Raw genomic sequence first — 55,003 nt, 5'->3', positions numbered from 1 at the left:
CGAGCTGCTCGGACGGCGTCAGGCCGTCGGGGGCGCGTTCGGCAATGCCCTCGCGAATCTGGGCCTTGATGCCGGCGACGCGGACCATGAAGAACTCGTCGAGGTTATTCGCCGAAATCGACAGGAATCGCACCCGCTCCAGTACGGGATGGCTGGGATTGACCGATTCCTCCAGGACGCGGCGATTGAAATGCAGCCAGGACAGCTCGCGATTGATGAATCGCTCCGGGCTCGACGCGATCGCCGGCAGGCCCTCGGGCTCCAGGGCTTTTTCTTTAGTTTCAACGGCTTGCGCAGAGTCCATAAGAAGTCGGTCCATCCAGTTCGCCCACATTTGCGACTTATGCGCAAAACCGGCGGGAGCATGTGTTAGTCCGATGACGTTTCGATGACATTGATGTTCCGCTCGTCAGCCGCGTCAAGCGGCCTCGGGGGCAGCGGACAGGCTCAGGCGTTCCGGAGCAGCTCGGCGGCCAGCGCCCTCGTGACGGGCCGGCCGAGCCGCAGGGCCTCGCTGTCGAGCAGTTCCACGGCGTGCCGGGCCGCGGCCGAAGACCGCTCCAGACGGGTGGCGAGGTAGCTGACCACGCTCTCGTCCACGGTGAGTTGGCGGTCGGCGCAGAATTTCACGATCAGGCCGCGGAAGAGCTGATCGTCGGGCGGAAGCAGGGCGACCACCGGTACGGCGCGCAGGCGCGAGCGCAGGTCGCGGAGCTCGATCTCAAGCGAAGCCGGCAGCTCGCGTCCCGTGAACAGCACGTAGGCGCCATCCTCGCGGGCAAGGTTCATCAAATGGAAGAGGGCACGTTCGTCCACCTCCCTGGCGTTGAGATCTTCGACCACCAATGCGCCGGTGGCGAGCGCGCCGGGAACGCCTGCGGCGGTCAACGCATTGGCCGTGGTCGAGCGGGCACCGGCCTCCTCGGCCCAGATCGCGGCGAGATGGCTCTTGCCGCTTCCTTCCGGGCCGGCAAGCCACATGATCCGGTTCGGCCATTCCGGCCAGCCGTCGATCAAGGCAAGGCCAGCCGCATTGGCGGGGCCTTCGAGGAAATTGTCCCGGCTAAGGCTTTCCGCATGCGGAAGCGAGAACGCCAATTGTCGGGGGTGAACGCGGCCTGCCACGCTAGCTGTGCTCCATGCCGGCGCGGCCGGCTCCGTTTGAAGAGGTTGGACGTATCGAGCGGGAGTTGGCCCTTTGCGGGGCCGCATCCCGGCTCATTTGGCCTCGATCGTGCTACTTGGCCTCGATCGTGCTCATGTGCCGCAGCCACTCCACGAGGTAGAGCGAGACCGAGGAGAGCGTGAAGACCGTGACCAGGCCCATCAGGATGATGTCATAGGGCGCCGGCTTGAAGCCGAAGGCAAGGGAGGCGAGCACGAGGGCCGCGTAGGCGACCTGGGCGGCTGTGTTTAGCTTGGATACTTTCGATGGCTTCATCTCGACCGGCTTGTCGAACAGCCAGGATACGATCACGGCGGCGACGATCATGATGTCGCGCGACACCACCAGGATCACGATCCAGCGCGGGATGTCGCCCCAGATGCCGAGCGCGAGGTAGATCGAGACCAGCAGCGCCTTGTCGGCGAGCGGATCGAGCAGGGCGCCGAGCTCGCTCGTCATGTTGAAGCGCTTGGCCAGGAAGCCGTCGACGGCGTCGCTGATGCCGGCAATCAGGAAGACGGCGAATGCCACCTCCATTTGGCTCGACACGATGGCCCAGACGATGATCGGGACCAGCAGGATGCGGCCCAGGGTAATGATGTTCGGAATACTCACGCGGCGCTTCCCGGCACCCGGCCTGACCTCGAATCCCGCCCTTTTGAGGCTGAACCCGTTGATATCTACATAGTATGGCGCCGAGCGCCATGCGAGCCATTGCGCGTCCCCGGAATTCGACGTAACCAGCCGCAAACCCACTGGAAATCGGGCATGACCGACCGCAAAAACGGCCTCACTTACGCCGATTCAGGCGTCGATATCGACGCGGGCAACCGCCTCGTCGACCTGATCAAGCCGATGGTGCGCGCCACCGCACGCCCCGGCGCCGACGCCGAGATCGGCGGCTTCGGGGGCCTGTTCGACCTCAAGGCGGCCGGTTTCAAGGACCCCGTCCTGGTCGCGGCCACCGATGGCGTTGGAACCAAGGTCAAGATCGCGATCGAGACCGGCCTGCATGGCGGGATCGGCATCGACCTCGTCGCCATGAGCGTCAACGACCTCGTGGTGCAGGGCGCCGAGCCGCTGTTCTTCCTCGACTATTTTGCCTGCGGCAAGCTCGATCCGGAGGCGACCGCCTCGATCGTCGCCGGTGTCGCGGAAGGCTGCCGGGAATCCGGCTGCGCCCTGATCGGCGGCGAGACCGCGGAGATGCCCGGCCTCTACAAGGACGGTGATTACGACCTCGGCGGCTTTGCCGTCGGCGCTGCCGAGCGCGGTACGCTGTTGCCGCGCAAGGACATCGCCGCGGGCGACGCGGTGATCGGCCTTGCCTCGTCCGGCGTGCATTCCAACGGCTTCTCGCTGGTGCGCAAGATCGTGGAACAGTCCGGCCTCGGCTTCGAGGCGCAGGCGCCGTTCGCACCGGTCATGACGCTCGGCGGCGCGCTGCTGACGCCGACGAAACTCTACGTCAAATCCTGCCTGCGCGCGATCCGCGAGACCGGCGCGGTGAAGGGACTTGCCCACATCACCGGCGGCGGCTTCACCGACAACATTCCGCGCGTGCTGCCGCCGCATCTTGGCGTCGGCATTGACCTCGCGCGCCTGCCGGTGCTGCCGGTGTTCAAATGGCTGGCCGCCCAGGCCGGCATTGCGGAGCTCGAAATGCTGCGCACCTTCAACTGCGGCATCGGCATGATCGCGATCGTCGAGCCCGACAAGGTCGACCAGGTGGTCGAGGTCTTCACCGACGCGGGCGAAACCGTGGCGCAGCTCGGCACGGTGATCCCGGCGGAGGGCGAGCATCGCGTCGTCTATAACGGTCACCTCGACATGGCACTGTGATGACTGGCGCTGCGATGAAGCGCCGTGTTGCCATCCTGATCTCCGGTCGCGGCTCCAACATGGCCGCGCTGATCAAGGCCGCTGCGGCTGCGGATTTCCCGGCGGAGATTTCGCTCGTCATCTCCAACAAGGCCGATGCGCTGGGCCTCGAAGGGGCGAGGGCAGGCGGCGTGAACACGCTGGTGATCGAGAGCAAGCCGTTCGGCAAGGACCGCGCGGGCTTCGAGAAGGTGCTGCAGGCCGCCCTCGACCAACACGGCATCGAGCTGATCTGCCTCGGCGGCTTCATGCGCCTGTTCACCGCCGAGTTCACAAAGGCCTGGTACGGGAGGATGCTCAACATCCATCCCTCGCTGCTGCCCTCGTTCCCCGGCCTCGACCCGCACGGCCAGGCCTTGCGCGCCGGCGTCAAACTGTCTGGCGCGACGGTGCATTTCGTCATCCCCGAGACCGATGCCGGCCCGATCGTGATGCAAGGTGCTGTTCCCGTCAGCGATCACGACACGGGGGATACGCTGTCGGAGCGCATCCTCGAAGTCGAGCACCGGATCTATCCCGAAGCGCTGCGGCTGCTGGCGACTGGCAAGGTCAGCATCGTGGGCGACGTCTGCAAGACGGCGGGAAGCGGGCCGTCGGAGAATTTTCTGGTTTCGCCGCAGGTGCGCTGAAGCATCGTTGCGTTTGCGTCGTCGCATACGAAATCCCCCGGCAGAGCCGGGGGCAACGTCATGATCTCTCGCGCGAAAGCCTTGAGAGAAATCAGGAGACCTTGAGGTTCTCCGCGGACGATTTGCCGCGATTCTCAACGAGGTCGTATTCAACCACTTGGTTTTCATTGAGGGTCGAGAGTCCGGCGCGCTCGACGGCGGAGATGTGGACGAACACGTCCTTATCGCTGCCGTTCGGCTTGATGAACCCATAGCCCTTGGTCGGGTTGAACCATTTGACGGTGCCCTTTTGCGGCATCGGTCGTCTCCTCCACTAGATACGAAAAAGACGCGGCCGCTTTTTCGCGTGCCACGCCACAAACGGGCTTCCGGAAGTCTGTTCGAGTCTCATCGTCGCGAAACGCACAGCCGAGCGGCCAATTCCGATTGTGTCCGATATTGCAACATGAAAATCGCCCGTTAGCAAGCAGAGCGCGAATTTCAAGACCGGGCCGGGCGTGCTCGTCTGCAATTTCGGACCTGTGGCCGCGGAACCACAATCGGGAGCAATGCCCTCGTCTGGACCTGCCAGCCGGTTGACCCCCAGTAACAGTTCGGCACAAATCGCGGCAGGCGTGCGCCGCTCCTGTTGCATTTTTGCGCGCCGCCATTTGCTTCGGGATTAGTCGTCATGCGCTGCGCGTCGCAGCCCTCTGGGACACGGCAGACGATCGGGCTGAACCGGGTTCGCCGGGTCGCGACAGCGGTCGTGTTGGCGCTTGCGCTCGTCGTGACGATGTCGGCGGCAACGCCTGTTCGCGCGCAAACCCCGACGCCGGCTGCGTCTCCGACGCCCACGCCGTCGCCGACCCCGGTCCCGACACCCACTGCCGTCAATTACGACCGGTCGGCGGGCAACAGCGCGCTCAACCTCGGCTCCAATTTCCTGGAGCGGCTCGGCGACCAGGCCTCCGGCGGCGTCAACCGCGCGTTCCGCACCAATCCAGGCGGCGGCGGGGCATCGGCGGCCACGGAAGATCCGCGCTACCGCACCTGGTTCGAAGGCTACGGCATCTCGGTCCGCACTGATGCGCAGGGCGACTTCGTCGGCGACAAGCGCAAGACATTTGGCGGTGTCGCCGGCATCGGCGCGCGCCTCGCGCCGGGCGTCAATCTCGGCTTCTCCGTCGACCAGAGCCACACCGACATCGACGTGCCGCTGGCGCTCCAGTCGGCGACGCTCGACCTGACGCAGATCGGCTTCAACGGTTCGGTCGACAAGGGCCCGTGGACCTGGGCCTTCGCGGTGGTGCACGGTTTCGGCAAAGTCCATTCCAGCCGGGACACTGGCCTCGGCTTCGCGACCGCCGGCTATCGCGCCGCGGTCGACGGCGCGCTGACCGAGATCAGCTATTACTGGACCAGGGACCAGATGCGCGTCGTGCCCAAGGGCGCGCTCGAATATGTCCGTGCCACCAGCGTGGCCTTCCAGGAAACGGGCGGCTTCGACCCGCTCAATGTCGGCTCGACCGCGCTGTCGCGCGCGCGCGTCATGATCGGGGCCGAGATCGGGCGCTATTTCATCTTCGACCAGAAGATTCTGGACCTGTCGGCCTACGGCAAGTTCGTCGACAATTTTTACCAGAACCTTGGATCGGTGCAGGTCAGCCTCGGGACCCAGAGCATCGTCGTCCCCGGCATTGGCGAGAGCCGTTACGGCATGGATGCGGGCGCCTCGGCCTCGCTCAGCCTGACCAACACCGCGCGGCTCTACGTCAATTACGACGGCAAGTTTCGCAACGAGCTGACCTCGCACCAGGGCACGGTCGGCTTCGAATACAGGTGGTGAGGCGCGCTCACGTCGGCGTCGCCGCGACATAGCCTGTCAATCCAAAGCCTTCGCGCGCGGCCGTCATCATCGGAATCAGCGCGTTGGGATGAATGAACTCGTCGCGGAAGCAGGGGTAGGTCTTGGGGTCGAAGATCTTCTTCAGCCAGTCGACCACGATCTTGTGGCGCTCGGAGTTGCGAAACTCGCTGTGATAGGTGAGCCAGAGATCGGCGTGATGGCTGACGCCGAGATCGACGGGAACGAGCGGCGCACCGAGCGCGATCGACACGGTCGGCAGGAAGCCGATGCCGGCGCCGCGCTCGACCGCGTAGAGTACGCCGACCGAGGAGTTGGTCTTGATGCCGACGATGCCCTCGAGCGATTTCAGCCCGAGCACGCGGGCATAGGCGCCGTCGTCGACCTGCGGCGCGCTCTGCTTGACGATGCGGTGGTTCGTCAGGTCGGCGAGCGTTGCCGGCAGCCCGTACAGGTTTTCGTACTCCTTGGAGACGAAGGGATAGATGTGCAGGCGACCGAGCTTGGCCACGATCAAATCGGGATTGGTCGGCGGCTCGAGCTGAATCGCGATGTCCGACTCCAGGCGCGCGACGTCGGCCTGCTCCATCGCGCAGCGCAGATCGACGGTGATCTTGCGGTAGGTCTTCTGGAAGTCGATCAGCCGCGGCAGGATCCAGAAATTGCCGGGGCCTTCGGTCACCGCGACGCGCACGGTGCCCGACGTGTCGTTCGACGCGCGCGAGGCGCGGCGGAAGACGTTGAAGGCATGACGCTCCATGTGCGCAACGTCGGCGATCATCGCGGTGCCTTCATCGCTGAGCGTGAGTCCGCTCTGGTCGCGCAGGAACAGCTTGCAGCCGATGCTCTCCTCGAGCCGGTCGATCCGGCGCATCAATGTCGTGGAGGTGAGGCAGAGCTCTTCGGCGGCGTTGCGGAAACTTTTATATTTTGCGCAGGCTAAAAACAGTTTCAAATCGTCCCAGGACGCGTCCAGGGCTTCTTCACGGTGCTGCATCATCGCAGCACCCCGGTGCAATAACTGCTGCATACTGCTGATCCCCAGCCGCTAAGCTCATCCTCATAGCGGGGTACGAAAGCCGCAAACGATAGAGGGGCTGTCTGGGTATGGAAAGGGGCTCGTTTGCCGCAAGGCATGATTTCGACGCGCTGCCGCTCAGTCCGGACGTCGATGTCCGCTGCGCGCAATTTTCCGAAATCGCCGCTCTCGCCGAAATGGCGCGGCGGCTGGTGCCGGGCGTGCAGATCGGCGCGGCCGGTCTGGAGAGATACTTCACGTTCGATCCCCAGAGTATCCTTTCCTTCAGCCGGAACGGCCATCTCGTTGGCGGCATGGCCTTCCTTTTCCTCAGCGAGCGCGGCCACGACGCGCTGCTGCTCGACGAGATCTGCCTGACTGCACCCGAGATGCATTATCTTGCCTCCACGCAGGACAACGTTGCTGCCATCTACATCTGGGCGATCGCGGCGACGGGGCGCGGCGTCGCTGGTCTCGGCAAGGCTGCGGCTCATCTGCGGCAGTTAAGGTTTCGCGGCGCCGATTGCTATGCGCAGCCGTCAACCGTGGCCGGACGCGAGATCATGAAGGCGACCGGCTTTGCGCCCGTCCCGAGCTTCCAGCCCGACCTCTGGTGTTACGAGCGCCCCTGGCACCGGCAGCCGCCGCGCATGCCGGGCGCGCTCATCCAAGCAAGGAGCTTTGCAGATGCACGGCACTAGGATTCCCCTCGCCAAGCCCGACTCCCGTGCCATCACCATCCGCCTCGCGCGTGATCTCAGCGATCTCATGCTGGTCACCGCGATCCGCTCGGCGGTCTATCTTGCGGAGCAGGATTGCCCGTTCGAGGAGGAGTTCGACGGCAACGACATGGTGGCCGCGCATTTCATCGGCTATGTCGGCAACGAGCCGGCGGGCTGCCTGCGGGTACGCTTCTTCGGCGACTTCGCCAAGGTCGAGCGGCTCGCGGTGCGGCACCAATACCGGCGCTCACGCGTCTCGTTCAAGCTGGTGCAGGCGAGCGTCGACTATGTGAAGCGCAAGGGGTTTCGCAAGATCTACGGCCAGGCGCAGGACCGGCTGGTCGATTTCTGGGCCCATTTCGGCGCCAAGCCGCTCGGCCACAATCGCAAGATCACCTTCTCGGATTTCTCCTATACGGAGATGCTGCTGGAGATCGAGCCGGGGCCTGACGCCATCACGCTGGACAGCGATCCCTATGTGATCATCCGTCCCGAGGGCGATTGGGACCGGCCGGGCGTGCTCGATGCCTCCGCCGGGCGGGCGGTGACGTCGCCGCTGCGGGACGTCGCACTCGCCAACCGTTGAAACCGGTGCAGCTCCGCGCAAGACCATGCTGGCATCCATCCAAGACGATCCGCCGATCCTGATCTGTGCGGATCTCCAGGTCGAATATCTGACCCCCGGCCGTCGCCACCTCATCCTCGACGGCGACGCCGCAACCATGCGCTGCCTGGAGTTGCTGACGCTGTGGCGCAGCAATCTCTGGCCGGTGATGCACCTGAAACGCATCGCCCAGGCCGCCTGGTTCAATCCGGCATCCAGGCTGACCGATTGGATCGCCGCGGCAAAGCCGCGGCCGGGTGAAATGACGTTCGACCACCCGTTGCCGTCGGCCTACAGTTCCGCGCGGTTTGTGGACTACATGTCCAATATCCGCAATGTGCGCTCCGTGCTGATCGGCTTTTCGCTCGACGAAACCATCCTGGCCACCGCCGTCGACGGGTTTCACCGCAGCCATCGCTACCAGATCGTCACCGACGCCGTGGCCTGCCGCCAGCCGGGCGCAGGCGATGCCGCCGCCTACAAACAGTCGGTGGTGAATGTCGTCGGAAATTTTGCTACCATCCACGCCAGCGCCGAACTGATCAGAACCAGCGGCGCCATCGCGGTGTAGGCGGCCGTGGTCGGCGGATGGATGGGGTGGGACATTGTCACGGGGGGACGAGCTCAAGGAGCTGGCGAGCGATCTGTCGCGTGCCGTGGAGACGGCGCGCCGCGTCGGCTTGCCCACGACGGTCTATCTGCTGTCGATGGCGCTGGTCGAGGTGAGGGAAGCCGCTGCCGTCGCCGACGACGGGGATGACGGCGACGCCGCCTGAGAGCGCGCAGGTTTCGCAAGCGACAGATCTGCATGCTGGCTCGCGTGCGGCTTTGTGCAACGCTGCTGAGCGCTTGCTGCCAACGAATTGGCGTTGCAAGTTTTGTCCCGGCGCAATAGCCAAGTGATCACGTTGGCCGCGCCGGCGACGTGACGACTTAAGGAATCCCGCAATGTCCATGCTGCCCAATTCGCAAGAAGCCCGCGATGTGGCCTACCAGCTCCATCCCTACACCAACGCGCGAGCCCACCAGCAGGCCGGTCCCCTGGTGATCGAGCGCGGCGAGGGCCCTTACGTCTTCGACGCGTCGGGCAAGCGTTATTTCGAGGCGATGGCGGGACTGTGGAGCGTCGGACTCGGCTTCAACGAGAAGCGGCTGGTCGACGCCGCACACAAGCAGATGCTGGCGCTGCCGTTCTATCACACCTTCTCGGCCAAATCGCACGGGCCTTCGATCGATCTCGCCGAGAAGCTGGTCGCGCTCGCGCCTGTGCCGATGAGCAAGGTGTTCTTCACCAATTCCGGCTCGGAAGCGAACGACACCGTCCTGAAGCTGATTGCCTATCGCTCCAACGCGCTCGGCCAGCCCCAGCGCAAGAAGATCATCAGCCGGATGCGCGCCTATCACGGCGTCACCATCGCCTCGGCCAGCCTCACGGGCCTGCCGAACAATCACCGCTCGTTCGACCTGCCGCTGCCCAACATCCTGCACACGGGCTCGCCGCATTTCTACAAGGACGGCGCCCCCGGCGAGAGCGAAGAGGCGTTCGCGACGCGCCGGGCCGAGGAGCTCGACGCGCTGATCCAGAAGGAAGGCCCTGATACGATCGCGGCCTTCTTCGGCGAGCCGGTGATGGGGGCGGGCGGCGTGATCGTGCCGCCGGCGACCTATTGGGAGAAGATCCAGGCGGTCCTGAACAAGTACGACATCCTGCTGGTCGCCGACGAGGTCATTTGCGGCTTCGGCCGCACCGGCAAGATGTTCGGCTGCGAGACCTATGGCATCAAGCCCGACGCGATCGTGGTCTCCAAGCAGATCACCTCGAGCTATTTCCCGCTGTCGGCGATCATCATGAACGACCGCATGTTCGAGCCGATCGCGGACGAGAGCAACAAGATCGGCGTGCTCGGCCACGGCTTCACCGCCGGCGGCCATCCGGTCGGCTCGGCCATCGCGCTGGAGAACCTGAAGATCATCGAGGAGCGCGGCCTGGTGGCCCATGCTGCCGAGCTCGGCGGCTACATGCAGGGCCGCTTGCGTGAGCTCACAAGCCATCCGCTGGTCGGCGAGGTCCGCGGCGTCGGCATGATCGCGGCGCTCGAACTGGTGCTCGACAAGGGCCGCAAGACGGCCGCCAGCACGCCCGGCGCCGTCGGCGGCATGGCCAGCCGCATGCTCCAGGAGCGCGGCGTGATCTCGCGCAACATGCTGGATGCGATCGCCGTCTGCCCGCCGCTGATCGTCACCAAAGCACAGATCGACGAGCTGGTGGCGGCGATCACGGGCGTGCTGAACGACATGAAGGGCGAAGTGGCGAAGCTGACGCTGGCGTAGGGGAAGCGCTTCGTCGGGGTGCTCAGTTTAACCCGTCACCCTGAGGTGCTCGCCCCTTCGGCGAGCCTCGAAGGGCGACGGCCCGACTGCCGCAGCGGGGCCGTGCCTCCTTCGAGGCTCCCCGTGGGACGCGTTGCGTCCCACGCCTCGCACCTCAGGATGACGGTGCAACACTGTTTTCGCGTTAGCAGTTAGCGATTTGACTATTCCGCCCGCTGCACCCCGATCACGCGACCTTTCTCGATCGCCAGCGCCAGCTCGCCGCGCTTGAGCTTCAAGGCGGCATCGCCGAACAGCTCGCGGCGCCAGCCGCGCAAGGCGGGGACGTCGGCTTCGTCGTCGGCTGCGATCTCTTCGAGATCGTCGACGGTGGCGATCACCTTGCTGGCGACGGCGTGACGTTCCGCGGTCATGCGCAGCAGCACCTTCAGCAGCTCGACGATGGCCGCGCCGTTGTTGTTGTTGCGCGGCTTCTCCAGTTTCGGCAGCGTGGCAGGATCGCGCGCCAGTCCGCGCGTCACCGCGGCGACGATGTCCGCGCCCCATTTGGACTTCTCAAAGCCCTTCGGCACCGAGCGCAGGTTGGCGAGCTTCTCCAGCGTGTTCGGCGCGTGGGTGGCGATGTCGCTGACGGCTTCGTCGCGCAGCACGCGGCCGCGCGGCACGTCGCGGCTCTGCGCTTCCTGCTCGCGCCAGGCCGCGACTTCCATCAGGACGGCGAGGTCCTTCGGCTTGCGCACCCGCGTCTTCAGCCGCTCCCAGGCGCGCTCGGGGTGGAAGTCGTAAGTCTTCGGCGAGGTCAGAACCTCCATCTCGATGGAGACCCATTCGCTGCGGCGGCGCTTCTTCAGGTCGGCATCGAGGGCTGCGAAGACGTCGCGTAAGTGGGTGACGTCGGAGACCGCATAATGCATCTGCTCCTTGGTCAGCGGCCGGCGCGACCAGTCGGTGAAGCGATGGGTCTTGTCCGGGCGGTGGCCGGTGACTTTCTCGACCAGAGCGTCATAGGCGATGCTGTCGCCATAGCCGAGCACCATGGCCGCGACCTGGGTGTCGAACACCGGGTGCGGAATGATGTTGGCCTGGTGCCAGATGATCTCGATGTCCTGGCGGGCGGCGTGGAACACCTTCAGCACGCCCTCGTTGCCCATCAGCTCGAAGAACGGCTTGAGGTCGATGCCCTCGGCCAGGGCGTCGATGACGATGGCTTCCTCGGGGCTGGCCATCTGCACCACGCATAGCAGCGGGTAGTAGGTGGTCTCGCGCAGGAACTCGGTATCGACGGTAATGACGGGGTGCTTGGCCATCCGGCTGCAGGCAGCCGCGAGGTCAGCGGTGGTGGTAATCAAATCCATGAACGGCCCATGACAAGTACATCAGCCGTTCTGCCGAAAGCGCTGTGATGTCAAGGGGCTCTAAGCGAATTCGAGCCTTGCATCGGGCTGGAATCGCGTCTTTCCGACGAAATTCCTATTCGTAACGGACCCGGTTCGAGGATTTGCGGGCGCAGGGCAGCGCCACCACGACCACGCACATGGCCACCAGCGCCAGTCCCAGGAACTCGAAAACCAACAGATCCACGGCAAAACCCCTCGGAAACATTGCTAAACTTGTCTGGGGTGCGTTGAGGGTCTGTTAATTCCCGTGGTTACCGGCGGCGGGGCGGGCCGGATGGTGGACGGGGGGTTAACGGGGGGCAAACCGCCCAAACGAATTCGGCGCCCCGCATGACGGAGCGCCGATTGTCCGTTTGCCGTTGCAGCCGGCCCTTACGGCAGCTTCAGCGAGGTCTCCGCATTGTACGGCTTCAGCGTCTCATCCGCGGCCTTCTGCGCGGCGACGAGGGCTTCCTTCGGCTGCTTCTTGCCGTTGAGGACCAGCATCACCTCGTCCTCCAGGGTCTTGCGGACAGGCACGGTCTTGTAGGTCGCAAACCACGGCTTGGCGACCTCGAGCTGCTCGACGGCGGTCTTGGCGTCCGGGTTCTTGTTCAGGAAGTCGACCATGTCAGGCGTCTTGTAGGCGGCCATGTTGGGCGCGAAATAGCCGGTGGCACGACTCCACCAGGCGCTCTTTTCGGGCGAGGTCATCCACTTGATCAGCGTCCAGGCGGCCTTCTGCTTGTCGGCTTCGAGACCGGCCGGAACGATCAGCGAGGCGCCGCCGATCGGCACGGCGTTGCGGACGTTGCGCGGGATGAACGCGACCTTGTAATTGAACTTGGCATTGTCGCGCACGTAAGTGAGCGAGCCCGTCGAGAGCATCATCATCGCGGCGTTGCCGGAGATGAAGGAGGTGCTGACGGCCGGGCCAGGGGTGGCGCCGGGGGCGTGGACCTTGTGCTTATAGACGAGGTCGTTCCACCAGGTCAGGGCGCCCAGCATCGAGGGCGTGTCGTAGTAGACCTCGCCGCCGAACTCCTCGTTGTAGTAGCGCCCGCCATTGGTCATGGTGAGCGTTTCCATCATCCAGCCGCAATAGTCGTAGGCGCAGGGGATCGCGATGCCCCATTGGGTCACCTTGTCGCCCTCGCGCTTGGTCAGCTTCTTGGCCCAGTCGGTGAGCTCGGCCCAGGTCTGCGGCGGCTTGCTCGGATCAAGGCCGGCTTCCTTGGCCTTGTCGGCGTTGATGTAGAGCAGCGGCGTCGAATTGTGGAAGGGCACGCCGTAGACCGAGCGGTTGATCACCGCGTTGCCCTGCAGCGCCGGGAAGAACTGGCCCAAAAACTGTTCTTTGGTAGTGCCGTCGGCGGCGATCAGGGGATCGAGATTGGTGAGCTCGTTCTCGATCTGCATGTCCAGGAGGAAGTTCGCCGACATGATCACTGCGGCGGGCGGCTTGCCGGCCTTGATCGACGCGCGCGTCTTGATCAGCGTGTCGTCATAGGAGCCCGTGTAGACGGCGGTCGCCTTGATGTCCGGGTGACCCTCGTTGAACTCCTTGATCAAGGTGCTCATGTCGCGGGCGAGCTTGCCGTCGACGGGGACGGGGAAGAACAGGTCGATCTCGGTCGGACCTTCGGCCATCGCCGGGACGGCGAGGGCGCCAGCCAGTGAGCCTGCCATGGCGAGGCCAAGCATGAGCCTGCGGGAAAACAGCATCGAAAATCTCCTATTTGATGCCAGAGGTGACGAAAGAACTGATGAAGCGCTTCTGGAAGATCAGGAACGTGATGAGCAGCGGCGCGATCACCATCAGCGTGCCGGCGGCGATGGTGCCCCAGGCCTGCGTGCCTTCGGCGGTCGCGGTGAACACGGAGAGACCGACCGTGAGCGGTCGCTTGTCCGGCGAATTGATCACCATCAGCGGCCACAGGAAGTCGTTCCAGTGGCTGGTGACCGAGATGATCGCAAACGCCGAAAAGCTCGGCATCGACAGCGGCACGTAGATGTGGCGGATGCGCTGGAACAGGCCTGCGCCGTCGATCAGGGCTGCGTCTTCGAGCTCCGTCGGGATGGCCTCGAAGGCCTGGCGCATCAGGAAGGTGCCGAAGGCGGAGGCGAAGAACGGCATCATCACGCCGGCGAGCGTATCGTAGAGGCCGAACTGCGCGATGATGCGCAAATTCGGCACGATCAGCAGCACCGGCACCAGCATCAGCTGCATCAGGAAGAGGTAGAAGATCAGCGACTTGCCGGCGAAGTCGAGCCGCGCGAACGCAAAGCCCGCCAGCGTGATCGTGAAGAACTGCACCAGCAGGATGCCGGTGCAGATGATCGTGGTGTTCAGCGCGTAGCGCGGGAAATCGCCGATCTCCCAGGCGTCCCTGACATTGTCCAGCGTCGGCTTCAGGCTCGGCATCAGCTCGGCCATGAGGTTGATGCCCTCGGAGGCCGGGCGCAGCGTCGCCACACCCATCCACAGGAACGGGATCAGCCAGACGATCGCGAGCAGCACGGTCAGCAGAAAGCCGAGCTTTGGCGTGATCTCGCGGCGGGTCGCGAGCGGAGCGTCCTTGAGCAGCCAGTCGATTGGCGTCATCGCCCGCCCTCCCGGTTCGCCATGGTGCGGAAGGAGAGTGCGGTGAGGCCCATCAGTGCTGCCAGCGTCAGCAGCGTTGCCGCCGACGCCTTGCCGATGTCGTAGTGCTCGACCGCCTGCTGGTAAATGTAGAACAGCACGAGATTGGTCGCGTTGGACGGCCCGCCCTTGGTCATGACGAAGACGTGGTCGACCTGCGTCACCGCGTTGAGGATGGCGATCACGGTGACGAACAGGAAGGTGGGCTGGAGCTCGGGCAGGATGATGTGGCGCAGCCGCTGATACGGACCTGCGCCATCGAGATGCGCGGCTTCCATGACATCCTCCGGCACGGACTGGAGGCCGGCGAGGAAGAACAGCATGTAATAGCCGGCGTTCTTCCAGATCGTGATGACCATGATCGCGTAGAGCGCGATGTCGGAATCGCCGAGCCAGTTCGGCAGCACCGGAAGCAGGCGTCCGATGTAATAGTCGAGCAGGCCGACATTGGGCAGGAAGATGAACAGAAACAGGGCTGATGCTGCGACCATCGGGATCAGCACCGGCAGGAATAGCGCCGCGCGGAGCGCGCTGCTCACCGCGCTGGTGCGTGCCAGCGCCAGCGCGAACAGCAGCGCAAGGCCGATGCTGGGGATCGCGGTGCCGACGGCATAGATCAGGTTGTTGACGACGGCTCCGGTGAAGGCGGGGTCGGCCAGCACCGCGGCGATATTGTCGAAGCCGACGAAACGGACCGGCGCCTTGGGCGTGGCGCGCTGATACAGCGCGTCGATGATGACGCGTCCCATCGCGCCATAGGTGAACAGCGCGAGGAAGACCAGCGAGGGCAGCAGCAGCAGATAGGCAGGCAGCGAGGCTTTGAAGCGGCCCACGAACCGCTTCAGGACGTGCAGGCGCGGTGCCGCCGAAGTCGCGACCGGGAGAGCCGCGGGTTCAGCGAGGCTCATGTCATCGCGCCGGGAAGTTGAGCGCATAGTTGCGGCCGTCCACTCCGGCCGGTGGCTCGAAGGGGAAGCGCAGACTGGTGTCGAGGAAGTCGTGGCTGTGCACGACGAGGTTCTGGTCGTCGATCAGCACCACGCCATAGGCTGGCGGCTCGTGGCTGGCGAGATGATCGGTTGCGGTGGCGTCAAGCTCGAACCAGACCTGGTGGTTGGTGCCGCGCAGCGTCGAGAACGGGATCTTGCCGTAGCTGCCGAAGATCGGCCGGTGCACGTGGCCGAAGAAGAGATGGCGGATGCGCGAGCGATAGGGCGCGATGACCTCAGCGAATTCGGCGCTCTGCTTCAACGCGATCTCGTCCATCGCGTGCACGCCGACCGGGAAGGGTGGATGGTGCATGAAGACGACGAACGGCGTGTCGGCCGGCGCTGCGGCCAGCGTGCTCGCGAGCCAGCCGAGGCGCCTGGCGCACATCTCGCCGGCGTGGCTGGTCTCGTCCAGCGTGTCCAGGAACACGAACAGGCCGTGCTCGGTGGTGCGGGTGCCCTGCACGAAGCCGTTGGGATCGCGCGGGGCGGCCTTCAGGCCGTCGAGGCAGGCCACGCGCTTGTCGTGATTGCCGACCATGGCGATGTAAGGGATTTTCAGCGCAGCCATCGCCTCGGCGAAATTGGCGTAGGATTCAGCCTCGCCCCAATGGGTGAGGTCGCCGGTCACGACCGCGAAGGTGGCATCGGATTGATGCTTGTTGATGTCGGCGATCGCCGCATCCAGCCGGGCGCGCGGATCGAGGCCATAGAGCTTCAGCCCGGGGTTCGCGAGATGCGTGTCGGTGATGTGGATGAACTTGAAGGGCATGGGCGCTTGTCAGGATCGTTGGAGGATGGGCGCCCCCGGCAAGACGGCGCTGACAGGCCGTTAGAGCGCGAGTGTTTCAGTTTGATGACAGCAGTTCCCGTGTCCACAGCGGCGGTCGGTCGGATGAGGGAGCGAAGCGAAACCATCGGCCTTGGCGGCTACAATGGTGGTTTTTCGGCCCCGGATTCTGAACCCCGCTGCAGTGGTGTCTTGCTACAGCAGGCCGGCGGTTCAGTGGGATTTTCGTTGTTCGCCGCTTAGTTGTATAATCCCCGCCTTACGAAATCTGATTTCAATCACGGATATTCGGGAGGAAATATGAACTCTCAGACAATTCGCATTGAGGCAACGCAGGGTACTGCCGACTGGATCAACAGCTCTTACCAAGCCTATTGTCGCGCGATGGCAGAACGGAAATCTCCAATTCTGCCGTGCCCGGATGAACTCAAACCGGTCTGCCGTGACGACGGCGACGACCGGCTTTGGGTGATCTCTCCTGTGAACCCGTCATACGGTCACATCATTGATTGGGAGACGATGATTGGATTGGAGGGGTATGAGAGACGCGTCGTCTCCTGGCTTTTGCTGTTTTGGATCCCCACGTTCGTTCTCCTCCCCTTTTTTGCCATCCGTGAAATTTGGATCTTCGTGCTGGCCTTCTGCGGCACAGTTGGCATCGGCTTCGTGGCGCTCTGGTTTGCATTGAGTCCAAAGCGGAGGGTGTTAGCGTCTCTAACGAAAGTTGAATTTCCAATCGAGTTGACAGAGGCAATCAAGCGGACATCGCGCCGTAAGCGCGTTTTCTCAATTGCAGGCCAACTCGTTGGGGCCGCAGGCGGAATGGCCGCGGGCTCTGCGGTTCGTTGGGGCGGCGGCGGCGATAGTGCGGCGAAGGTTGCTGAGGAGCTATCGAAGAAGGTTCTCGAACTTGGCGGCGAGGCAACGGCCGAGAAACTCGTTCATCATCATGATCCATCGCGTTCTCAGGGCGAACCAACGTAGCGGCAGAAGTGAGGCGTGTCCGTAGAGAGTGTCGGTGTCTTCGGACCAGGCCTCACGTCCCGCAGAACGTCTGCAACACCCGCTGGTCCGGGAGCGGCGGATCGGCATAGGCGGCGTAGTCCGGCTGGTCCTCGAACGGCTTTTGCAGCACCTTCACGAATTCCTCGAACGGCGTGAAGTCGTCGGCGAGCGCGGCCTGGATCACGGCCTCGACGCGGTGGTTGCGCGGGATGAAGAGCGGGTTGACGGCGTGCATCGCGGCTTGCCGCTCGGCCGCGCTCTGCGGCTCGAGTGCCGTGCGCTCGCGCCAGCGCTTGGCCCACTCATCGAAGGCGCCGGGATCCATGAACTGGGCGCGCGCGTCGTCCGCATCCGGATCACCTGCGGCATCGGCCAGCTTGCGGAAGGTGAGGGTGAAGTCGGCCTGGTTCTTCGCCATGGCATCGAGCAGGTCCTGGATCAGCGCGTCGTCGCCGTCGCGCTCCGTGAACAGGCCGACCTTCTTGCGCAGGCCGGCCTGATAGGCGACGCTGAACGTCTCGGAGAAGGCGCCGAGAATGTCCTGGGCCTCTGCGATGGCCTTCTCCTGCTCCTCGTCGAACAGCGGCAGAAGGCATTCGGCGAGCCGGGTCAGATTCCACAGCGCGATGCGCGGCTGGTTGGCATAGGCGTAACGGCCCATCTCGTCGATCGACGAGAACACCTGCGAAGGGTTGTAGGCATCCATGAAGGCGCAGGGGCCGTAGTCGATGGTCTCGCCGGATATGGAGCTGTTGTCGGTGTTCATCACGCCGTGGATGAAGCCGACCAGCAGCCAGCGGGCGATGAGGTTTGCCTGGCGCGCGACGACGCCCGCAAGCAGGGCGTGGTACGGCCGCTCGGCGTCGATCAGTTCGGGATAATGGCGCGCGATGACATGGTCGGCGAGCCGGCGGATCGCCTCGGTGTCGCGGCGCACGGCGAAGAACTGGAAGGTGCCGACACGGATGTGGCTGGAAGCGACGCGCGTCAGCACCGCGCCGGGCAGCACGGTCTCGCGCATGACGTGCTCGCCGGTGACGACCGCGGCGAGCGAGCGCGTGGTCGGGATGCCCAATGCAAACATCGCTTCGCTGACAATGTATTCGCGCAGCACCGGGCCGAGCGCGGCGCGGCCGTCGCCGCGGCGGGAGAACGGGGTGGGCCCGCTTCCCTTGAGCTGGATGTCGCGGCGGGCACCGTCCTGGTCGATGACTTCGCCGAGCAGGATGGCGCGGCCGTCGCCGAGCTGGGGCACGAAATTGCCGAACTGATGGCCGGCATAGGCCATGGCGATGGGATCGGCCCCCGCGGGAACCGTCTTGCCGGCCAGGATCTCGGCTCCTTCAGGGGTCTCCAGCAAATCAGGGTCGAGCCCGAGCTGGACCGCCAGCGGCCGGTTCAGCTTGATCAGCCGGGGCGCGGCAACTGGGGTGGGCGCCACCCGGGCAAAGAAGCTGTCGGGCAGGGCCGAATAGGAGTTCTGGAACGGGAAATGGACGGTCATGGAGGTAAAGATAGGCGGGGAACGCCCGATGGCAAAGGCTTGAGGCCCGATCGGCCAAAAATGGCCAGTCCGAGCCCAAAACAGGCCGTTCCCTTGGTTGCCGCCCCCGGCCTCGTCGGGTAAACCCTGCGCAACTTCGGACCGGCCGTTACCGGCCGTCCGATTCGATCCTCAGACATCATTTTGGGACGACCATGCATCGCTATCGGTCACATACATGCGGCGCGCTCCGCGAGAGCAACATCGGCGAGACCATCCGCCTCTCGGGCTGGGTCCATCGCGTGCGCGACCATGGCGGCGTGCTGTTCATCGATTTGCGCGACCATTACGGCCTGACCCAGTGCGTGGTCGATCCGGACTCGCCGGCGTTTTCGCTGGCCGAAAAGCTGCGCTCGGAATTCGTGGTCAAGATGGACGGCAAGGTCCGCCGCCGCCCCGAAGGCACCGACAACGACGATCTGCCGACCGGCAAGATCGAGATCTATGTCAGCGAGATCGAGGTGCTCGGCCCGGCCGGCGACCTGCCGCTGCCGGTGTTCGGCGACCAGGAATACCCTGAGGACATCCGCCTGAAGTACCGCTTCCTCGATCTGCGCCGCGAAAAGCTGCACCAGAACATCATGACCCGCGTCGAGATCATCAAGTCGATGCGCCGGCGCATGGAGGGGCAGGGCTTCTTCGAGTTCAACACGCCGATCCTGACCGCGTCCTCGCCGGAAGGCGCGCGCGACTTCCTGGTGCCGTCGCGCATCCATCCCGGCAAGTTCTACGCGCTGCCGCAGGCGCCGCAGCAGTACAAGCAGCTGCTGATGATGTCGGGCTTCGACCGCTACTTCCAGATCGCGCCCTGTTTCCGTGACGAGGACCCGCGCGCCGACCGCCTGCCCGGCGAGTTCTATCAGCTCGACGTCGAGATGAGCTTTGTGACGCAGGAAGACGTCTTCGCGGCCATGGAGCCGGTGATCACGGGCGTCTTTGAAGAGTTCGCCAAGGGCAAGCCGGTGAGCAAGAACTGGCGCCGCATTCCGTTCGCCGAGGCGCTGCGGAAGTACGGCAGCGACAAGCCTGATCTGCGCAACCCCATCGAGATGCAGGACGTCTCCGAGCATTTCCGCGGCTCCGGCTTCAAGGTCTTTGCGCGCATGCTAGAGGATCCCAAGAACCAGGTCTGGGCGATCCCGGCGCCGGGCGGCGGCAGCCGCGCATTCTGCGATCGCATGAACTCGTGGGCGCAGGGCGAGGGCCAGCCCGGCCTCGGCTACATCATGTGGCGCGAGGGCGGCGAGGGCGCTGGTCCCCTTGCGAACAACATCGGGCCGGAGCGCACCGCCGCGATCCGCGCGCAGATCGGCACCAAGGAAGGCGATGCCGCCTTCTTCGTTGCCGGCGATCCCGACAAGTTCTGGAAGTTTTCAGGTTTGGCCCGCAACAAGGTCGGCGAGGAATTGAACCTCACCGACAAGGAGCGGTTCGAGCTCGCCTGGATCGTCGATTTCCCGATGTACGAGTACAACGAGGACGACAAGAAGGTCGACTTCTCGCACAACCCGTTCTCGATGCCGCAGGGCGGCCTCGACGCACTGAAGGGCCAGGACCCGCTGACCATCAAGGCGTTCCAGTACGACATCACCTGCAACGGCTACGAGATCGCCTCGGGCGGCATCCGCAACCACGTGCCGGAAGCGATGGTGAAGGCGTTCGAGATCGCCGGCTACGGCGAGCAGGAAGTGGTCGACCGCTTCGGCGGCATGTACCGCGCCTTCCAGTACGGCGCCCCGCCGCATGGCGGCATGGCGGCGGGCGTCGACCGCATCGTGATGCTGCTCTGCGGCACCACCAATCTGCGCGAGATCTCGCTATTCCCGATGAATCAGCAGGCCATGGATTTGCTGATGGGCGCGCCGTCGGAAGCCACGACAAAACAGCTGCGCGAGCTGCATGTGCGGGTGAACCTGCCGCAGAAGTGAGTGCGTGCCGTGGAAGCAGCGCACTCCTGTAGGGTGGGCAAAGGCGCGTAGCGCCGTGCCCACCATCTCTCTCTAATCGCGACAAGGGTGGGCAGGCTTCGCTTTGCCCACCCTACATGTGTGCCGCGTCCGGGACACGAGACCTACAACCCCGTCGACGCCTCGATCCTGAATTGCGCCAGCGCGCTCTGCGGGTCGATCGGGATGAGCTGCATCAATTGCATAAGCGGCACCTTGGCGCGGGGCATGAGCTTGATGACGAGCGTCTGGCCCGGTGTCTCGACAAAGCTTGCGATCGCATCCACGGCCGCGCCTGCCTCCGGATTGGCGGCCACGATCTGTGCGCGCTGAGCCCTGACGCTGTCGACGAGGGTCTGGCGCGCGGCGTCGCGGCTGACATTTCGCCCCCGTGCATTCTGCGCCACCACGGAATCGACGCCGCCATTGTCGCGCAGCGAGAGCTCGAGCGCGACCGCCTCGATCCGCGCTGCCTGGCCCATGAGCTGGGCGGGATCGGCTGAAAACACCTCGCGCGGGACGTTGCCGAGCGCAACGCGCAATTGCGCTTTTGCGATCCCTCCGATGTCGAGGGTTGCCGGCATCAGAGCGAAGCTGCTGGATGCCTCGGTCCACGCCGCCCCGAGATCGAGGTCGATCGCGAGCCTGTCGATCCCGGCGGCGATCAATGGAAGCTGCTTCGGGTCGGACGCATCGGTCGGCGTGGCAAATTTGGCAACCACATGCGCCTTGCTCGGGATCGAGCCGACCAGCTGCCCCCAATCCAGGCTCAGCGTGTCGATCGTGACCAGCTTCCTGGTGTTCTTGTAGGGCGCCGCCACGCCCTTGATCTCCGCACCTGCGAGCACGCCGAACAGCCCGAGCATCTGATCCGGCGCGGGTGCCCGCCCGGGCGTGACGAGGCTTGCTGCCCAGCGCATCAGGCTCGTGACGCTGAAGGATTTCAGCGCGAAGCGCTCCATCTTGAGCTGACCTTGCGGCGACGGCAGGTCGACGCCTTCGATGGCGAAATCGCCGTCCTTGTACCTGACAAGATTGATGCTGCCGGTCCCTTGCGGCGTCCCGATCGACATCTTGCCGATCTCGATCTTGCCGACGCTGAGGCCTTCATAGAAGCCGGCAAGCTTCTCCATCATGTCGCGCGCCTGGGCCGGCGTGGGCGGCGCCGACGGATCCTGGGGCAGCATGGCAAGCATCTCGGTCATTCGGAACTTCGACGGCTGCACCCCGATATCGTCGATGGAGAGGCCGTCGATCTGGAGACGAACGTCCCCTGACGTCACCGTGTAGGGTCCCGTGGAAACCTGCCTGTAGATCTGACGGATGCTGTCGTCCTTTGCCTTTTCCGGATCGAGCGTGGCGAGCATGCCGCCCGCATCGAAGCCGCTCATGGTCAGGTTCGACAGCTCGCCGGCGAACTGGCCGGACTTGCCCGGTTGCGCCGTTTTGAACGTGAAGGTGAGGCGGTCCGCCTTGCTCGCCTCGATCTTGCCGTGCCTGAGGTTCTTCATGGCAAGGCCCGAATAGAGGAGCTCGCCGCCTTCGGGTTTGACGGGATCTGCCTTTGTGACGACGGTTACGGCAATCGTCGGCACCTCGATGGAGGACGCCGACAGGCTGCTGAACTGCTCGATGCCAAATCGATAGAGATCGGTGATCGCGTTCGATGCCGGCAACGCCCGGGCCCTGATCGCGCCGGTGTAGTCCCGTATCGTGGCCTGCGCGATCTTGTAGCTGGCTTTCATCTGCGACGGACCGACGGCGCTGTCGATTGCAAACTCGATGCCCGAGACCTCGATGGTATCGGCAGAGAATTGCCCTTCGTCCGCCTGGCGCACACCCGTCGCCTTGACGTTGGCGATCCTGGCCTGCATCTGCGACTGCTGGCTGGGATCGACGGCGATATCCTCGATCGTCAGGGTGCGGCTCGGCAGATCGAACCCGATCTTGCCATGACTCGCCTTGCCGCCACTGGCGCGGACCTGCTCGAACGACGCCTCGATCTCGGCTGTGACGCGGTGCTGGACGTAGAGATTGAAGCCGAACCACCCGCCCGCGGCGAGCACGATGACTGCGATCAGGCCGATCAGGACACGCTTCATTCCCAGCTCCAGTTGCTCATTTTGCACTGCGCAACCTGGCATATTCGCGAAACGCCGCGCGGTCCAGGGAAAGCTAGCGCTATCAGATATTTGACCGCGTGCCCTGTTGATGGGGGCGCAATCGGATGTTGCCACCGGGGCGCCCGGCGTGCTTCATCCCGTTTCCATGACCCGGAAATACCGTCCGCTGGGGCGGGCGCTCCGGATGAGGCAGTTTGAGGCCGGTAACGCGAGGCAAGAGACCGCATGGCGTCCTATTCCGATGATCTCCACCAGGCGGCACTGGCCTATCACCGTCTGCCGCGCCCCGGAAAGCTCGAGATCCAGGCGAGCAAGCCGCTTGCCAACCAGCGCGATCTCGCACTTGCCTATTCTCCGGGCGTCGCCGCTGCTTGCATGGAAATCGCCAAGAACCCGGCCGAGGCCGCCACGCTGACCACGCGCGCCAATCTGGTCGCGGTGGTCTCCAACGGCACGGCGGTGCTCGGCCTCGGCAATATCGGCCCGCTGGCCTCCAAGCCGGTGATGGAGGGCAAGGCCGTCCTGTTCAAGAAATTCGCCGGCATCGACGTGTTCGACATCGAGATCGCCGCCGACACCATCGATCGCGTGGTCGAGACCGTGGCGGCGCTCGAGCCGACCTTCGGCGGCATCAATCTGGAAGACATCCGCGGACCTGAGTGTTTCGAGATCGAGGCGCGCTTGAAGGAGCGCATGAAGATCCCGGTCTTCCATGACGACCAGCACGGCACCGCCATCATCGTCGCCGCCGCCATCACCAATGGCCTCAGGCTGAACGGCAAGAAGCTGTCGGACGTCAAGATCGTGGCGTCGGGAGCGGGGGCCGCGGCCATCGCGACGCTCAATCTGCTGGTGTCGATGGGCGCCCAGCGCAAGAACATCTGGGTCTGCGACATCGACGGCCTCGTGCACGAAGGCCGCAACACCTCGATGGACCGCTGGAAGGCGATCTATGCGCAGAAGACCGACAAGCGTACGCTCGGCGACGTCATCGGCGGCGCCGACATCTTCATCGGCCTGTCGGCACCGGGGGTGCTCAAGCCCGAGATGGCCAAGGCCATGGGCGAGAAGCCGCTGATCATGGCGCTCGCCAACCCGACCCCGGAGATCATGCCGGAGGAGGCGCGCAAAGTGCGCCCCGACGCCATGATCTGCACCGGCCGCTCGGACTATCCGAACCAGGTCAACAACGTCCTGTGCTTCCCCTTCATCTTCCGCGGCGCGCTCGATGTCGGTGCCAGCGCCATCAACGAGGAGATGAAACACGCCGCGGTCGAGGCCATCGCGCAGCTCGCGCGCGAGGCGCCGTCGGATGCGGTCGCGCAGGGCTTTGATACCGGCGAGACGCAGGGCTTTGGCCCGGGCTCGCTGATCCCGAGCCCCTTTGATCCCCGCCTGATCCTGCGCATCGCGCCGGCGGTGGCGAAAGCGGCGATGGAATCGGGCGTGGCGACGCGCCCCATCACCAATTTCGACGAATACACCGCGCTGCTCGAGCGCTTCGCCTTCCGCTCCGGCCTCGTCATGAAGCCGATGTTCGCCAAGGCCAAGACCCAGCCGGTGCGCGTGATCTACGCCGAAGGCGAGGACGAGCGCGTGCTGCGCGCCACGCAGGTGGTGCTGGAGGAGAAGCTGGCGACGCCGATCCTGGTCGGCCGTCCCTCCGTGGTGGAGGCGCGCATCAAGCGCTTCGGCCTGTCGATCAAGGCGGGCAAGGATTTCGACCTCGTCAATCCCGAGGACGATCCGCGTTACCGCTCCTACGTGCAGTCCTATGTCGAGGTCGCGGGCCGCCGCGGCGTGACGCCGGATGCGGCGCGCACGGTGGTGCGCACCAACAACACGGTCATCGCGGCGCTCGCCGTGACGCGCGGGGAGGCGGATGCGATGCTCTGCGGCGTCGAGGGCCGCTACATGAGCCATCTGCGTCATGTCCGCGAGATCGTCGGCTTCGCGCCCGGCGTCAGCGACTATGCCGCGCTGGCACTGCTGATCACCAGCAAGGGCGCCTTCTTCATCGCAGACACGCAGGTGCGCCCCAATCCGAGCGCGGAAGAGCTTGCCGAGATCGCCTCGCTCGCCGCGGTCCACGTCCAGCGCTTCAACATCAAGCCGAAGATCGCCTTCGTCTCGCACTCCGATTTCGGCAGCTACGACACCGAGTCCTCGCGCAAAATGCGCCGGGCGACCCAGCTGCTGAAGGACAGGCATCCGGAGATCGAGGCCGACGGCGAGATGCAGGGCGACACGGCGCTGTCCGCCGCCGCGCGAAAAATGGTGCTGCCGCATTCCAAGCTGGAGGGCGAGGCCAACATCATGATCATGCCGACGCTCGACACCGCCAACGTTGCCTATCAGATGATCAAGTCGTTGGCGGATGCGCTCCCCGTCGGCCCGATCCTGATCGGCCCGGCGCGTCCGGCACATATCCTCACGCCGTCGGTGACCGCGCGCGGCATCCTCAACATGACCGCGGTCGCGGTGGTGGAAGCGCAGGAGCGGGCAGCGCGGCAGCAGCCGACGTTGTTCACGTAAGGGGCGAACTCTAGCTGCGCGAGAGGTGCAATCCCTTTTCCCCTGGCGGGAGAAGGTGCACCGCCCGTGCCGCCAACTTTTGAATTCCTCGCAGTTCGCCATTTCCCCGTTTGTAAACCGGCGCACGACTCATCATAATCGCGCGGTACTCTCGTCAAGACGCCGATTTCAAAAAGCCTGAGCCAAGAGGCCGATCATGCCAGCGTTCGTGACTTTCGGGCGAATCCTGTTCGCCGTGCTGTTCATCTACACGGGCGCAACGAAGCTGTTTGCCATCCAGGCCACCGCCGATTTCATCGCCACCAAGGTCGTGGTGCCTGACGTCATCGCGCCCTATGCCAAGCAGATCGAGACGCTGACGGCCATGACCACGCCGCAACTGCTGGCGATCGCCGTCGGCGGGCTCGAGATCGTCGCCGGCCTGATGATCGCGCTGAATTTCGGCGCGCGCTTCTTTGCGATGCTGATGATCTTCTACATCGCAGTCTCGACGGTCCTGTTCTCCGATTTCTGGAATCAGGCGGCGCCTGACAACGCCAGGATGGTGGTCGATGCGCTGAAGAATCTCTCGATCATCGGCGCGCTGTTCATGATCATGGGCTACGGCCGTGCCACGCGCTCGGCCGAGACGGCCTACGGGGACGTGTAGCCGGCACGCCTCCACAACGGGTTTGCGTGTCGCTCGCGTGAACCCTCATTCACACATCATGGCTTTGAGATCACAGCGGTTCCACAAAATCGTGGCCGCTGTGGAGCATGCGCGTTTCCTGACTTGTCGAACTCTGTTGGAACCGAATACTAGCGATCGGCTGGTTGCATGGGCGCAGCCGGCGCGAGGCGTTGGGGGCGGGACTTGGTTCATTCGAGGCGACAGGCGGTTGCGCGTGCGGCCGCGGTTTTTGGTGTTGCGTTCATTCCGGCTTTTGCAGGAACGCAGGCCTCTGCGGCCGACCTTCCCCTGAAAGCGCGGCCGATCGCAGCGCCCGTGGCGAACTGGACCCAGTTCTATGTCGGCGGCGGCCTCGGCTTCGACTTCGCGACGGGCCGGTCGAGGTTGACGCCGGCGGGGGGCGGCGCTGACTTGTTCAATCTCGACGGCTTGCAGGGCGCCGACCTCGGCCTGTCGGCCTTCGCCGGCTTCGACGTTCAGGTTGCACCGCGTGTCGTGGTCGGTGGCTTCGTCGATTACGACTGGTCGCGCCAGCGGACGACGGTCAGTGCGTCGAGCCCGTTCTTCTTCGGCCAGAGCCTGAGTGCCACGCTGCCGTCGCTGGATCAGGGTTGGACCATCGGCGGCCGGGCCGGGTTTCTGGTGACGCCGGACGTCCTGCTCTACGGCCTTGCCGGCTACAGCGAGATGCGGATCAACAACTGGAATCTGAACTACGCGATCTTCGGTGGTCCCTCGTTCACGGTGCAGGAACCGGCGCTGACATCACATGGCTACACGGTCGGTGCCGGGGCGGAATATCGCCTCGCCAACAACGTATCATTGCGTGGTGAGTACCGTTATGTCGCGCTTGGTCAGCACACCACGGTCGATCCGCTCGGCGCGGTCTGGACCACTGACCTGTCCCAGCATGTGGTCAGGATCGGTGCGGCCTATCGCTTCGGCCAGTTCGGCGGACCGGCGACGGCTTCGGCGGCGCCGATGCTGAATCCAACGTGGACAGGGGTCTATGTGGGCGCAGGCGTCGGCGGCGACGTCATCACGCCTCATGTCGCGGGCTCGTTTGCCGGCGTGCTGGATCTCAATGCGTCCGGTCTCGGTGGCGCCGATGTCGGCGGCACCTTCACCATCGGCTACGATCGCCAGGTCGCGCCGAAATGGGTCATCGGTGCATTCGGACTGATCGATGCCGGGACCAACGGCGGCGCCAAGGTCAAGACATCCGGCGCCGGTGTCGAGATCTCGTCGGATCTGGCCGCTGTGAAGTGGGGCTGGACCGTCGGCGGACGCGTCGGTTATCTCGTGGCGCCGGAGACGCTCGTCTATCTGCTCGGCGGCTACAGCGGAACGACCGCGCAGTCGATCTCGTATAATTTCCTCGGAGTCCCCGGCACGGCTCCGACGCGGGAATATCACGGCGCGACCTTCGGCGGCGGCTTCGAGCGCTTCTTCACCGACAGCATTTCCGCGCGCGCCGAATATCGCGTCACCCATCTCGGGGCGAGAGACGATCTGGCGTCGGATTTCATGACCAGCCTGAGTGCCGGCGGCACGGTGCACACGCTGCGCGGCGTGCTGGCCTACCACCTTCCGGCGCCGTAGCGCAGATCATCTGCGCGCTGCGGATGTCCGCGGATTCAATCCGCAGCGCCCGGCGGCGCGATCTCCCGCATCCACCGGGAAATCGTCGCGCTGTTCGCTTCGTCGTTGCCGCGCTGCACTCCAAGCAATGCGGCCTCGCGCGCGGCGCGCGGTGTGATGCCATAGGCTGCCTTGAAGGAGCGCGTGAAATGCGCGTCGGTGCCGAGCCGCCAGCGTCGCGCGACCTCGCTGATCCTCAAGTTGCGGGCATCGGAACTGGCGAGATCGAAGAAGGCGCGGTGCAGCCGGCGGCTGCGGATGTAATCGGCGATGCCGCCGACCGGCGCGAACAGCCGGTACAGCGAGGCCCGTGACAGGCCAAAACGGGCCGCGACCGAACTGGCCGACAGATCGTCGCTGCCAAGGCTCGCCTCGATATGCTGGCGAATGCGCATCAGGGACGGGCCCGCGGTGACCGGCTGGTCCGCGTCGGCCTCCTCGCGTTCGAGCTCGTTGCGCAAGCAGGCAGCGAGGAGCGAGACCGTGCCCTCGACCACCGACTGGCATTCGTCGAGCGTCATGCGCGGCGCGAACTGGAAGAGAGCGCCGAGGTGCCCGGCGAGGAGCCTTGCGATCACGCCGCTCGCGGGCAGAACGAGGCCGTGCAAATCCTCGACCCGCAACAGATGCGTTCCGAACATCGGGCGCGGGACGACCAGCGTGATATTCTCGAAGGCGGTCGCTCTGGTCTCCAGTGTCTGGGCAAGGTCGAACAGGCAGATGTCGCCGGCACGCACACGGACTGGTCGGGCGCCGGCAACGCCGTCAAATGCGCCCGCTACGTAGATCTGGAGGATGATGTGGTCCACGCCGCTGCGCGCAATCGTCTCGGGGGTACGGCGGAAGCGCTGGCCGCTGGCCCGGCTCAGCCCGATCAGCACCGGCCCCATGGCATAGGAGCTGATGTCGGCGCGGAAGGGGCCCGGTTCGTCGGCGGCAAGCTCGTCGACGTCGAACAGCGTTGCGACCGCTTCCCGCCACGCCGCGACGTTTGCATCTGCCTCCATCTGATCGGCCGTGAAGCCGAAGGCCGGCAGCAGGGATGAAACCGGGGCGGCATCACCCGTCAGTCCGGAGGCGTCCTCCGGACGTGTGGTCGTGCCGTCGTCGCTCATGATGGTCTTGGTCGGGTCTCGATCGTCATAGAGGGCCGGTGAGGCCGGCTCCGGGGTATAGGGCGATCTTCGGCAGAGGGAAAGCGTATCATTTGTATACGAATGCTGCCGGTATCGTGGGGTGCTCAGCGTCCGAGCCGTGTGCCCGTCACGCCCCGAAGCTCCTGGGCTCTTGCGCGTTTGTCTCAGTCTATTGATGCGGCGTTTCCAGGCCGCTTGCTCGTATTGACGCTGCCTCGTGGAGGCTTGAAGAGCGCCCCAGGGCAGCGGGAGACCGGGCCCACGACGGCATGATGCCGAAGGCGGGGTCAAGGGCTGGAATGGTGTTGCGTGGTGATCTCGGGACGGTCTTCGGAGGCCGGTCCGCTGACGGGTGGGTGCGTGCATCGGCGCGGTCGTTGACCGCCTGGCTCGGCACTTCGGCTCTGGTGACGGCGGCGTTGCTCGCGACCGCGTTGCCTGCGGAAGCGATCGACGCGACCTGGCTCGCCACTCCCGGCTCGGACGTCTATGCGGCGGGGTCGAACTGGAGCGGCGGCAGCGTTCCTGACGGTACCGCGTCGTTCGGGGCGTCCACCATCACAAATCTCGGCATTCTGACCATTCAATCGGTCGGCGGATGGACCTTCAACGCCGACGCGGGAAATTACGTCATCACCGTCGACGGTGAGGTGTCATTGCGATTTCTCGGCGCCGGCATTGTCGTCAACGGCGGTAGCGTGGTCCTCAACATCGATGTCAGCGGTGTCAGGTTCGGAAACAGCAGTACCGCGGGGACTGCGACCATCAACGTCAACAATGGTTCGCTCTCTTTCACCCAGAGCGCGACGGCCGGCAGCGCCGTGATCAACAGCGACAGCAGCAGCGAGATCACGTTCAAGAACACCAGCACCGCCGGCAGCGCCAGCATCACCAATACCGGAACGGTCAATTTCGAGAACGCGAGCACGGCCGGCAATTCCACCATCGTGAATTCCGGTGCGGGCATCATCTACTTCGCGGACAGCAGCAGCGGCGGCACGGCGCGTTTCATCAACAACGCCGAGATCGACCTGTCGTACAATTTCGCGCCGAGCGTCACGATGGGTTCGATCGAAGGCTCCGGCACGATCTATCTCGGTTCGACGAGCCTCGAGGTTGGCGGCAACAATCTCTCGACCACCTATGCCGGCGTGTTGCGGGACGGCGGGAGTGGCGAGGGCTCGGGCGGCTCGCTGACCAAGGTCGGCACGGGCACGCTCGTCCTGACGGGCGCGAGCACTTATACCGGCGCCACGACTGTTGCCGGCGGCGTGCTCGATGTCGAAGGCTCGCTCAACGGGACTTCGTCCGTGACGGTGCAATCCGGCGCCGTGCTGATGGGGGCTGGCAGCATCGTCTCGCCGATCGTCTCCGTCGACAGCGGCGGCACGCTGGCGCCGGGCAACGGCAGCGCCGGCACAGTGCTGACGATCGACGGCAGTCTCGCCTTTGCGTCTGGTGCGTTCTACCTGGTGCAGGTGAGTCCTTCTGCCGCCGCCTCGACCATGGTCACGGGAACGGCGGATCTCGGCGGCGCCACCGTGAAGGCGGTGTTTGCTGCGGGAAGCTACGTCTCGAAGACCTATACGATCCTCAGCGCAGCGGGCGGTGTGTCCGGAACGTTTGCCTCGCTCATCAACACCGGTCTGCCGTCGAACGTCCACAGCAGCCTGAGCTACGACGCCAACAACCTCTATCTCAACCTCGCGCTCGATTTCGCGATCGCGCCGGACCTCAACGTCAACCAGCGCAATGTCGGCAACGGGCTGACGAACTCGTTCAACCGGAATGGCGGCATTCCCGGCGTCTATGCGGCATTGTCGGCGGGTGGGCTGACGCAGGCCTCCGGTGAGCTCGCAACACGCCTGCAGCAGACGACGTTCGAGGCGATGGGGCAGTTCGTCGGCTTGCTTGCCGACCGCGACGTGCCGGACTGCTCCGTGCCCGACGCGCGCGGCAAGCCTCGGCCGTGCCCCGAGGCTGCGCGTTGGAACGTCTGGGCGTCGGGCTTCGGCGGTGCGCAGGACAGCAGCGGACATGCCGGGCTCGGGTCGCACGATGCGACAAGCCGCGTGTTTGGGACCGCCGTCGGGGCCGATTATCGGTTCTCGGCCAATACGCGAGCCGGCTTTGCGCTGGCCGGCGGCGGGACCAATTTCAGTGTGAACGGTCTCGGCAGCGGGCGCTCCGACCTGTTCCAGGCCGGCGCCTACATGCGGCACGTCAACGGGGCGGCCTATATCTCCACGGCACTCGCCTATGGCTGGCAGGACGTCACCACGGATCGCACCGTGGCCATCGCCGGTTCTGATCGCCTGCGCGCCGGGTTCAACGCCAACGCCTGGTCCGCGCGAGCCGAGGGCGGTTACCGGTTCGCTCCGTCCTGGATGAATGTCGGCGTCACGCCCTATGCGGCAGGGCAGTTCACCACCATCGCCTTGCCGGCCTATGCGGAATCCGTGCTGTCGGGCAGCAGCGCGTTTGCACTGGCCTATGATGCGAAGAGCGTGACCGATCCCCGCACCGAACTCGGCGTCCGCACGGACTGGGTTCTCGGCGCGAGCGATGGTGTTCTCACGCTGCGCGGACGGCTCGCATGGGGGCACGATTTCAATCCGAACCGGACGATCGCCGCAACTTTCAGGGCGCTGCCTGACGCGAGCTTCGTCGTCAACGGCGCTGCGCAGGCGGCGGACTCCGCGCTCGTGACGGCCGCCGTCGAAAAGAAATGGCTGAGCGGCTGGTCGGCGCTTGCGGCTTTCGAGGGCGAATTCTCGAACGTGACGCGCTCCTATGCGGGCAAGGGCGCCGTTCGTTATGCGTGGTGAATCCGCAAGATAATCGCTGGTAGCAAAATACCGGTACTGTGCATGGGGTTGTTTTGCGAGTTTTAAGTGGAGCCTCTCGCCGGCCGCCACGGCGTGACGGTCACCTCATGCGCCGCGTCGAGCAGATACGGCGCCCCCGGCTTCAGCCCGTGTGACGCCAACACCTCATGTGGCGTCCGCTCCGGCACGCCGACGAAGCAGCCTTCACCGCCGGGCAGCCGCACATGCGGAGCTTCCGACAGCCAGAACGTGTCGTAGCGGTCCATGAACATGTCGAACACGACGGGGCCGCCGATGATTGCGACCGTGCCGGAGGCGACGTCGGCGAAAGCGCAGGCCTCCTCGAAGCTCGCATGCTCCGGATTCCACAGCGTCGCGTTCGGCATCTCCGGATCGACCGTGAGCGCCTTGATCTTGCGCGTGAGGATCAGCCGCTTGCGCTTCGGCGAATTCGGCTGCTGCTCGTGCGAGTGCCCGCCGTGAACGACGATCGCGGCGCGATCAAGCGCCTGCTCGAAAAAGCGCTTGTCGCCTTCGAAGACGAGCGTGGGCGGCATGATGTGCGACGGATCGGCAAGCATGCCGTCCGCCGAGACGATGACGTAACCTTCGAACCGGAAAGACAATTGCAGTCTATTCCGAGACCGTCGTCACGACGCTGTTGACCGGCCGGGTGCTCACCGTCGGCAGCTTGACGTCCTTGAGCAGCTCCTGGTCGTATTCGGGCAGGGTCGACGCCGGGAATTTGGCGCGCATCGCCACCACCTTGTAGCCGCCGGCCTTCAGCCGCTTGAGCAGCTCGGGCAGGGCTTCGGCGGTGTGCTTCTGGAAGTCGTGCATCAGGATGATGCCCTTGCCCTTGTTGTCGAGCTTCTTCATCACGGTCTCGACCACCTTCTCGGGCTTGGACGCCTTGAAGTCGAACGAGTCGATGTCGCAGGAGAAGATCGCCATGTTGCGATTGCCGAGATAGGTGACCATCTCCGGCGGATGCTGGAGCGCGGGGAAGCGGAAGAACGGCGAGGGCGCGATGCCGCCGAGCGCCCACTTCACCGCGGACAGGCCCTTCTCGATCTCTTCCTTGCGCTGCGCTTCGGTGAGCTTCTTGTTGTTGAGATTGGCGTGTGACCAGGTATGGCTGCCCACGGTGTGGCCGGCCGCATAGACCTGCTTGAGGATCTCCGGCTCGTAGGTCGCGTGCTTGCCGATCGAGAAGAAGATTCCGGTGGTGCATTCGTCGGCAAGCGCCTTCAGCACCGCGGGCGTGTTCTTCGGCCAGGGGCCGTCGTCGAAGGTCAGCACGACCTCCTTGTCACGCAGGAAGTCGAGCTCCTTGAAATGCTCGAAGCCGAAGCCCGGACCGCCCGTGGTGTCGATCTCGACGGTGCGGGCGACGCCGAGCGCGCCTTGCGTGTTGCAGGCCGCGCGGGCCGGCTGCGGCGCCTGCTGCGGCGGAGGCGGATTGACGAAGCCCGCTTGCGCCGGCGCTGCGGCTGCAGGCGTTGATGTGCCCGGGGCGGCTTGCGTCGCTGCGGCGGGCGTTGCAGCCGGTGCGGCTTGCGTGGCGGCTGCGGGCTTTGCGGCAGGGGTCTGCGACCATGCCGCGCCTGTCATCGCGATCGATACCGCGCTTGCCAAAATCAGTCCTGCCGCCACACGCATGGTGTTGTCCTCGAGATTGATCCCGTTGTTCTGCCGTGGCTTTTTGCTTCCGGCAAAACCATCCTGCCCCAAACGATCCTAGCCTAGATGGTGGGCCCTCGCCATGGCAACGGCTGTTTGGCACCCCGCCACAATTGTGCCCAGCCGGATGAGGCTTGCGTGCCTCAGCTGTCGGCCAACGCCTTGGCGATCGCGGTCTTGATCCGGGTGTCGGCCGGCTCGATGGCTGAGGCAAAGACCTCGGCGATATAGCCGTCGCGGCCGATCAGGTATTTGTGGAAGTTCCAGCGCGGAACTTCGCGAGGGCGCGCCTCTGCGGCCCATTTGTAGAACGGGTGCGCCTTGGCGCCGACCACCGCGGCCTTGGCCGCGATCGGGAAGGTAACGCCGTATTGGTGATGTGCGGTCTCCGTGATCTCGCTGGTGCCGCCGGGCTCCTGGCCGCCGAAATCGTTGGAGGGCACGCCGATCACGGTGAGCCCGCGCGCGCGAAACTCGCTCCAGAGCTCTTGCAGGCCTGCGTATTGCGGAGTGTAGCCGCAGAGCGAGGCCGTATTGACCACCAGCAGCGGCTTGCCGGTGAAAGCCGCGAGGCGGATGTCGTCACCGGTCAACGCAGGGAAGGAGAAAGCGTAGGCCGCGATCCGGCTCATGCCGCCATCGGCGAGCGCGCGCGTCACCGGCGCGACTGCGCCTGCAAGCGCCGCGATGAGCATGGCTCTGCGATTCATCATGACGGCGTCCCCCGAAATGATCCGGAGCGCATGTTACTCCGCCGCAGCGATCAGCCTCGTCAACACCGCGTTATCTGGCGCGGTGAAGCGTCCTAGTACAGACGGACGATGAAATCGGTGCCTTCGCCGGTCTCGCCCTGGTTGATGCCCTGGTCGGAGACGATGATCGAACCGCCTGACGTCAGCATCTCGTTGATCTTCGCCATGGTGTCGGCGGGGATCGCGATACGGTCGAGGGCTTCGGCCGGGCTGTCCGGCGTCACCACGGGCTTTGCGGCGACGGGGATCACGGCGGCGCCACCCTTGCGGCGCGTCATGCGGCTGTCATCCTCGCGCGCGGCCGAGCGGGCGGAGACTGGCAGCGAGACCACCGACCAATGCAGCGCATTGGAATCGGCCTTGTCGACCTCGGCGGTGAAGACATGCGTGCCGAGCGGCCGGTCGCTTGCGGCGATCGTGACGGGCACATCGAACAGTGGCGCAAAGTTCTGCCGCACGTAGAGCTTGGAATCCTTGCGGCTGATAAAGACCGCGATCTGGCCGGCCCGCTTCGGCGCGTCCGGCTTTGCGGCCGGCGCGGGATCGGCGAGGCGGCTCTCGTCCTTCTTGGCATCGGGCACAGGCGCCGTAGCCGTCATGGCCGCGTCAGGCTTCTTCGCGGTGTCGGCCGCTTCAGTCCTGGCCGGCTCTGCTTTCGCGGGTTCGGACCTGGTCGGTTCGGATTTGGCTGCCTCGATCTTATCGGCGGGTTTCTCGTCCGTCGGCATCGAAGCCTTCGGCGCTTGCGCGGTCTCGGCGGGCTTCGCTTCAGTGCTCTCGGGCTTGTCGGCCTCTTCCGACACCGGCTTGGCCGCGTCAGATGCCTCGGCGGTCTTGGTCTCGATCTTGACCGGCGACGTCGCTTCCTCGCGCACCGGCGCATTGCCGGTGGTCACATCCGACATCACGGTATGGCCGACCGACGAGCGCAGTTCGAGCACGCTGTCCGCGCTCGCGGTCTTTGTCTCCGGCAGCTTGGCTTCGGTGACCTTGGCTCCGGCCGCGCCCTTGTCGGCCTTGTCGCCGGCATTGGTTTGCGGCTCAAGGCTGGCCGCGGGCTGCGGCGCCACGCGCGTCGAGGCGAGGAGCGGGTGCTGGAAGCCATGCGGCGTCATCTCGCCCGGCGAGACGATGACGCGCGCACCCATCTTGGTCCAGTTCCACATCTTCGTCGCGAATGCCATCGGCATGCGGATGCAGCCATGCGACGCCGGATAGCCCGGTAGCACGCCGGCATGCATTGCAACGCCGGACCAGGTGATCCGCTGCATGTACGGCATCGGCGCGCCGCTATAGATGTTGGAATGGTGGAATTTGTGCTTCTGGATGATGCTGAACACACCCATCGGCGTCGAATGGCCCTTCATGCCGGTCGACACCGGGGACTCCGCGAACACGCCATTGGTGTCGTAGACCGTCACCTTCTGCCGGTCGATCGAGACGACGATGACGAGGGGACCTTGCGGCTTGGTGCCGACTTCCTTTTCGGCAACGACTTGCTTCTTGCCGGCGGCGCTGCTGCGCTTCGGCGGCTTCTGCCGCGGCTCATCAGGATGCCGCTCCTGCCGTCCGTAGGACCCGTCGGAATAATCCGTCCAATAGTAAAACGCTGCTTCCGCCTGGCTTGCCGTACCGATCGCACCCGCCGCCGTCAAAATCGCGACCTGCCAAAGCCGCGTCGGCTTGGCAGAAAAACCGGACCCGTTCACGCTATTCATCCTCGAATCCATAATCCAAATCAGACGTTAGTCTCTCAGAGGGGATACGCGTTCACCAGCAGGGCAGTTCTGCCGTCAGCGACTTTTGTCCAAACCGTAGCAAAAAAGCCTCACGGAGCGGTAAACGGCGGCCGCTTCCGGGGGCCCGTCATCTTCCTGTCCGGCTGTCGCGTTCCTACATTGCAGGGACTTGTTACCGGAGAACTTCATGTCATCTCGTTTCCCCGGTCTTTCTGGCATCCGCTTGAAAGGCCTTGCTTTATTCCTCCTGGCTCTGGCCATGCCCATGGCGTCTGCATCGGCTGCCGATGAGCCCGACCTGATCTTCCGCCGCTCCACCGTGTTCAAATGGATGAGCCCGAACGATAAGCTTGCGACCTATGGCCTCGACGACCCCGAGGTCGAGGGCGTCGCCTGTCATTTCACGGTGCCGGAGAAGGGCGGCTTCAAGGGCTGGCTCGGCCTTGCCGAGGAGGTCTCGGACATCTCGCTCGCCTGCCGCCAGGTCGGTCCGATCAAGTTCAAGAACAAGATGGAGCAGGGGGACGACATGTTCCGCCAGCGGCGCTCGCTGTTCTTCAAGAAGATGCAGATCGTGCGTGGCTGCGACGCCAAGCGCAACGTGCTGGTCTACATGGTCTATTCGGACAGGTTGATCGAGGGATCGCCGAAGAACTCGACCTCGACCGTGCCGATCATGCCGTGGGGACCGGCCGACGCCAGCGTCCAGAAGTGCGGCGAATTCTTCACTCAGTGACGCCGTTGCGGTTGGCCCGCGGTTTCGCAAGATGCGAGCCGGTCAACCGCACGAATTTTTGCGGCGCGGCATCGTAGCCGCGGCGCGATTGCTGCGCCATCTCGCTCGGCGAAGCGGTGCCGGGTCTTTGATCTCCGCGGTCCGTCCCCTGGTCCGCCTCGCGCGTCGTTGCGCGATCTTGCGCCATCATGATGGCTATCCCTCAAATAACGCGCCCGGTGATCCGGGCGTCTCGGTTCCGATGGCTTGGGTCGCAGCCGAAGCGCCCCCGGTTCGATGGGACCCAGCCTTCGTTTGAGCTTCTGTTCAGCAGAAAAACGTAAAGTGCATGTGAAGCAGGTAAGGCGCGCGCATGACAGCGGGCTGCGGGCCGCATGTTTTCAAGGGCAAACAAAGCTTGCCAGGCGACCTTGAGTTGCCGCGCGACCCATCTGATAAGATTGGGATTTTCCGTCGAATGTTTCGTCGCCCAGGCTGCGACGAAACAATTCTCACAAAGACGAAACCATTTTCCGCTTTTGGCGCATCACGCGCGAAACCGCCGATGGTTATCAGCTTTACAACGAAGACGGCGCACCGCCGGCCTCGGGATTGAGGGACAAGACCATGCGCGCGCTCAGCTTCATCCTTGCTTTCGGTTTCGTGCTCGCCGGTTCCTCGTTCGCGGGGACGCCCGAGGGCGGTCTCCCGGGGATCGGCACCTTCCAGTACAGCGGTACGCCGATCACGACGACCGCGCCGCAGCCAATCGTCGTCGCCGCGCGTTTCTGATCGCCAACAAGAAAATCAGCCGGCAAAGGCCATCATGTTCCGTCGTTTCTGCGCCGCCGCCTTCATCTCGTTCCTGACCGTCAGTTCCGTGCAGGCGCAGGTGCGTGCGCCCTCAAGGCTGCCGGATCCACGCACCGAGTTCGTGCGTCAGTGCGCGCCGCGCATGCTTGGGCGCTGGGAGCATCCGGAGGAAGTCTGCGGCTGCCTGCATGACCATGCCGCCGCCGTCGTCGAGGACCGCGATCTGCGCGAGGCGCTGCTGCGCGGCATCAGCGAGACCGGCGTGCCGACGATCGAGACCGACTGGGTGCCGACATCCAAGCAAAGCGAGATCGGCCCGACCTTCACCAAGATCGCCAAGCCGACCTTGCAGTGCATGTTCGATCCGGCGAAGTCGTAGCCGTTACTTCGTCTTGGGGCCGTAGCGCGGCACGCAGGCGCTGGTGCGCGCGATGCCCTTGTCGGTCATTTTCGCGCCGCGCACTTCCTTGACCTGTCCGGCCGGGCAGGTTCCATCATCCACCAGCACACGCTGACCGAGCTTCAGATCGGTGATGTCCTCCACGCGTCCGACCGTGGCCGCATTCGCCGTCGAGGCAAGCGCGCTGGCGATCAGGAGCGAAAGGCAGGCGGTACGGCGGAGTGACATGATGAAAGCTCCCGGAATTGAGGCCGCAATGTAGGGAGCGGCAAGCGATTCTGATAGGGAACCCTTCGTCACGCCTGCCGGGTCGATTTGCCCTTGGCACGCAGGGCAGCGCGTGATTCCCGCGCGAGCCGCTCCGCGGATGCCTTGAGCATTGGAACCGCGTGCCCGGAAAATCCCAGAACGAATCCGGGCAAGGGACGCGCGCGCGAATAGGTATCGGCGAGCAACCAGCCCTCCGCGCCGGCGGCCTGCTTCGCCTGTGCGGCAACTGCAAGATCGACTGACGTGTCGAACCGGGCGACGAGGTGCAGCCCTTGCGAGGGCACCGGCACCGACAGCACGCCATCGGACGCAGCTTCGAGCGTCTCCACCAGCGCGTCGCGCGCTTGGCGATAGAGCTTTCGCACGCGCTTCAGGTTCGCGGCGAACGCGCCGGAATTGAGCATGTCGGCGACCGCGCCTTCCATCAGCGTGCCGGGAAAGCGATCGAGCGCGGCGCGCGCAGCGGTGACATCCGCGACCAGTCGCTCGGGCAGGGCGCAATAGCCGATGCGCAGGCCTGGAAACAGCGTCTTGGCGAACGTGCCCATGTAGATCACGCGCTGGAGATGGTCGATCCCGGCGAGCGACATCAGCGGCGCGCCGTCATAGCGGAACTCGCTGTCGTAATCGTCCTCCAGCACGAAGGCGCCGGCCTGTCTGGCCCAGTCAAGTAACTCCAGCCGTCGCGGCATCGACATCTGCACCCCCAGTGGAAACTGGTGCGAGGGCGTGACATAGGCCGCACGTGCCTTCGGCCCCGTCGTGCGGCCCTTGGCGACACGCATGCCGTGCTCGTCGACGGGAACGGGCACGGCGCGATAGCCGCAATGCGCGATCGTCTTGCGCGCGGCGGGATAACCTGGGTCTTCGCACCAGACCTGATCGTTTGGCTTGAGGATCGCGCTCAGCACGATGCGCAGCGCATGCAACGTACCTGACGTGAGCATGATCTGGTCGGGATCGCAGCGCAGGCCGCGCGCCGACAGCAGATGATCGGCGATTGCCGCGCGCAGCTCGCGGCTGCCGCGCGGATCGCCGTAGTGCAGATGCTCCGACCCGAACGCACGCATGCGCCGGCCGACGAACGCGCGAAACCGCTGCACGGCGCGCTCGTCGATATGGGTGCAGCCGAGCGCGAATGCGCCTTGCCGGGGCGCCTCGACCACGATCTTCGCTCTGTTCGGCTCGAGTGCAGGCGCGGGAATGCGCGCGGCCACGAATGTGCCGGAGCCGATCGTTGCGTCGGCAAAGCCGTCGGCGATCAAGCGCTCATAGGCGGTGACGATGGCGTTGCGCCGAAATCCGGTCTGCTTCGCCAGCGTCCGCGACGGCGGCAGCGGCTCGCCTGGCTTCACGAGACCGGAGACGATCATTTCGCACAGCGCCTGGTACAGCCGGTGCGCGGCGGAAGCATCCGGCGTGATGTGCGGGCCAGCGAGGTCGAGCGGCAGCTCGGCCTTGGCCGGGGAGGGAGAATTGGTCGGAATTTTTTGCATGGAATTGGTACTATCGCAGACCAAATCCGCGGCTACAACTCTTGGAATTGTTCCAGGCACGACAGGAGCGGCCGTGAGCCAGACCGAAAACCAGAATTCCTATCCGACGTCAGCGCGCAATCAGGTCAAGCGCCGTCACGACCGCGGCTTCTACGATCACGAGACGGTTCATCGCATTCTGGATTCCTCGATGATGTGCCACGTCTCCTATGTGATCGACGGCCAGCCCTATTGCACGCCGACTTTCTTCTGGCGCGAGGGCACCAGGCTCTACTGGCACGGTTCGAGTGCCAGCCGCATGCTGCGCAACCAGGCCAGGGGCGAGCGCGTCTGCCTGACGGTCGCCCATCTCGACAGCCTCGTGCTGGCGCGCTGCGGCTTCAATCATTCCGCCGACTATCGCGCGGTGATGGCGTTCGGCACCGCCTATCTTGTCACCGATGCGGACGAGAAGGAGCGTGCGGTGATCGCGATGGTCGACCGCTTCTTCCCCGATCGCACCGCGAGCCTGCGGGCGAGCAACACGCAGGAGATCAAGGCGACCTCCTTCATCGCGATGGAGATCGACGAGGCCTCGGCAAAAGTCCGCGCCAAGGGTGTTGCCGACGATGACGAGGACTACGCATTGCCGATCTATGCCGAGCGCATCCCGGTGCGCACCGTGCTCGGCGCGCCGGAGCCGTGTCCGCGCCTGCTCGACGGCGTGAAGCGGCCTGCAACGCTCAATGGCTATTCGGAAGGCCGACTGCTCGAAGATGCATTGCGGGATGCTTATTTTGTGGAGTACCCGAATGGCTGAAATCGGCTAGCTTGCGCTCCCTTGGGAACCATTGGAACGCCTGGAGTAGCCTGATGAACGCCGAAACGCAGCAGAGGATTCTTGACGCCGTCGATGCCGGCTTCGAAGCCCAGCTTGCGACCACCCGAGATTTCGTCGCGATCCCCTCGACCCGTGGGGCCGAGGGACCGTGCCAGGACATGATCGGCGACCTCCTGCGCGCGCGCGGCTACGAGGTCGATGACTGGCACATCAATGTCGACGATCTCAAGGATCTGCGCGGCTTCGGTCCGATCGAGCATGATTTCTCGAAGGCGCGTACCGTTGTCGGCACGTATCGTCCCACGACCGAGGCCGGCAAATCGCTGATCCTCCAGGGCCATTGCGACGTGGTCCCGGCGGGGCCGCTGGAATTGTGGGACACGCCGCCATTCTCGCCCGTTGTCAAGGACGGCAAGATGTTTGGCCGCGGCGCCTGCGACATGAAGTCGGGCACCATCGGCGCGCTCTATGCGCTCGATGCGATCAAGGCCGCGGGTCTCAAGCCGACCGCGCGCATCCACTTCCAGTCCGTGATCGAGGAGGAGAGCACCGGCGTCGGCGCGCTCTCGACGCTGCAGCGCGGCTATCGCGCCGATGCCTGCTTCATTCCGGAGCCGACGGGCGGAAAGATGGTGCGCTCCCAGGTCGGCGTGATCTGGTTCCGCCTGCGGGTGAAGGGCCATCCGACCCATGTCGCCTTCGCGGGCTCGGGCTCCAATGCGATCATGGCGGCCTATCACCTGGTCCACGCGCTGCAAAAGCTCGAGATCGAGTGGAACGAGCGCGCCAAGGCCGACAAGCACTTCAAGACGCTCAACCATCCGATCAACTTCAACCCCGGCATCATCAAGGGCGGCGATTGGGCCTCCAGCGTGCCGGCCTGGTGCGACGTCGACTGCCGCATCGCGATTCTGCCGGGCTGGTCGGTCGCCGATCACCAGCAGGAGATTCTGGCGTGCGTTGCCGCCGCCTCGCGCAACCACCGCTTCCTCGCCAACAATCCGCCGGAGATCGAATGGTCGGGCTTCCTGTCGGAAGGTTATGAACTGACCGATTCCGCTGCGCCCGAGACCGCCTTCGGCAAGGCGTTCAACAAGGTTTATGGCGGTGCTGTGGAAGATCTCGTCTTCACCGCACTGACCGACACCCGCTTTTACGGCCTCAATCACGGTATCCCGAGCCTGTGCTTCGGCGCCAGCGGCGGCGAGATGCACGGCTTCAACGAGTTCGTCGATCTGGAGTCGCTGAAGAAGACGACCAAGGCGATGGCGCTGTTCATCGCGGATTGGTGCGGGGTGGAGAAGGCGTAAGCCTCTCCGCTGTCATTGCGAGGAGCACTTGCGACGAAGCAATCCAGAATGTTGCCTGCGGAGGCGGACTGGATTGCTTCGCTTCGCTAGCAATGACTGAGTGCTGCCCGGGCGCGGACCTGCCCAATCCACCGGCTTCTTCAGATGTTTTAAGCTTAAAATAAAGACTAGGATGCCGGCCCCTCCGGTGGCAGACTGGCGCCGATCGCAGGGCTTTGAGTCCGCCGAAGGAGTAACGATGCGCGATTGGGATGACGCTTACGCCAATTCGGCCCATATCCCGGGCTCGGACAAGATGCCGGCACAGTGGGCGGAGCGGGCGGCGGCCTACCGCGCTGGCCTCAAGGACTTTCGTCCCGACATCGCCTATGGCCCCGGTGAGCGCCAGCACCTCGACCTGATCCTGCCCGACGGCGACAGCAAGGGCCTCGTCGTCTTCGTCCATGGCGGCTATTGGATGCGCTTCGACAAATCGACCTGGACGGACCTCGCCGAAGGCGCGCGGCACCATGGCTGGACCGTGGCGCTGCCGAGTTACACGCTGACGCCGGCCGCGCGCATCTCCGATATTACCGCCGAGATCACGGCCGCCATCGCCAAGGCGGCCTCGCTTGTCTCCGGTCCGATCCGGCTCGCCGGGCATTCGGCCGGCGGCCATCTCGTCACGCGTATGCTGTGTGACGACAGCCGGCTCGATGGCGCTGTCTACAATCGCATCGCCGGCACGCTCTCGATCAGCGGCCTGCACGATCTGCGCCCGCTGCTCAAGACTGGGATGAACGAGACGCTGCGCATGACCATGGAGGAGGCGACGCTCGAAAGCGCGGCGCTGCATCTGCCGCGCGGGCATTCGCCTGTGACAGCCTGGGTCGGCGGCAACGAGCGGCCGGAATTCATCCGCCAGTCCGACCTGATGGCCAACGTCTGGACCGGCTTTGACGTGCCGACGCACCTCGTGGTCGAGCCGGCGCTGAACCATTTCACTGTGATCGACGGGCTCAAGGATCCGTCGTCGCAGATCACCGCGCGCCTGATCGGTCTCGACTGACGAGGGCCGGGGATGATTGATCGAAAGGGTCCGTCATGACGTCCAGCGATTACGACCCCGCAAGCGAAGGCGCCGAGACCGATTTCGCCCGGCGCATGTCCTATGGCGACTATCTTTCGTTGGATAAGATTCTTGGCGCGCAGCATCCTCTGTCAGAGGCGCATGACGAGATGCTGTTCATCATCCAGCATCAGACCACCGAGCTGTGGATGCGGCTTGCCATCCACGAGCTCAGCGCCGCGCGCCGCGCCATCGCCAAGGACGAAGTGCAGCCGGCGATGAAGATGCTGGCGCGGATGTCGCGCATCTTCGAGCAGCTCAACGGCGCCTGGGATGTGCTTCGCACCATGACGCCGAGCGAATACACGCGCTTCCGCTCGCAGCTCGGCCAGTCCTCCGGCTTTCAATCGCGTCAGTACCGGCTGATCGAATTTCTGCTCGGTAATCGCAACCACGCCATGCTCAAGCCGCACGCGCACGATGTGGAGACGACGAAGCTGTTAGAGGCTGAGCTCGCGACGCCGAGCCTGTATGACGAGGTGCTCAGGCTCGCCGACCGCAACGGGCTCACGATGCCGGCGGCGGTGCTCGCCCGCGACGTCCGCGAAACCCACAGCTTCAACGAGGGCGTGCTCCAGGCCTGGCGTATCGTCTACGAGGCGCCGGAGACGCACTGGATGCTCTACGAGCTTGCCGAGAAGATGGTCGATTTCGAAGACTATTTTCGGCGCTGGCGCTTCAACCATGTGACGACGGTCGAGCGGGTCATCGGCTTCAAGCGTGGCACCGGTGGCACCGGCGGCGTCAGCTATCTCAAGCGCATGCTGGAGGTCGAGCTGTTTCCCGAGCTCTGGCGCGTCCGCACCATTCTGTAAGAAATCCCCATGACCCAATATCGCGTCTATGACGATACCAAGACCCTGTTCCATCTGCCCGATGGCGTGATCTATCTCGACGGCAATTCGCTCGGTGCGCTGCCGCTGGGTGTTGCCGAGCGCGTTGGCCGCGTCATCACCATCGAATGGGGCAACGAGCTGATCCGCGCCTGGAACACGGCCGGCTGGTATGCCCAGCCGCGCCATGTCGGCGATCGCATCGCGCGGCTGGTCGGTGCGGAAGCGGGCTCGGTGATGGTGGGGGACACGCTGTCGCTGAAAGTCTATCAGGCGCTTGCGGCCGCGCTCGACATGAACGCGTCTCGCAAGATCGTTCTGTCCGACACCGGCAATTTCCCGACCGACCTCTACATGGCCGAGGGCCTGATCGCGACGCTCGGCCGCGGTCATCAGTTGCGCCTGGTCGCGCCGGAGGAGATCGAGGCGGCTTTGTCGGAAGAGATCGCCGTCCTGTACATCACCGAGGTCGACTACCGCACTGGCCGCCGTCACGACATGGCGAAGCTGACGGCGAAAGCCCATGCGCTCGGAATCGTCACGGTCTGGGATCTCGCCCATTCCGCCGGTGCGCTGCCGGTCGATCTCGCCGGCTGCGGCGCCGATTTCGCGGCCGGCTGCACCTACAAATACATCAACGCAGGTCCCGGTGCGCCGGCCTTCCTCTACGTTGCTCCGCGTCACGCCGATACGGCGCGCGCCGCGCTGTCGGGCTGGATGGGGCACGAAAAGCCGTTTGCCTTCGAGCTTGGCTATGCGGCCGCCGGCGGCGTCGAGCGCATGCGCGTCGGCACCCCGCCGGTGCTTGCGATGGCAGCGCTGGAGGCCTCGCTCGACATCTGGGACCGCGTCGATATCGCCAAGGTCCGCGCCCGTTCGCTGGCGCTCGGCGATCTCCTCATAGCGGAGGTCGAGCGTCGTTGTCCCTCTTTGAAGCTCGTGACCCCGCGTGCGCACGAGCGCCGTGGCTCGCAGGTCTCCCTCGCATTCGACGGCGGCTATGCCGCCATGCAGGCTCTGATCGCTCGCGGCCTGATCGGCGATTTCCGTGCGCCTGACATCATGCGTTTCGGGATCACACCGCTGTATATCGGGGAGAGCGAGATCCTGCAGGCAGCCGAGATCATCGAGGAGGTGATCGCAGGCGAGGTGTGGCGCCGGCCGGAATATCAGGTCGTGAATGCGGTGACGTGAGCAGTCATCACCGTCGCTCTGAGGTGCTCGCCTCTTCGGCGAGCCTCGAAGGGCGACGGCCCGGCTGCATCGGGGCCGTTCATCCTTCGAGGCTCCCCGTGCGCCGCGTTGCGTCGCACGGCTCGCACCTCAGGATGACGGGGCTGATGGTGGAAGTGGTGACGTATGAGCGTTCAGCAGCGTTCACCCCACAACGCCGTCACGATCGCATCGAGCCCGTCCGTCAGTGCGGCAGGCCCGGGTTGGAGAATGATCGTGGACTTGATCTCGACGATGCGATCGTGGCGTACGGCCGGAATTTCACGCCAGCCGTCGCGGGCGCGGATGCGGGCAGGGACCACCTTCTTGCCGCACCATGACGCCAGGATCACGTCGGGGGATGCCTCACGCACGGCGTCCGCAGAGACGATACGATCCTTCGCTGCCTGCCGATGGCGCAACTCGGGAAACACATCCTCGCCGCCGGCGATCTCGATCAGTTCGGACACCCAGCCGATTCCGGAGATCAACGGATCGTCCCACTCCTCGAAATAGACCTTTGGCCGCCGCGAGGGGCGGGGTGCTGCGGCGATCGCGGCGAGGCGGCGTTCGTACCCTTGCGCGAGTTCCTCCGCTCGTCCGGCCGCCCCCACCAGCGCGCCCAGCGTCCGGATCATCGCCAAAATGCCGGTGACATCGCGCTGGTTGAAGACGTGGACATCGACGCCGGCGCGCACGAGGTCGGCGACGATGCCGGCCTGGAGATCGGAGAAGGCGAGCACCAGGTCCGGCTCCAGCGCCAGGACCTTCGGGATGTCTGCCGACACGAAGGCCGACACCCGCGGCTTCTCGCGGCGCACCTGCGGCGGGCGAACGGCATAGCCGGAGACGCCGACGATACGGTCCTGCTCGCCGAGCAGGTACAGCGTTTCGACCGTCTCTTCGGTCAGGCAGACGATGCGGCGGGGTGGGAAGTGGCGCATGGCAGGATCATATGCGCTCATGCCGCGCTCGATGTCACGACGGCCATGACCTCCGACGTCATTGCTTTGCCGCCCGAAGCAATTCACGTTGAGACAACAACGCATTGGGAGGAGATATGATGACGCCGCTCGAGAAACTTAAAGCGATGAAGATGCCGTTCGCCGAGCTCAAGGGCGTCGAATTCGTCGAGGCCGAGAAGGACCGCGTGGTGGCGCGGATGACGGTCAGGCCCGATCTCTGCACGCTTCACCACACCATCCATGGCGGTGCCGTGATGGCGCTGGCCGATTCCGTCGGGGCGGCCGCGACCGTGATCAATCTGCCGGAAGACGCCAAGGGAACGACCACGCTCGAGAGCAAGACCAATTTCATCGGCGGCGCGAAGGAGGGAGCCACTGTGATCGCCACCGCCACACCGGTCCACAGGGGCCGCCGCACCCAGGTCTGGACCACCCGGCTGGAAACCGAGGACGGCAAGCTGGTGGCTGTGGTGACCCAGACGCAGCTGGTCCTGTAAGACTACGGGGCTTTGATTTTGTTAACGAATTAGTCGCTCCCGATGCCCGAAACTTGGGCAGGTTCCCGTCTTGAAAAATTTGTTGCGATGCACAATATAGGGGGTCTAGGGATTCGAACGCCTCCTCGAGGGACACCAAGAGGAGTTTTGACGTGGTACTTGAAGAGACGACCCGCGCAACGTCCGTTCCGGGCTATGTGCGGACCCTGAGCCAGCAGGAAGAATTGCCGCTTCTGCGCGATCATCTGCTGAGGCTCGATGCCGGAAGCCGGCACGACCGCTTCAACGGCTTTCTCGACGACAGCTTCATCGAGCGTTACGCAGCCCGCTGCGCCGAGGACGGCACTGTGATCGTTGCCTATATTGTCGACGGCGTGGTTCGCGGTGCGGCCGAGCTTCATCCGCCGGAGGGCGATTCGCTGCCGGAAGTCGCCTTCAGCGTCGAAGCTTCTGCGCGACGGCAGAACGTCGGGACCATCCTGTTCAGCCGTCTGATCGCGGAAGCGCGCTGGAAAGGTTACAAGCGCCTGCGCATCACCACGGGCGCCGAGAATCACGCGATGCGGGCGCTTGCCAGGAAGTTCGGCGCGAATCTGCAGTTCCGTCATGGCGAATCGACCGGCACGATCGAACTCGCCAAGACGCCCGAGGCCGAGCTTGCTGATCTTGCGGCCTCGCCGTTCGCGGCTGGACGCGCTCTTCTCAGCTTCAACTCGACTTGCTGGAAGATCATTTCCAGCATGTATGGCAATCGCGCCGCCTGAGCCAAAAGGCAGGCCGGAATCAAAAAGCGGACCGGCAAAACCGGTCCGCTTTTGTATTTCAGGTCGTGAAATGAGCGCTCAGGTGCCGGTGCGCTTGTCGTTGCCGAAGCGGCGCACGACGCGGCGTTCCACCACGACGGAGCGCTGCGCGCCCTGTTCGCCGGCGATCACGCGCGTGGCGGTGATACGGCTGTTGGTGCGGGCCTGCTTCTTCACCTCGGCCTGAACGACATCGAGCGGCATCCCCATCAGCGCTGCGGCGATCTCGGCCTGCTGCTCCTGGTCGTCGGTGATGCCGACGGCGGCGAAAATCGCCTCGTCCAGGGTGGGCGGATCGTGACGCACGCGCCGCGTGCCATATTTGGTATTCCAGTCTGCGTTCATAACGGCCTCGTTGTGATGCCGGGATACCTAGTGCCGCGAATGTTGCATTGCAATATGAAATCCGTGTGGCATCTCAGCTATGCACCGGTCGGGTGTCATGGCGGTGACGCGACACCGGTGTCGCCGCCAGCCCGTTGCTGCGGCCAGCGCTTCAGCGCGGCGTGCCCGGCCTCCGTAAGCCCGTAGATTCCCCGGTCCGCGCGTTCGAACCAGCCATACACATTGTTAAGCAAGATCTTGCCGGCATCGGGACAGCGTTCGCGCAGCTCGCGCACGCGCCGCGGGCCTTCAGCGAGCTCCGAGGCGCAGGCCAGCGCCTGCTGCCGATAGGCCGTCATGATCGGCGCGCGCGTGCTGCCACCGAGCACGGGGTCGCCCTGGCGGCGCTGATGCTCGGAAACGAGCCGCGAGCGCTTTTTCGGTTCGCGGCGCGGCGCGGCCGTGGGCGGTTTGACCAGCACCTCGACCTGGCCGCGCTCGGTTACCCCGAGCATACCGAAGCCGAGGCGGCGGCAGAGATTGCGATAGCGCGCGTCGCTCTCTCGTCCCTTGCCGCGCACCGACATTTTTGCGGCGATCCAGACCTCGTCGCCAGCAGGCGCGCGGTCGACCGCCTGGAGGATCAGCTCGAGATTGAAGGCGAGCTTGAGCTCGCCGATCACCACCACCGGCGGATCGCCGGCGCTGAGGCCCACGAGATCGCAGCCGCCGATCTCGCCCTTCACGGTGAAGCCGAGCTCTTCGAGGAAGCGTTTGACGGGCAGGTAGAGCGCGGTTTCCAAAGAAAGCGTCCGGGTGATATCCGATCGGAGAATCAGTTGCTGTCAGTTTAGCCCGGATCGGACTCGGGCTCTCCGCCATTTGATCGGGAACGGGTGGTGCGGCTATCCTGCGGGCGGGTCAGCCGGGCGCTTGACGACAATGACAATCAGGAACGGGCTTTACCACATTCGCATCGAGATGCTGGATGCCGTTCAGGGCGGCAATCAAGGCGTCATGGTCTTGCGCGACGGCACCATGCGGGGTGGCGATTCATTCTTCTTCGCCTACGGAACCTATGCCTCGGCCAACGGCAAGTGGAAGGGCGAACTGACCAACGAGGAGCACTCGCCCTCGTTCGACGAGCGCCCGGTGTGGGGCCGCAAGGTCGTGACCATCGGCTTCAGCGGCACCTACACCGACGAAACGGCCTATGGCGAGGGCATTGCGCTGGCCGGCAAGCAGAGCATCCGCTTCAAGGGCAATTTGCGGCTATTGGTGCCGGACTGATCACACCCGCCCGCCGACCGGGATCAGTGCGCCGGTGATGCCGCTGGCAGCATCGCTGGCAAGGAACAGGATCACTTCGGCGAGCTCCTGCGGCGTCACCCATTTGGAAAAGTCCGCTTTCGGCATGTCCGTGCGGTTGGCCTTGGTGTCGATGATCGAGGGCAGTACCGCGTTGACCGTCACCTTGCCCTTCCATTCGCTGGCCAGCGCCTCGGTGAGGCGATGCACGCCGGCTTTCGACGCAGCATAGGGGCCCATGCCGTTGCCGGCCTGGAGCGCGCCCATGGCGCCGATGTTGACGATGCGGCCGGCCTTGGACGCAGCGAGATGCGGCAGCGCCGCGCGCGAGGCGTTGAGCGCGGTCAGCACGTTGAGGGCATACATGCGCTGCCAGGTCTTGATGTCGCCGTCACCGACGCTCTCGAAGGCGAAGCCGCCGGCGATGTTGATCAGGGCGTCGAGACGGCCAAAGTGCTTTGCCGCGGCATCGACCGCCGCCGTCGCCTGCGCCGCGTCGGAGAGGTCGACGCCGCCGATCTCGATGCTTTCAGGCATCGCCGGTGTCTGCGAGGGCGCGTGGTCGATGCCGGCGATCCGTGCGCCGCGGGACTGCGCGACCTCCGCAACCGCTTTGCCGAGAGCACCGAGGGCCCCGGTGACGATCAGAACCTTGCCTTGCATTGTCGTTCTCCGGCGGTGCGGCCTACGCCTGCAGATAGCGCGCCTTCAGCGCGGTGCGTTCTGCTGTGCCGAGCTTGAGCCCGTCGCGCAAGTAGGTTTCGAGATCGCCATAGTCCTTGGCGACCGCGTCGAATGCCGCCGCAAGATATGAGGCCTCGACGCTGCTGATTGCACTGCGGACATCGTCAGGCAGATCGGTGGCAGCCGTTGCATCGCGCTTGTAGTGCTGGTTGGTCAGCAGATAGTCCTCGGCAATGACGTCGTCGCCGACCCCCAATGCATGCAGGATCAGCGCGCTGGCAAAGCCGGTGCGGTCCTTGCCGGCGGTGCAATGGATCACGAGCGGCGCGCGGTCTTCCAGCAGATGGCCGAACAGCGCGCGAAAGCTGTGCGTGTTGTGGCGGACATAGTTGCGATAGGATTCGCGCATGATCTCGAGCGCGACCGGTGCGGTCAGCGTGCCCCTCGCGAGCTCGGCGCGCAGCGCGGCGACCACCGTCGGCTCGATCGGCAGCGAATGCACGGCGATCTCGTCGACGACGCAGACGCCGGCGGTGCGCTCTTCGACGCCGCGAAAGTCGAATGCGCTTCTGACGCCGAGCGCGCGGACCACCGCGATGTCGTCGGTGGTGAGCTGGCCGAGATGGTTGGAGCGGAAGATGTGCTGCCAGCGCGTGGTGCGGCCATCGATGGTCGGATAGCCGCCGAGATCGCGGAAATTGCTGGCGCCTTGCAAGGCGAGGTGGCGGGCGGGGGAATCTGGCATGAGATCAACTTGGGTTATGTTTCCACTGGGCGCACGAACGGCGTCCTTGAGTGCATTCAGGGGGTAATCATGGGCCGGCACAAGGCCATTGTTTTGGCGACCACCATGCTGGCGGGCGGGGTTTTGGGCGCACGGCAGGCGGACGCGCAGACGTTCCGAACCTATCGCTGCACCGATGGTACGCAGTTCATCGTCGGGTTTTATGACCACGACAATCGTGCCTTCCTCCAGATCGACGGCGAACCGGCCACGCTGGAGAGGCGGCTGACGCTGTCTGGCGCGCGCTATTCGGGGGCTGGGGTCACGCTGAGGATCGGCAAGACCGGAGCGACCACGGTCAAGCATCTGAAGCGGCCGGTCACGGCCTGCACGGTGATCGAAAAGCCCGGGATCTAGCCACGAGGCCAGCACGAATCAAAAAGGGTCGAAACTTCGTTGTTTCGACCCTTTTTCAAACTGCCGTCGGTCGCTCAGGAGAGCGCCGCGGTATCTTACCAAACACTGGCATTAGCGTTCCCATTTGGGCTTTGCTTCGTCGACCGCGTCCTGGTGGTACCAGCTGTCGCTGCAGATCGAGGCGTTCGCGGACAGCGACGCGTGATCGGCAGGATAGCGGGTCTCGCCATAGCGGCGCCCGGCGAGAGCCGCGCGGCCCCCGGCAGGGAATTGATAGATCTTTGCAGATCCCTGACTCAGTCCATTGTTCATCATTTCGATTTGCTCCCGGGTCGAAGCGCCTTGGCCTCCATGGTGCGTGCGACTCGTTTGATTGTGGTTACTGGAATCCCCATATCGGCCTCGCCCTCCCAATTGGGAAGTGCTGAAAAGAAAATCAGTTTCGGCTCATTTTCTAGGCAGCGTGCTTTCTGCATCCTCCAAGGCACCAGCTGGATGACTAACGCTTGAGCCATTGCGAAGGTTGCCGGCGGTGGGCCGGAGACTTTGCGAATATTGCCGGACGTTGATGCGCGTTTCATCGGCAACCTCCGGCACAGGCCGGCCTGCTCCAGAATCAGGCGTTTTCCGCGGAATTTTTGCGGTGCAGCTTCACGCAAAGGTGCGCCGCTATGACGCACGCCGTTGTGGACGGCCGGCCGGCCGCGGGGAGAGCCCGGCCGCTGTGGAGAAGCTCCCGCAGTGCGGCCTTTTGGCACGTTAAATGCTTGTAAACGGTCGGCCGATGGTGGCCGGGTAAACAATCGTGCGGGGGCCCCCGGGCCCCCACCTTTCGCATCATCTACAGAGAGGCTCAATGACCAAGTATAAGCTCGAGTACATCTGGCTCGACGGATATACGCCGACTCCGAACTTGCGCGGCAAAACTCAGATCAAGGAATTCGCGTCGTTCCCGACGCTCGAGCAGCTTCCGCTCTGGGGCTTCGATGGCTCCTCCACCCAGCAGGCCGAAGGCCACAGCTCGGATTGCGTGCTGAAGCCCGTCGCCGTCTTCCCGGACGGTGCGCGCACCAACGGCGTGCTCGTGATGTGCGAAGTCATGATGCCCGACGGCAAGACCCCGCACGCCTCCAACAAGCGCGCCACCATTCTCGACGATGCCGGCGCCTGGTTCGGCTTCGAGCAGGAATACTTCTTCTACAAGGACGGCCGTCCGCTCGGCTTCCCGGCTTCCGGTTATCCGGCCCCGCAGGGTCCGTACTACACCGGCGTCGGCTTCTCGAACGTCGGCGACGTCGCCCGCAAGATCGTCGAAGAGCATCTCGACCTCTGCCTCGCGGCCGGCATCAACCATGAAGGCATCAACGCGGAAGTCGCGAAGGGCCAGTGGGAATTCCAGATCTTCGGCAAGGGCTCCAAGAAGGCCGCTGACGAAATGTGGATGGCCCGCTACCTGATGCTGCGCCTGACCGAGAAGTACGGCATCGACATCGAGTTCCACTGCAAGCCGCTCGGAGACACCGACTGGAACGGCTCCGGCATGCACGCCAACTTCTCCACCGAGTACATGCGTACGGTCGGCGGCAAGGAGTACTTCGAGGCGCTGATGGCCGCCTTCGACAAGAACCTGATGGATCACATCGCCGTCTACGGCCCGGACAACGACAAGCGTCTGACCGGCAAGCACGAGACCGCGCCGTGGAACAAGTTCAGCTACGGCGTTGCCGATCGCGGCGCCTCGATCCGCGTTCCGCACTCCTTCGTCAACAACGGCTACAAGGGCTATCTGGAAGACCGCCGTCCGAACTCGCAGGGCGACCCATACCAGATCGCTTCGCAGATCCTGAAGACGATCGCGTCGGTCCCCGCCGACAAGAAGGCCGCGGCCTAAGATCCTCCCGGCCCGGGCTGGGGGGCTGGCCCGGGTTGGCTCTCAATCCGCCGGAGCTGCAAGGCTCCGGCGGATTTTTTGCATTTTGATGACGCGCGTTCCTGTGGCCTGCCGGGCCTGTCCGCGTTGAAACTTGTCCATCGCCGTCGAAAGCGGGATAGAGTGGCCCTGGATGCGCGCGGGGCCGGGGACGGCTGGTGTTTGAAGGCTTCTACAAGGTTCGATTTCAGCTCGGCGACAGTGTCGGCCGGAGCGTGATGCATGCCGGCAATGGCAAGATGCTCGGCGGCAATTCGGCCTTCGCCCATATCGGCAGCTACGACAAGATCGAGGGCGGCGTCGACGTCGTGATCAAGACCGTCCGCCACAACCCTGACCCGAACTACCGCGCCATGGCCGGCACCGATGATGCGACCCTGCTGGCGAAAGGCTGGCCCGACGGCGATCTCTATCGTTTCAAGGGTGAGCTGAAGGAGCTGCCGGGTGTGCCCTTCCAGTCGGTGATGACGCCGATCACGGAGGACGAAGTGCCGATCGCCGGCGGCGTCGGCGAGGCCGGTATTGCCGATGGGCTCTACTCGATCCACCTGCGCATGCTCGACGGCGTCGATGGCGGCCTGACCGGCGTGATGCTGCTCAACCGGGGCCGCATCCTCGGCGGCGATGCCGCGTTCTACTATCTCGGCAGCTATACCGCCGCGAACGGGCGCTGGAAGGGCCAGATCCTCAACCAGGAGCACACGCCGGCCAAGGACGATCCGATCTTCGGCGGCCACGAGGTCGGCATCGGCTTCTCCGGCACGTATGACGCCGAGCAGGCGGTGCTGGAGGCGACGGCGCTCGCAGGCAAGCGCTCCTTGCGCCTCACCGCCGCGCTCAAGCTGATGCACCGCGCCTGATCGCGACAGGAATAGTCCATGGAAAAAATTCGCATGCTCTCGACGCTGGGCCTGATGGGTGCGATGCGCAGCCTGTCGTCCGCCTTCGAGACCGCCAGCGGGATTCACGTCGACGCGGATTTCGCGCCGACCCTGGCACTGCTCAGGCGGCTGCGTGACGGCGAGGCTGCGGATCTCGTGATCCTGACACGCGAGGGGCTCGACGAAATGATCGGCGAGGGCCGCGTGATCGCCGGGAGCGCGGCCGATCTGGCGCGCTCCTATGTCGGCATCGCTGTGCGGGCAGGGCAGAAGCATCCCGATATCGGCAGCGAAGCCGCGCTGCGCACGACGCTGCTGGCGGCGCGCTCCATCGCCTATTCGCGGCTGGGCGCAAGCGGCGTCTACTTCGCCCGGTTGATCGTGCGGATGGGGATCGCGGCCGAGATCAACGCCAAGGCGACCATCGTCGAGCAGGGTTTTACGGCGGAGCGGCTCGTCAGCGGCGAGGCTGACCTCGCCGTGCAGCAGGTCAGCGAGCTGAAGCAGGTCGCGGGCATCGCGGTGGTCGGCCCCGTTCCGCACGAGTTGCAGACGCCGGCCGTGTTCTCCGCGGGCCGCATGGCGAACGCGAAGCAGGCCGACGCCGCGGATCGGCTGCTGCGCTATCTGGCGTCGCCCGAGGTCGTGCCCGTTCTCCGCCAGTCAGGACTCGAGCCTTGAATTTGCCGGGACGGGGACGCAACGTGGCGCCCATGCGAACCTATCTCCTTGCCATCATCCTCGCGCTTGCCGCGCCCCTGGCTGTGCATGCGCAATCGGCCGACCTCGTCCTGTGCGACCGCGTCGCCGCCGATCCCAGCGATCCCGACAAGCCGGCCGACGTGAAGGGCGTGGCGGAGATCGCGTCCTCCGACGTCGCGACCGCCATCAAGTTCTGCAAGCAGGCGGCAGGCTCCTCGCGCCGCGCGATGTTCGAGCTGGGCCGCGCCTACGCTGCCGGCCGCCAGACGGCGGAGGCGATCGCCGCCTGGCGCAAGGCGGCCGACAAGGGATCGAGCGCGGCCATGGTCGAGCTCGGCGTGCTCTATGGCACTGGTGCAGGCGTTGCCAGGGACGAGGCGCAAGCGCGGAAGCTGTTCGAGAAGGCGGCGCAATCAGGCAATCCCCGCGGGGTCAGCAATCTTGCCGCGCTCGGCGGTACGGGAGGTAGCGCGCCGGCCGATCCCGCCCAGGCCCGCGCGCTGCTGGCCAAGTCCGCCGAGACCAATGCGGAGGCGCAGTACCAGCTCGGCCTGATGCTCTCCGAAGGCGACGGTGGCGCAAAGGACGACGTCGCAGCGCGCGCGCTGTTCGAGAAGGCGGCCGCGCAAAACCATCCCGGCGCGCTGGAGCGGATGGGCGCGTTCGCCCAGGAGGGCCGCGGCGGTCCGAAGGACAAGGACGCCGCAAAGGCCTATTACGAGCGCGCCGCGGCGCTCGGCGACGCGGACGCCAAGCAGGCGCTGGAGCGGCTGCGCTGCCCCTATGCGATCAAGGACAAGCAGGGCAAGCTCGTCACCACGCTGTGCTTCTAGCTCACTTGTAGTAGTAGGCGACGTTGTTGCGGGCGTCGCGATAGGTCGTCTCGAGAAAGTCCGGATATTGAGCGGCCGCGCGCGCGACGGCGCGCACAACGCACTCCCAGAAATCGCCGTTCCAGTTGAAGTGCGCGAAGGTGGCATCCTCGAACCTGACGGCGGTGATGATGGCCTGCCTGATCGCATCATCACCGGCGTGCGGATGGGCGCGCTTCACATAGCCGAACATCGGCCCTTCATGGGCGTGGTCGCGGTCGGTGCGGTATTTTTCGGCCATCTGCTGCGGGGTGAGGGTGCGATTGACGCGCACCTCCTCGGCGGTCGGGCGACCCTCGATGGAGTCGAGCCGGTAGCGGCGG

58 protein-coding genes (1 of these 58 cut by a window edge) are annotated in these 55,003 nt (G+C 64.8%); 30 read left to right on the top strand and 28 right to left on the bottom strand.

Annotated features, from left to right (window positions below):
• The 3 genes from PMI42_RS01645 to PMI42_RS01635 all read right to left on the bottom strand — a co-directional run.
• A protein-coding gene (locus PMI42_RS01645; protein WP_008129976.1) for an RNA degradosome polyphosphate kinase crosses the window boundary here: on the bottom strand, positions 1–304 show its 5' end (the start). It extends 1,889 nt beyond the left edge of the window; the window shows 304 of its 2,193 coding nt (coding positions 1–304); the start codon lies at positions 302–304; its stop codon lies beyond the left edge, outside the window.
• Positions 305–447: 143 nt separating this feature from the next.
• Entirely contained in the window at positions 448–1,125 is a 678-nt protein-coding gene (locus tag PMI42_RS01640) for a P-loop NTPase family protein (protein WP_008129975.1), read from the bottom strand.
• 112 nt (positions 1,126–1,237) lie between these two features.
• On the bottom strand, positions 1,238–1,780 hold the full coding sequence (locus PMI42_RS01635) for a CDP-alcohol phosphatidyltransferase family protein (protein ID WP_008129973.1): 543 nt from the start codon (positions 1,778–1,780) through the stop codon (positions 1,238–1,240).
• A gap of 153 nt (positions 1,781–1,933) precedes the next feature.
• Here PMI42_RS01635 and purM point away from each other — a divergent pair, with 153 nt between their 5' ends.
• Together purM and purN are read left to right on the top strand one after the other, a co-directional pair.
• On the top strand, positions 1,934–3,007 hold the full coding sequence (purM, locus tag PMI42_RS01630) for a phosphoribosylformylglycinamidine cyclo-ligase (RefSeq protein WP_008129971.1): 1,074 nt from the start codon (positions 1,934–1,936) through the stop codon (positions 3,005–3,007).
• A gap of 14 nt (positions 3,008–3,021) precedes the next feature.
• Positions 3,022–3,675 (top strand): phosphoribosylglycinamide formyltransferase, encoded by a 654-nt coding sequence (gene purN, locus PMI42_RS01625; protein WP_035964222.1) that lies wholly within the window; start codon positions 3,022–3,024, stop codon positions 3,673–3,675.
• A 91-nt stretch (positions 3,676–3,766) separates the two neighbouring features.
• Here the strand turns inward: purN and PMI42_RS01620 are convergent, their stop codons facing one another.
• Positions 3,767–3,973 carry a cold-shock protein gene (locus tag PMI42_RS01620; RefSeq protein WP_008129967.1) on the bottom strand — a complete coding sequence of 69 codons (207 nt, stop codon included), beginning with the start codon at positions 3,971–3,973 and terminating at the stop codon, positions 3,767–3,769.
• Between the two features lie 372 nt (positions 3,974–4,345).
• On the opposite strand from PMI42_RS01620, the gene PMI42_RS01615 reads away from it, so the two are divergent.
• Positions 4,346–5,503 carry an autotransporter outer membrane beta-barrel domain-containing protein gene (locus PMI42_RS01615; protein ID WP_008129961.1) on the top strand — a complete coding sequence of 386 codons (1,158 nt, stop codon included), beginning with the start codon at positions 4,346–4,348 and terminating at the stop codon, positions 5,501–5,503.
• Positions 5,504–5,510: 7 nt separating this feature from the next.
• On the opposite strand, the gene PMI42_RS01610 is transcribed toward PMI42_RS01615, so the two are convergent.
• The gene (locus tag PMI42_RS01610; RefSeq protein WP_008129959.1) at positions 5,511–6,551 is read right to left on the bottom strand and encodes a LysR family transcriptional regulator; all 1,041 of its coding nucleotides are present in this window, start codon (positions 6,549–6,551) and stop codon (positions 5,511–5,513) included.
• Between the two features lie 77 nt (positions 6,552–6,628).
• Between PMI42_RS01610 and PMI42_RS01605 the strand changes: the two genes are divergently transcribed.
• The 5 genes from PMI42_RS01605 to PMI42_RS01590 all read left to right on the top strand — a co-directional run bounded on the left by PMI42_RS01605 (position 6,629) and on the right by PMI42_RS01590 (position 10,196).
• Positions 6,629–7,240, top strand: coding sequence for a hypothetical protein (locus PMI42_RS01605; protein ID WP_008129957.1), 612 nt, complete (start codon positions 6,629–6,631; stop codon positions 7,238–7,240).
• Positions 7,227–7,847, top strand: a complete 621-nt coding sequence (locus PMI42_RS01600; protein ID WP_008129956.1) for a GNAT family N-acetyltransferase — start codon at positions 7,227–7,229, stop codon at positions 7,845–7,847. Before PMI42_RS01605 ends, PMI42_RS01600 begins: the two co-directional genes overlap by 14 nt.
• Positions 7,848–7,872: 25 nt before the next feature.
• Positions 7,873–8,436 carry an isochorismatase family protein gene (locus PMI42_RS01595; RefSeq protein WP_008129954.1) on the top strand — a complete coding sequence of 188 codons (564 nt, stop codon included), beginning with the start codon at positions 7,873–7,875 and terminating at the stop codon, positions 8,434–8,436.
• A gap of 34 nt (positions 8,437–8,470) precedes the next feature.
• Complete coding sequence (locus PMI42_RS39885; protein ID WP_008129951.1) at positions 8,471–8,641, top strand: hypothetical protein; 171 nt, start codon at positions 8,471–8,473, stop codon at positions 8,639–8,641.
• 172 nt (positions 8,642–8,813) lie between these two features.
• The gene (locus tag PMI42_RS01590; protein WP_008129949.1) at positions 8,814–10,196 is read left to right on the top strand and encodes an aspartate aminotransferase family protein; all 1,383 of its coding nucleotides are present in this window, start codon (positions 8,814–8,816) and stop codon (positions 10,194–10,196) included.
• A gap of 203 nt (positions 10,197–10,399) precedes the next feature.
• Here the strand turns inward: PMI42_RS01590 and rnd are convergent, their stop codons facing one another.
• The 5 genes from rnd to PMI42_RS01565 all read right to left on the bottom strand — a co-directional run bounded on the left by rnd (position 10,400) and on the right by PMI42_RS01565 (position 15,977).
• Positions 10,400–11,551: a ribonuclease D gene (gene rnd, locus PMI42_RS01585; protein ID WP_008129948.1), complete on the bottom strand. Its 1,152-nt coding sequence runs from the start codon at positions 11,549–11,551 to the stop codon at positions 10,400–10,402.
• A gap of 414 nt (positions 11,552–11,965) precedes the next feature.
• The gene (locus PMI42_RS01580) at positions 11,966–13,297 is read right to left on the bottom strand and encodes an ABC transporter substrate-binding protein (RefSeq protein WP_008129946.1); all 1,332 of its coding nucleotides are present in this window, start codon (positions 13,295–13,297) and stop codon (positions 11,966–11,968) included.
• Between the two features lie 10 nt (positions 13,298–13,307).
• Positions 13,308–14,177: a carbohydrate ABC transporter permease gene (locus tag PMI42_RS01575; RefSeq protein ID WP_008129945.1), complete on the bottom strand. Its 870-nt coding sequence runs from the start codon at positions 14,175–14,177 to the stop codon at positions 13,308–13,310.
• Positions 14,174–15,124 (bottom strand): carbohydrate ABC transporter permease, encoded by a 951-nt coding sequence (locus PMI42_RS01570; RefSeq protein ID WP_008129944.1) that lies wholly within the window; start codon positions 15,122–15,124, stop codon positions 14,174–14,176. The genes PMI42_RS01575 and PMI42_RS01570 overlap by 4 nt, the downstream gene beginning before the upstream one ends.
• A 1-nt stretch (position 15,125) precedes the next feature.
• On the bottom strand, positions 15,126–15,977 hold the full coding sequence (locus PMI42_RS01565) for a phosphodiesterase (protein WP_008129943.1): 852 nt from the start codon (positions 15,975–15,977) through the stop codon (positions 15,126–15,128).
• A gap of 318 nt (positions 15,978–16,295) precedes the next feature.
• On the opposite strand from PMI42_RS01565, the gene PMI42_RS01560 reads away from it, so the two are divergent.
• Positions 16,296–16,979, top strand: coding sequence for a hypothetical protein (locus PMI42_RS01560; RefSeq protein WP_008129941.1), 684 nt, complete (start codon positions 16,296–16,298; stop codon positions 16,977–16,979).
• 52 nt (positions 16,980–17,031) lie between these two features.
• On the opposite strand, the gene PMI42_RS01555 is transcribed toward PMI42_RS01560, so the two are convergent.
• A complete protein-coding gene (locus PMI42_RS01555; protein ID WP_008129940.1) occupies positions 17,032–18,504 on the bottom strand; it encodes a protein adenylyltransferase SelO in 1,473 nt (490 codons plus the stop codon).
• A 194-nt stretch (positions 18,505–18,698) separates the two neighbouring features.
• On the opposite strand from PMI42_RS01555, the gene aspS reads away from it, so the two are divergent.
• On the top strand, positions 18,699–20,471 hold the full coding sequence (gene aspS, locus PMI42_RS01550; RefSeq protein ID WP_008129938.1) for an aspartate--tRNA ligase: 1,773 nt from the start codon (positions 18,699–18,701) through the stop codon (positions 20,469–20,471).
• Positions 20,472–20,614: 143 nt separating this feature from the next.
• Here aspS and PMI42_RS01545 read toward each other — a convergent pair whose 3' ends face one another.
• On the bottom strand, positions 20,615–22,591 hold the full coding sequence (locus PMI42_RS01545; RefSeq protein WP_008129937.1) for an aq_1923 C-terminal domain: 1,977 nt from the start codon (positions 22,589–22,591) through the stop codon (positions 20,615–20,617).
• Between the two features lie 246 nt (positions 22,592–22,837).
• Here PMI42_RS01545 and PMI42_RS01540 point away from each other — a divergent pair, with 246 nt between their 5' ends.
• From PMI42_RS01540 to PMI42_RS01530, 3 genes are all read left to right on the top strand, one after another.
• Positions 22,838–25,147: an NADP-dependent malic enzyme gene (locus PMI42_RS01540; protein ID WP_008129935.1), complete on the top strand. Its 2,310-nt coding sequence runs from the start codon at positions 22,838–22,840 to the stop codon at positions 25,145–25,147.
• Between the two features lie 196 nt (positions 25,148–25,343).
• Positions 25,344–25,796, top strand: a complete 453-nt coding sequence (locus PMI42_RS01535; protein WP_008129933.1) for a DoxX family protein — start codon at positions 25,344–25,346, stop codon at positions 25,794–25,796.
• A gap of 168 nt (positions 25,797–25,964) precedes the next feature.
• Positions 25,965–27,419, top strand: coding sequence for an outer membrane protein (locus PMI42_RS01530; RefSeq protein WP_008129931.1), 1,455 nt, complete (start codon positions 25,965–25,967; stop codon positions 27,417–27,419).
• Between the two features lie 35 nt (positions 27,420–27,454).
• On the opposite strand, the gene PMI42_RS01525 is transcribed toward PMI42_RS01530, so the two are convergent.
• On the bottom strand, positions 27,455–28,573 hold the full coding sequence (locus tag PMI42_RS01525) for a helix-turn-helix domain-containing protein (RefSeq protein WP_008129929.1): 1,119 nt from the start codon (positions 28,571–28,573) through the stop codon (positions 27,455–27,457).
• 320 nt (positions 28,574–28,893) lie between these two features.
• Between PMI42_RS01525 and PMI42_RS01520 the strand changes: the two genes are divergently transcribed.
• Positions 28,894–31,422, top strand: coding sequence for an autotransporter outer membrane beta-barrel domain-containing protein (locus tag PMI42_RS01520; protein ID WP_008129927.1), 2,529 nt, complete (start codon positions 28,894–28,896; stop codon positions 31,420–31,422).
• Positions 31,423–31,484: 62 nt separating this feature from the next.
• Here PMI42_RS01520 and PMI42_RS01515 read toward each other — a convergent pair whose 3' ends face one another.
• The 4 genes from PMI42_RS01515 to PMI42_RS01500 all read right to left on the bottom strand — a co-directional run bounded on the left by PMI42_RS01515 (position 31,485) and on the right by PMI42_RS01500 (position 35,575).
• Positions 31,485–32,048: a dihydrofolate reductase family protein gene (locus PMI42_RS01515; protein ID WP_035964215.1), complete on the bottom strand. Its 564-nt coding sequence runs from the start codon at positions 32,046–32,048 to the stop codon at positions 31,485–31,487.
• Positions 32,049–32,055: 7 nt separating this feature from the next.
• Positions 32,056–33,084 (bottom strand): polysaccharide deacetylase family protein, encoded by a 1,029-nt coding sequence (locus tag PMI42_RS01510; protein WP_008129923.1) that lies wholly within the window; start codon positions 33,082–33,084, stop codon positions 32,056–32,058.
• Between the two features lie 164 nt (positions 33,085–33,248).
• Positions 33,249–33,818 carry a glutathione peroxidase gene (locus PMI42_RS01505; RefSeq protein WP_008129921.1) on the bottom strand — a complete coding sequence of 190 codons (570 nt, stop codon included), beginning with the start codon at positions 33,816–33,818 and terminating at the stop codon, positions 33,249–33,251.
• Between the two features lie 92 nt (positions 33,819–33,910).
• Positions 33,911–35,575, bottom strand: coding sequence for a L,D-transpeptidase family protein (locus tag PMI42_RS01500; protein WP_008129918.1), 1,665 nt, complete (start codon positions 35,573–35,575; stop codon positions 33,911–33,913).
• Positions 35,576–35,783: 208 nt separating this feature from the next.
• On the opposite strand from PMI42_RS01500, the gene PMI42_RS01495 reads away from it, so the two are divergent.
• Complete coding sequence (locus PMI42_RS01495) at positions 35,784–36,332, top strand: CreA family protein (RefSeq protein WP_008129917.1); 549 nt, start codon at positions 35,784–35,786, stop codon at positions 36,330–36,332.
• Here PMI42_RS01495 and PMI42_RS01490 read toward each other — a convergent pair.
• Positions 36,322–36,522 carry a hypothetical protein gene (locus tag PMI42_RS01490; RefSeq protein WP_008129915.1) on the bottom strand — a complete coding sequence of 67 codons (201 nt, stop codon included), beginning with the start codon at positions 36,520–36,522 and terminating at the stop codon, positions 36,322–36,324. The two genes, PMI42_RS01495 and PMI42_RS01490, sit on opposite strands and share 11 nt — an antisense overlap.
• A gap of 416 nt (positions 36,523–36,938) precedes the next feature.
• On the opposite strand from PMI42_RS01490, the gene PMI42_RS39880 reads away from it, so the two are divergent.
• Together PMI42_RS39880 and PMI42_RS01485 are read left to right on the top strand one after the other, a co-directional pair.
• Positions 36,939–37,103, top strand: a complete 165-nt coding sequence (locus PMI42_RS39880) for a hypothetical protein (RefSeq protein WP_008129913.1) — start codon at positions 36,939–36,941, stop codon at positions 37,101–37,103.
• Between the two features lie 34 nt (positions 37,104–37,137).
• Positions 37,138–37,503: a hypothetical protein gene (locus tag PMI42_RS01485; RefSeq protein WP_008129912.1), complete on the top strand. Its 366-nt coding sequence runs from the start codon at positions 37,138–37,140 to the stop codon at positions 37,501–37,503.
• Positions 37,504–37,506: 3 nt separating this feature from the next.
• Here the strand turns inward: PMI42_RS01485 and PMI42_RS01480 are convergent, their stop codons facing one another.
• On the bottom strand, positions 37,507–37,752 hold the full coding sequence (locus PMI42_RS01480; RefSeq protein ID WP_008129911.1) for a DUF6719 family protein: 246 nt from the start codon (positions 37,750–37,752) through the stop codon (positions 37,507–37,509).
• Between the two features lie 68 nt (positions 37,753–37,820).
• The gene (gene pdxR, locus PMI42_RS01475) at positions 37,821–39,290 is read right to left on the bottom strand and encodes a MocR-like pyridoxine biosynthesis transcription factor PdxR (protein WP_008129910.1); all 1,470 of its coding nucleotides are present in this window, start codon (positions 39,288–39,290) and stop codon (positions 37,821–37,823) included.
• A gap of 73 nt (positions 39,291–39,363) precedes the next feature.
• Here pdxR and PMI42_RS01470 point away from each other — a divergent pair, with 73 nt between their 5' ends.
• The 5 genes from PMI42_RS01470 to kynU all read left to right on the top strand — a co-directional run bounded on the left by PMI42_RS01470 (position 39,364) and on the right by kynU (position 44,555).
• Positions 39,364–40,089: a pyridoxamine 5'-phosphate oxidase family protein gene (locus PMI42_RS01470; protein ID WP_008129909.1), complete on the top strand. Its 726-nt coding sequence runs from the start codon at positions 39,364–39,366 to the stop codon at positions 40,087–40,089.
• Positions 40,090–40,142: 53 nt separating this feature from the next.
• Positions 40,143–41,420, top strand: a complete 1,278-nt coding sequence (locus PMI42_RS01465; RefSeq protein ID WP_008129908.1) for an ArgE/DapE family deacylase — start codon at positions 40,143–40,145, stop codon at positions 41,418–41,420.
• A 238-nt stretch (positions 41,421–41,658) separates the two neighbouring features.
• On the top strand, positions 41,659–42,468 hold the full coding sequence (locus PMI42_RS01460; protein WP_008129907.1) for a hormone-sensitive lipase: 810 nt from the start codon (positions 41,659–41,661) through the stop codon (positions 42,466–42,468).
• Between the two features lie 35 nt (positions 42,469–42,503).
• On the top strand, positions 42,504–43,343 hold the full coding sequence (gene kynA, locus PMI42_RS01455; protein WP_008129906.1) for a tryptophan 2,3-dioxygenase: 840 nt from the start codon (positions 42,504–42,506) through the stop codon (positions 43,341–43,343).
• A gap of 9 nt (positions 43,344–43,352) precedes the next feature.
• Positions 43,353–44,555, top strand: a complete 1,203-nt coding sequence (gene kynU / locus PMI42_RS01450) for a kynureninase (RefSeq protein WP_008129905.1) — start codon at positions 43,353–43,355, stop codon at positions 44,553–44,555.
• A 173-nt stretch (positions 44,556–44,728) separates the two neighbouring features.
• Here the strand turns inward: kynU and PMI42_RS01445 are convergent, their stop codons facing one another.
• Positions 44,729–45,517, bottom strand: coding sequence for a cobalamin-binding protein (locus PMI42_RS01445; RefSeq protein ID WP_035964218.1), 789 nt, complete (start codon positions 45,515–45,517; stop codon positions 44,729–44,731).
• A 119-nt stretch (positions 45,518–45,636) separates the two neighbouring features.
• Between PMI42_RS01445 and PMI42_RS01440 the strand changes: the two genes are divergently transcribed.
• On the top strand, positions 45,637–46,035 hold the full coding sequence (locus PMI42_RS01440) for a PaaI family thioesterase (protein ID WP_008129901.1): 399 nt from the start codon (positions 45,637–45,639) through the stop codon (positions 46,033–46,035).
• A 152-nt stretch (positions 46,036–46,187) separates the two neighbouring features.
• Complete coding sequence (locus PMI42_RS01435; RefSeq protein WP_008129899.1) at positions 46,188–46,799, top strand: GNAT family N-acetyltransferase; 612 nt, start codon at positions 46,188–46,190, stop codon at positions 46,797–46,799.
• 78 nt (positions 46,800–46,877) lie between these two features.
• On the opposite strand, the gene PMI42_RS01430 is transcribed toward PMI42_RS01435, so the two are convergent.
• Positions 46,878–47,183, bottom strand: a complete 306-nt coding sequence (locus PMI42_RS01430) for a hypothetical protein (RefSeq protein WP_008129897.1) — start codon at positions 47,181–47,183, stop codon at positions 46,878–46,880.
• A gap of 95 nt (positions 47,184–47,278) precedes the next feature.
• On the bottom strand, positions 47,279–47,965 hold the full coding sequence (locus PMI42_RS01425; RefSeq protein ID WP_008129896.1) for a DUF2161 domain-containing phosphodiesterase: 687 nt from the start codon (positions 47,963–47,965) through the stop codon (positions 47,279–47,281).
• A gap of 139 nt (positions 47,966–48,104) precedes the next feature.
• On the opposite strand from PMI42_RS01425, the gene PMI42_RS01420 reads away from it, so the two are divergent.
• Positions 48,105–48,452: a GrlR family regulatory protein gene (locus PMI42_RS01420; protein WP_008129894.1), complete on the top strand. Its 348-nt coding sequence runs from the start codon at positions 48,105–48,107 to the stop codon at positions 48,450–48,452.
• Here PMI42_RS01420 and PMI42_RS01415 read toward each other — a convergent pair whose 3' ends face one another.
• Together PMI42_RS01415 and PMI42_RS01410 are read right to left on the bottom strand one after the other, a co-directional pair.
• Positions 48,453–49,133 (bottom strand): SDR family oxidoreductase, encoded by a 681-nt coding sequence (locus PMI42_RS01415; RefSeq protein ID WP_008129891.1) that lies wholly within the window; start codon positions 49,131–49,133, stop codon positions 48,453–48,455. It lies immediately after the preceding gene.
• A gap of 22 nt (positions 49,134–49,155) precedes the next feature.
• Positions 49,156–49,899: a tyrosine-protein phosphatase gene (locus PMI42_RS01410; RefSeq protein ID WP_008129890.1), complete on the bottom strand. Its 744-nt coding sequence runs from the start codon at positions 49,897–49,899 to the stop codon at positions 49,156–49,158.
• A gap of 69 nt (positions 49,900–49,968) precedes the next feature.
• Between PMI42_RS01410 and PMI42_RS01405 the strand changes: the two genes are divergently transcribed.
• Positions 49,969–50,295 (top strand): MliC family protein, encoded by a 327-nt coding sequence (locus PMI42_RS01405; protein WP_008129889.1) that lies wholly within the window; start codon positions 49,969–49,971, stop codon positions 50,293–50,295.
• Between the two features lie 111 nt (positions 50,296–50,406).
• Here the strand turns inward: PMI42_RS01405 and PMI42_RS01400 are convergent, their stop codons facing one another.
• Together PMI42_RS01400 and PMI42_RS38375 are read right to left on the bottom strand one after the other, a co-directional pair.
• On the bottom strand, positions 50,407–50,610 hold the full coding sequence (locus PMI42_RS01400; protein ID WP_008129888.1) for a DUF2735 domain-containing protein: 204 nt from the start codon (positions 50,608–50,610) through the stop codon (positions 50,407–50,409).
• Entirely contained in the window at positions 50,607–50,876 is a 270-nt protein-coding gene (locus PMI42_RS38375; RefSeq protein ID WP_008129887.1) for a hypothetical protein, read from the bottom strand. The genes PMI42_RS01400 and PMI42_RS38375 overlap by 4 nt, the downstream gene beginning before the upstream one ends.
• Positions 50,877–51,151: 275 nt before the next feature.
• Between PMI42_RS38375 and PMI42_RS01395 the strand changes: the two genes are divergently transcribed.
• The 4 genes from PMI42_RS01395 to PMI42_RS01380 all read left to right on the top strand — a co-directional run bounded on the left by PMI42_RS01395 (position 51,152) and on the right by PMI42_RS01380 (position 54,641).
• Positions 51,152–52,186 (top strand): glutamine synthetase beta-grasp domain-containing protein, encoded by a 1,035-nt coding sequence (locus PMI42_RS01395; protein ID WP_008129886.1) that lies wholly within the window; start codon positions 51,152–51,154, stop codon positions 52,184–52,186.
• Positions 52,187–52,383: 197 nt separating this feature from the next.
• The gene (locus PMI42_RS01390; protein WP_008129885.1) at positions 52,384–53,085 is read left to right on the top strand and encodes a GrlR family regulatory protein; all 702 of its coding nucleotides are present in this window, start codon (positions 52,384–52,386) and stop codon (positions 53,083–53,085) included.
• A gap of 18 nt (positions 53,086–53,103) precedes the next feature.
• Positions 53,104–53,787 carry a substrate-binding domain-containing protein gene (locus PMI42_RS01385; protein ID WP_008129883.1) on the top strand — a complete coding sequence of 228 codons (684 nt, stop codon included), beginning with the start codon at positions 53,104–53,106 and terminating at the stop codon, positions 53,785–53,787.
• A gap of 32 nt (positions 53,788–53,819) precedes the next feature.
• Entirely contained in the window at positions 53,820–54,641 is an 822-nt protein-coding gene (locus PMI42_RS01380) for a tetratricopeptide repeat protein (RefSeq protein ID WP_035964214.1), read from the top strand.
• Between the two features lies 1 nt (position 54,642).
• Here PMI42_RS01380 and PMI42_RS01375 read toward each other — a convergent pair.
• Positions 54,643–55,003 (bottom strand): hypothetical protein (locus PMI42_RS01375; protein ID WP_008129880.1); only part of this gene is annotated, 361 nt, incomplete at its 5' end.

The organism is Bradyrhizobium sp. YR681 (assembly GCF_000282615.1).
GTDB lineage: Bacteria > Pseudomonadota > Alphaproteobacteria > Rhizobiales > Xanthobacteraceae > Bradyrhizobium.
The sequence above is the reverse complement of the archived record's forward strand: the minus strand, read 5'-3'. Positions and strand labels throughout refer to the sequence as shown.

Bases quoted from the DNA above. Each gene is read 5' to 3' on its own strand.
- PMI42_RS01380 (WP_035964214.1), top strand. From the start codon at position 53,820: ATGCGAACCTATCTCCTTGCCATCATCCTCGCGCTTGCCGCGCCCCTG.
- aspS (WP_008129938.1), top strand. From the start codon at position 18,699: ATGCATCGCTATCGGTCACATACATGCGGCGCGCTCCGCGAGAGCAAC.
- PMI42_RS38375 (WP_008129887.1), bottom strand. From the start codon at position 50,876: ATGAAACGCGCATCAACGTCCGGCAATATTCGCAAAGTCTCCGGCCCA.
- rnd (WP_008129948.1), bottom strand. From the start codon at position 11,551: ATGGATTTGATTACCACCACCGCTGACCTCGCGGCTGCCTGCAGCCGG.
- PMI42_RS01570 (WP_008129944.1), bottom strand. From the start codon at position 15,124: ATGAGCCTCGCTGAACCCGCGGCTCTCCCGGTCGCGACTTCGGCGGCA.
- PMI42_RS01490 (WP_008129915.1), bottom strand. From the start codon at position 36,522: ATGATGGCGCAAGATCGCGCAACGACGCGCGAGGCGGACCAGGGGACG.
- PMI42_RS01385 (WP_008129883.1), top strand. From the start codon at position 53,104: ATGGAAAAAATTCGCATGCTCTCGACGCTGGGCCTGATGGGTGCGATG.
- PMI42_RS01535 (WP_008129933.1), top strand. From the start codon at position 25,344: ATGCCAGCGTTCGTGACTTTCGGGCGAATCCTGTTCGCCGTGCTGTTC.
- PMI42_RS01420 (WP_008129894.1), top strand. From the start codon at position 48,105: ATGACAATCAGGAACGGGCTTTACCACATTCGCATCGAGATGCTGGAT.
- PMI42_RS01610 (WP_008129959.1), bottom strand. From the start codon at position 6,551: ATGCAGCAGTTATTGCACCGGGGTGCTGCGATGATGCAGCACCGTGAA.
- PMI42_RS01580 (WP_008129946.1), bottom strand. From the start codon at position 13,297: ATGCTGTTTTCCCGCAGGCTCATGCTTGGCCTCGCCATGGCAGGCTCA.
- PMI42_RS01445 (WP_035964218.1), bottom strand. From the start codon at position 45,517: ATGCGCCACTTCCCACCCCGCCGCATCGTCTGCCTGACCGAAGAGACG.
- PMI42_RS01395 (WP_008129886.1), top strand. From the start codon at position 51,152: ATGACCAAGTATAAGCTCGAGTACATCTGGCTCGACGGATATACGCCG.
- PMI42_RS01590 (WP_008129949.1), top strand. From the start codon at position 8,814: ATGTCCATGCTGCCCAATTCGCAAGAAGCCCGCGATGTGGCCTACCAG.
- PMI42_RS01560 (WP_008129941.1), top strand. From the start codon at position 16,296: ATGAACTCTCAGACAATTCGCATTGAGGCAACGCAGGGTACTGCCGAC.
- PMI42_RS01410 (WP_008129890.1), bottom strand. From the start codon at position 49,899: ATGCCAGATTCCCCCGCCCGCCACCTCGCCTTGCAAGGCGCCAGCAAT.
- PMI42_RS01430 (WP_008129897.1), bottom strand. From the start codon at position 47,183: ATGAACGCAGACTGGAATACCAAATATGGCACGCGGCGCGTGCGTCAC.
- kynU (WP_008129905.1), top strand. From the start codon at position 43,353: ATGACCCAATATCGCGTCTATGACGATACCAAGACCCTGTTCCATCTG.
- PMI42_RS01555 (WP_008129940.1), bottom strand. From the start codon at position 18,504: ATGACCGTCCATTTCCCGTTCCAGAACTCCTATTCGGCCCTGCCCGAC.
- PMI42_RS01540 (WP_008129935.1), top strand. From the start codon at position 22,838: ATGGCGTCCTATTCCGATGATCTCCACCAGGCGGCACTGGCCTATCAC.
- PMI42_RS01595 (WP_008129954.1), top strand. From the start codon at position 7,873: ATGCTGGCATCCATCCAAGACGATCCGCCGATCCTGATCTGTGCGGAT.
- PMI42_RS01415 (WP_008129891.1), bottom strand. From the start codon at position 49,133: ATGCAAGGCAAGGTTCTGATCGTCACCGGGGCCCTCGGTGCTCTCGGC.
- PMI42_RS01440 (WP_008129901.1), top strand. From the start codon at position 45,637: ATGACGCCGCTCGAGAAACTTAAAGCGATGAAGATGCCGTTCGCCGAG.
- PMI42_RS01485 (WP_008129912.1), top strand. From the start codon at position 37,138: ATGTTCCGTCGTTTCTGCGCCGCCGCCTTCATCTCGTTCCTGACCGTC.
- PMI42_RS01460 (WP_008129907.1), top strand. From the start codon at position 41,659: ATGCGCGATTGGGATGACGCTTACGCCAATTCGGCCCATATCCCGGGC.
- PMI42_RS01495 (WP_008129917.1), top strand. From the start codon at position 35,784: ATGTCATCTCGTTTCCCCGGTCTTTCTGGCATCCGCTTGAAAGGCCTT.
- PMI42_RS01545 (WP_008129937.1), bottom strand. From the start codon at position 22,591: ATGAAGCGTGTCCTGATCGGCCTGATCGCAGTCATCGTGCTCGCCGCG.
- PMI42_RS01530 (WP_008129931.1), top strand. From the start codon at position 25,965: ATGGGCGCAGCCGGCGCGAGGCGTTGGGGGCGGGACTTGGTTCATTCG.
- PMI42_RS01620 (WP_008129967.1), bottom strand. From the start codon at position 3,973: ATGCCGCAAAAGGGCACCGTCAAATGGTTCAACCCGACCAAGGGCTAT.
- PMI42_RS01480 (WP_008129911.1), bottom strand. From the start codon at position 37,752: ATGTCACTCCGCCGTACCGCCTGCCTTTCGCTCCTGATCGCCAGCGCG.
- PMI42_RS01465 (WP_008129908.1), top strand. From the start codon at position 40,143: ATGAACGCCGAAACGCAGCAGAGGATTCTTGACGCCGTCGATGCCGGC.
- PMI42_RS01405 (WP_008129889.1), top strand. From the start codon at position 49,969: ATGGGCCGGCACAAGGCCATTGTTTTGGCGACCACCATGCTGGCGGGC.
- PMI42_RS01520 (WP_008129927.1), top strand. From the start codon at position 28,894: ATGGTGTTGCGTGGTGATCTCGGGACGGTCTTCGGAGGCCGGTCCGCT.
- pdxR (WP_008129910.1), bottom strand. From the start codon at position 39,290: ATGCAAAAAATTCCGACCAATTCTCCCTCCCCGGCCAAGGCCGAGCTG.
- PMI42_RS01525 (WP_008129929.1), bottom strand. From the start codon at position 28,573: ATGAGCGACGACGGCACGACCACACGTCCGGAGGACGCCTCCGGACTG.
- purN (WP_035964222.1), top strand. From the start codon at position 3,022: ATGAAGCGCCGTGTTGCCATCCTGATCTCCGGTCGCGGCTCCAACATG.
- PMI42_RS39880 (WP_008129913.1), top strand. From the start codon at position 36,939: ATGCGCGCGCTCAGCTTCATCCTTGCTTTCGGTTTCGTGCTCGCCGGT.
- PMI42_RS01605 (WP_008129957.1), top strand. From the start codon at position 6,629: ATGGAAAGGGGCTCGTTTGCCGCAAGGCATGATTTCGACGCGCTGCCG.
- PMI42_RS01500 (WP_008129918.1), bottom strand. From the start codon at position 35,575: ATGAATAGCGTGAACGGGTCCGGTTTTTCTGCCAAGCCGACGCGGCTT.
- PMI42_RS01510 (WP_008129923.1), bottom strand. From the start codon at position 33,084: ATGCGTGTGGCGGCAGGACTGATTTTGGCAAGCGCGGTATCGATCGCG.
- PMI42_RS01600 (WP_008129956.1), top strand. From the start codon at position 7,227: ATGCACGGCACTAGGATTCCCCTCGCCAAGCCCGACTCCCGTGCCATC.
- kynA (WP_008129906.1), top strand. From the start codon at position 42,504: ATGACGTCCAGCGATTACGACCCCGCAAGCGAAGGCGCCGAGACCGAT.
- PMI42_RS01505 (WP_008129921.1), bottom strand. From the start codon at position 33,818: ATGATGAATCGCAGAGCCATGCTCATCGCGGCGCTTGCAGGCGCAGTC.
- purM (WP_008129971.1), top strand. From the start codon at position 1,934: ATGACCGACCGCAAAAACGGCCTCACTTACGCCGATTCAGGCGTCGAT.
- PMI42_RS01565 (WP_008129943.1), bottom strand. From the start codon at position 15,977: ATGCCCTTCAAGTTCATCCACATCACCGACACGCATCTCGCGAACCCC.
- PMI42_RS01575 (WP_008129945.1), bottom strand. From the start codon at position 14,177: ATGACGCCAATCGACTGGCTGCTCAAGGACGCTCCGCTCGCGACCCGC.
- PMI42_RS01615 (WP_008129961.1), top strand. From the start codon at position 4,346: ATGCGCTGCGCGTCGCAGCCCTCTGGGACACGGCAGACGATCGGGCTG.
- PMI42_RS01400 (WP_008129888.1), bottom strand. From the start codon at position 50,610: ATGATGAACAATGGACTGAGTCAGGGATCTGCAAAGATCTATCAATTC.